This is a genomic window from Sphingomonas sp. IC-56 (assembly GCF_021043375.1).
Classification (GTDB): domain Bacteria; phylum Pseudomonadota; class Alphaproteobacteria; order Sphingomonadales; family Sphingomonadaceae; genus Sphingomonas.
In genome coordinates this window covers 1-55,301 of record NZ_JAJNDV010000001.1, presented here as the reverse complement: position 1 = coordinate 55,301, position 55,301 = coordinate 1, and the positions used below count along the sequence as shown (strand labels likewise).

General features: G+C 65.9%; 60 protein-coding genes, 2 tRNA genes and 1 pseudogene (1 of these 63 running past the window's edge). 41 read left to right on the top strand and 22 right to left on the bottom strand.

What is annotated here, in order from left to right; translation table 11 throughout:
- Positions 1-100: the 5' portion of a hypothetical protein gene (locus tag LQ953_RS00315; protein WP_231028474.1), read on the bottom strand. The gene continues 365 nt to the left of window position 1, outside the view; 100 of the gene's 465 nt are visible here — the first part of the coding sequence; its start codon is at positions 98-100; its stop codon lies beyond the left edge, outside the window.
- A 282-nt stretch (positions 101-382) separates the two neighbouring features.
- On the opposite strand from LQ953_RS00315, the gene LQ953_RS00310 reads away from it, so the two are divergent.
- Together LQ953_RS00310 and LQ953_RS00305 are read left to right on the top strand one after the other, a co-directional pair.
- Positions 383-574: a hypothetical protein gene (locus LQ953_RS00310; RefSeq protein WP_231028473.1), complete on the top strand. Its 192-nt coding sequence runs from the start codon at positions 383-385 to the stop codon at positions 572-574.
- A gap of 10 nt (positions 575-584) precedes the next feature.
- Complete coding sequence (locus LQ953_RS00305) at positions 585-1,442, top strand: SDR family oxidoreductase (RefSeq protein WP_231028472.1); 858 nt, start codon at positions 585-587, stop codon at positions 1,440-1,442.
- 3 nt (positions 1,443-1,445) lie between these two features.
- Here the strand turns inward: LQ953_RS00305 and LQ953_RS00300 are convergent, their stop codons facing one another.
- From LQ953_RS00300 to LQ953_RS00285, 4 genes are all read right to left on the bottom strand, one after another.
- A complete protein-coding gene (locus tag LQ953_RS00300; RefSeq protein WP_231028471.1) occupies positions 1,446-2,105 on the bottom strand; it encodes a S8 family peptidase in 660 nt (219 codons plus the stop codon).
- Between the two features lie 199 nt (positions 2,106-2,304).
- Positions 2,305-2,380: transfer RNA gene (locus LQ953_RS00295), tRNA-Thr, on the bottom strand.
- 17 nt (positions 2,381-2,397) lie between these two features.
- Positions 2,398-3,174 (bottom strand): hypothetical protein, encoded by a 777-nt coding sequence (locus LQ953_RS00290; RefSeq protein ID WP_231028470.1) that lies wholly within the window; start codon positions 3,172-3,174, stop codon positions 2,398-2,400.
- A 110-nt stretch (positions 3,175-3,284) separates the two neighbouring features.
- Positions 3,285-4,619 (bottom strand): replication-associated recombination protein A, encoded by a 1,335-nt coding sequence (locus LQ953_RS00285; protein ID WP_231028469.1) that lies wholly within the window; start codon positions 4,617-4,619, stop codon positions 3,285-3,287.
- A gap of 77 nt (positions 4,620-4,696) precedes the next feature.
- Here LQ953_RS00285 and LQ953_RS00280 point away from each other — a divergent pair, with 77 nt between their 5' ends.
- Entirely contained in the window at positions 4,697-5,020 is a 324-nt protein-coding gene (locus tag LQ953_RS00280) for a DUF2218 domain-containing protein (protein ID WP_231028468.1), read from the top strand.
- Positions 5,021-5,023: 3 nt separating this feature from the next.
- Here the strand turns inward: LQ953_RS00280 and LQ953_RS00275 are convergent, their stop codons facing one another.
- Positions 5,024-6,571: a cation:proton antiporter gene (locus tag LQ953_RS00275; protein WP_231028467.1), complete on the bottom strand. Its 1,548-nt coding sequence runs from the start codon at positions 6,569-6,571 to the stop codon at positions 5,024-5,026.
- 262 nt (positions 6,572-6,833) lie between these two features.
- Here LQ953_RS00275 and LQ953_RS00270 point away from each other — a divergent pair, with 262 nt between their 5' ends.
- From LQ953_RS00270 to LQ953_RS00260, 3 genes are all read left to right on the top strand, one after another.
- Positions 6,834-7,328: a GAF domain-containing protein gene (locus LQ953_RS00270; RefSeq protein WP_231028466.1), complete on the top strand. Its 495-nt coding sequence runs from the start codon at positions 6,834-6,836 to the stop codon at positions 7,326-7,328.
- 939 nt (positions 7,329-8,267) lie between these two features.
- Positions 8,268-8,876 carry a hypothetical protein gene (locus LQ953_RS00265; RefSeq protein ID WP_231028465.1) on the top strand — a complete coding sequence of 203 codons (609 nt, stop codon included), beginning with the start codon at positions 8,268-8,270 and terminating at the stop codon, positions 8,874-8,876.
- Between the two features lie 43 nt (positions 8,877-8,919).
- Positions 8,920-9,174 (top strand): hypothetical protein, encoded by a 255-nt coding sequence (locus LQ953_RS00260; protein ID WP_231028464.1) that lies wholly within the window; start codon positions 8,920-8,922, stop codon positions 9,172-9,174.
- 74 nt (positions 9,175-9,248) lie between these two features.
- Here the strand turns inward: LQ953_RS00260 and rplL are convergent, their stop codons facing one another.
- Positions 9,249-9,626, bottom strand: a complete 378-nt coding sequence (rplL, locus tag LQ953_RS00255) for a 50S ribosomal protein L7/L12 (RefSeq protein ID WP_231028463.1) — start codon at positions 9,624-9,626, stop codon at positions 9,249-9,251.
- A 56-nt stretch (positions 9,627-9,682) separates the two neighbouring features.
- Positions 9,683-10,198 (bottom strand): 50S ribosomal protein L10, encoded by a 516-nt coding sequence (gene rplJ, locus LQ953_RS00250; RefSeq protein WP_231028462.1) that lies wholly within the window; start codon positions 10,196-10,198, stop codon positions 9,683-9,685.
- A 357-nt stretch (positions 10,199-10,555) separates the two neighbouring features.
- Here rplJ and LQ953_RS00245 point away from each other — a divergent pair, with 357 nt between their 5' ends.
- Positions 10,556-11,119, top strand: coding sequence for a L,D-transpeptidase family protein (locus tag LQ953_RS00245; RefSeq protein WP_231028461.1), 564 nt, complete (start codon positions 10,556-10,558; stop codon positions 11,117-11,119).
- A gap of 75 nt (positions 11,120-11,194) precedes the next feature.
- Here LQ953_RS00245 and rplA read toward each other — a convergent pair whose 3' ends face one another.
- From rplA to LQ953_RS00205, 8 genes are all read right to left on the bottom strand, one after another.
- Positions 11,195-11,887, bottom strand: coding sequence for a 50S ribosomal protein L1 (rplA, locus tag LQ953_RS00240; protein ID WP_231028460.1), 693 nt, complete (start codon positions 11,885-11,887; stop codon positions 11,195-11,197).
- A gap of 4 nt (positions 11,888-11,891) precedes the next feature.
- Positions 11,892-12,323, bottom strand: a complete 432-nt coding sequence (gene rplK, locus LQ953_RS00235) for a 50S ribosomal protein L11 (protein ID WP_231028459.1) — start codon at positions 12,321-12,323, stop codon at positions 11,892-11,894.
- Between the two features lie 174 nt (positions 12,324-12,497).
- Positions 12,498-13,037, bottom strand: a complete 540-nt coding sequence (gene nusG, locus LQ953_RS00230) for a transcription termination/antitermination protein NusG (RefSeq protein WP_231028458.1) — start codon at positions 13,035-13,037, stop codon at positions 12,498-12,500.
- A 10-nt stretch (positions 13,038-13,047) separates the two neighbouring features.
- Positions 13,048-13,245, bottom strand: coding sequence for a preprotein translocase subunit SecE (secE, locus tag LQ953_RS00225; protein WP_231028457.1), 198 nt, complete (start codon positions 13,243-13,245; stop codon positions 13,048-13,050).
- Positions 13,246-13,426: 181 nt separating this feature from the next.
- Entirely contained in the window at positions 13,427-14,005 is a 579-nt protein-coding gene (locus LQ953_RS00220) for a YqaA family protein (protein WP_231028456.1), read from the bottom strand.
- Positions 14,006-14,034: 29 nt separating this feature from the next.
- Positions 14,035-14,111: transfer RNA gene (locus tag LQ953_RS00215), tRNA-Trp, on the bottom strand.
- A gap of 47 nt (positions 14,112-14,158) precedes the next feature.
- On the bottom strand, positions 14,159-16,525 hold the full coding sequence (locus LQ953_RS00210) for a putative bifunctional diguanylate cyclase/phosphodiesterase (protein WP_443026533.1): 2,367 nt from the start codon (positions 16,523-16,525) through the stop codon (positions 14,159-14,161).
- Positions 16,526-16,610: 85 nt separating this feature from the next.
- Positions 16,611-18,380, bottom strand: a complete 1,770-nt coding sequence (locus tag LQ953_RS00205; protein WP_231028454.1) for a fatty acyl-AMP ligase — start codon at positions 18,378-18,380, stop codon at positions 16,611-16,613.
- Positions 18,381-18,684: 304 nt separating this feature from the next.
- Here LQ953_RS00205 and LQ953_RS00200 point away from each other — a divergent pair, with 304 nt between their 5' ends.
- The 5 genes and pseudogenes from LQ953_RS00200 to LQ953_RS16295 form a co-directional block, all read left to right on the top strand.
- Complete coding sequence (locus LQ953_RS00200; protein WP_330999364.1) at positions 18,685-19,047, top strand: RecX family transcriptional regulator; 363 nt, start codon at positions 18,685-18,687, stop codon at positions 19,045-19,047.
- A gap of 64 nt (positions 19,048-19,111) precedes the next feature.
- Positions 19,112-19,711 carry a cold shock domain-containing protein gene (locus tag LQ953_RS00195; protein ID WP_443026522.1) on the top strand — a complete coding sequence of 200 codons (600 nt, stop codon included), beginning with the start codon at positions 19,112-19,114 and terminating at the stop codon, positions 19,709-19,711.
- Positions 19,712-19,715: 4 nt separating this feature from the next.
- A complete protein-coding gene (locus LQ953_RS00190) occupies positions 19,716-20,216 on the top strand; it encodes a DUF192 domain-containing protein (protein WP_231028453.1) in 501 nt (166 codons plus the stop codon).
- Positions 20,217-20,298: 82 nt separating this feature from the next.
- Positions 20,299-20,691 carry an NADH:ubiquinone oxidoreductase subunit NDUFA12 gene (locus tag LQ953_RS00185; protein ID WP_231028452.1) on the top strand — a complete coding sequence of 131 codons (393 nt, stop codon included), beginning with the start codon at positions 20,299-20,301 and terminating at the stop codon, positions 20,689-20,691.
- Positions 20,688-21,119, top strand: a pseudogene (locus tag LQ953_RS16295) (DUF2155 domain-containing protein); the annotation flags it as partial. The gene LQ953_RS00185 and the pseudogene LQ953_RS16295, both read left to right, overlap by 4 nt.
- Before the next feature lie 35 nt (positions 21,120-21,154).
- Here the strand turns inward: LQ953_RS16295 and aat are convergent.
- The 4 genes from aat to LQ953_RS00160 all read right to left on the bottom strand — a co-directional run bounded on the left by aat (position 21,155) and on the right by LQ953_RS00160 (position 24,463).
- Entirely contained in the window at positions 21,155-21,904 is a 750-nt protein-coding gene (aat, locus tag LQ953_RS00175; protein ID WP_231028451.1) for a leucyl/phenylalanyl-tRNA--protein transferase, read from the bottom strand.
- 98 nt (positions 21,905-22,002) lie between these two features.
- Positions 22,003-22,383 (bottom strand): hypothetical protein, encoded by a 381-nt coding sequence (locus LQ953_RS00170; RefSeq protein ID WP_231028450.1) that lies wholly within the window; start codon positions 22,381-22,383, stop codon positions 22,003-22,005.
- Positions 22,384-22,537: 154 nt separating this feature from the next.
- Positions 22,538-23,869 (bottom strand): sensor histidine kinase, encoded by a 1,332-nt coding sequence (locus LQ953_RS00165; RefSeq protein ID WP_231028449.1) that lies wholly within the window; start codon positions 23,867-23,869, stop codon positions 22,538-22,540.
- Between the two features lie 96 nt (positions 23,870-23,965).
- Entirely contained in the window at positions 23,966-24,463 is a 498-nt protein-coding gene (locus tag LQ953_RS00160; RefSeq protein ID WP_231028448.1) for a DNA-deoxyinosine glycosylase, read from the bottom strand.
- 21 nt (positions 24,464-24,484) lie between these two features.
- Between LQ953_RS00160 and LQ953_RS00155 the strand changes: the two genes are divergently transcribed.
- The 21 genes from LQ953_RS00155 (at position 24,485) to LQ953_RS00055 (ending at position 48,033) form a co-directional block, all read left to right on the top strand.
- Complete coding sequence (locus LQ953_RS00155) at positions 24,485-24,814, top strand: DUF962 domain-containing protein (RefSeq protein ID WP_231028447.1); 330 nt, start codon at positions 24,485-24,487, stop codon at positions 24,812-24,814.
- A gap of 46 nt (positions 24,815-24,860) precedes the next feature.
- Positions 24,861-25,853, top strand: coding sequence for a cysteine synthase A (locus LQ953_RS00150; RefSeq protein ID WP_231028446.1), 993 nt, complete (start codon positions 24,861-24,863; stop codon positions 25,851-25,853).
- An 86-nt stretch (positions 25,854-25,939) separates the two neighbouring features.
- On the top strand, positions 25,940-26,203 hold the full coding sequence (locus LQ953_RS00145) for a hypothetical protein (protein ID WP_231028445.1): 264 nt from the start codon (positions 25,940-25,942) through the stop codon (positions 26,201-26,203).
- Positions 26,204-26,505: 302 nt separating this feature from the next.
- Complete coding sequence (locus LQ953_RS00140; protein WP_231028444.1) at positions 26,506-26,991, top strand: division/cell wall cluster transcriptional repressor MraZ; 486 nt, start codon at positions 26,506-26,508, stop codon at positions 26,989-26,991.
- Complete coding sequence (gene rsmH / locus LQ953_RS00135; RefSeq protein WP_231028443.1) at positions 26,988-27,941, top strand: 16S rRNA (cytosine(1402)-N(4))-methyltransferase RsmH; 954 nt, start codon at positions 26,988-26,990, stop codon at positions 27,939-27,941. Before LQ953_RS00140 ends, rsmH begins: the two co-directional genes overlap by 4 nt.
- Positions 27,941-28,513 (top strand): hypothetical protein, encoded by a 573-nt coding sequence (locus LQ953_RS00130; RefSeq protein WP_231028442.1) that lies wholly within the window; start codon positions 27,941-27,943, stop codon positions 28,511-28,513. The genes rsmH and LQ953_RS00130 overlap by 1 nt, the downstream gene beginning before the upstream one ends.
- Positions 28,510-30,219 (top strand): peptidoglycan D,D-transpeptidase FtsI family protein, encoded by a 1,710-nt coding sequence (locus LQ953_RS00125; protein ID WP_231028441.1) that lies wholly within the window; start codon positions 28,510-28,512, stop codon positions 30,217-30,219. Before LQ953_RS00130 ends, LQ953_RS00125 begins: the two co-directional genes overlap by 4 nt.
- Positions 30,216-31,631, top strand: coding sequence for a UDP-N-acetylmuramoyl-L-alanyl-D-glutamate--2,6-diaminopimelate ligase (locus LQ953_RS00120; RefSeq protein ID WP_231028440.1), 1,416 nt, complete (start codon positions 30,216-30,218; stop codon positions 31,629-31,631). The genes LQ953_RS00125 and LQ953_RS00120 overlap by 4 nt, the downstream gene beginning before the upstream one ends.
- Positions 31,628-32,998 (top strand): UDP-N-acetylmuramoyl-tripeptide--D-alanyl-D-alanine ligase, encoded by a 1,371-nt coding sequence (locus LQ953_RS00115; protein WP_231028439.1) that lies wholly within the window; start codon positions 31,628-31,630, stop codon positions 32,996-32,998. Before LQ953_RS00120 ends, LQ953_RS00115 begins: the two co-directional genes overlap by 4 nt.
- Positions 32,998-34,068, top strand: coding sequence for a phospho-N-acetylmuramoyl-pentapeptide-transferase (gene mraY, locus LQ953_RS00110; protein WP_231028438.1), 1,071 nt, complete (start codon positions 32,998-33,000; stop codon positions 34,066-34,068). Before LQ953_RS00115 ends, mraY begins: the two co-directional genes overlap by 1 nt.
- A complete protein-coding gene (gene murD / locus LQ953_RS00105; protein WP_231028437.1) occupies positions 34,065-35,393 on the top strand; it encodes a UDP-N-acetylmuramoyl-L-alanine--D-glutamate ligase in 1,329 nt (442 codons plus the stop codon). Before mraY ends, murD begins: the two co-directional genes overlap by 4 nt.
- Positions 35,390-36,619, top strand: coding sequence for an FtsW/RodA/SpoVE family cell cycle protein (locus LQ953_RS00100; protein ID WP_231028436.1), 1,230 nt, complete (start codon positions 35,390-35,392; stop codon positions 36,617-36,619). Before murD ends, LQ953_RS00100 begins: the two co-directional genes overlap by 4 nt.
- Positions 36,616-37,767, top strand: a complete 1,152-nt coding sequence (murG, locus tag LQ953_RS00095; RefSeq protein ID WP_231028435.1) for an undecaprenyldiphospho-muramoylpentapeptide beta-N-acetylglucosaminyltransferase — start codon at positions 36,616-36,618, stop codon at positions 37,765-37,767. The genes LQ953_RS00100 and murG overlap by 4 nt, the downstream gene beginning before the upstream one ends.
- Positions 37,764-39,179, top strand: a complete 1,416-nt coding sequence (gene murC, locus LQ953_RS00090) for a UDP-N-acetylmuramate--L-alanine ligase (RefSeq protein WP_231028434.1) — start codon at positions 37,764-37,766, stop codon at positions 39,177-39,179. Before murG ends, murC begins: the two co-directional genes overlap by 4 nt.
- Positions 39,125-40,072 (top strand): UDP-N-acetylmuramate dehydrogenase, encoded by a 948-nt coding sequence (murB, locus tag LQ953_RS00085; protein WP_231028433.1) that lies wholly within the window; start codon positions 39,125-39,127, stop codon positions 40,070-40,072. The genes murC and murB overlap by 55 nt, the downstream gene beginning before the upstream one ends.
- A 5-nt stretch (positions 40,073-40,077) precedes the next feature.
- Positions 40,078-40,998, top strand: coding sequence for a D-alanine--D-alanine ligase (locus LQ953_RS00080; RefSeq protein ID WP_269141226.1), 921 nt, complete (start codon positions 40,078-40,080; stop codon positions 40,996-40,998).
- Positions 40,995-41,906: a cell division protein FtsQ/DivIB gene (locus LQ953_RS00075; protein ID WP_231028432.1), complete on the top strand. Its 912-nt coding sequence runs from the start codon at positions 40,995-40,997 to the stop codon at positions 41,904-41,906. Before LQ953_RS00080 ends, LQ953_RS00075 begins: the two co-directional genes overlap by 4 nt.
- A gap of 2 nt (positions 41,907-41,908) precedes the next feature.
- Complete coding sequence (gene ftsA, locus LQ953_RS00070; RefSeq protein ID WP_231028431.1) at positions 41,909-43,171, top strand: cell division protein FtsA; 1,263 nt, start codon at positions 41,909-41,911, stop codon at positions 43,169-43,171.
- 105 nt (positions 43,172-43,276) lie between these two features.
- Positions 43,277-44,791 carry a cell division protein FtsZ gene (gene ftsZ / locus LQ953_RS00065; protein WP_231028430.1) on the top strand — a complete coding sequence of 505 codons (1,515 nt, stop codon included), beginning with the start codon at positions 43,277-43,279 and terminating at the stop codon, positions 44,789-44,791.
- Between the two features lie 93 nt (positions 44,792-44,884).
- Positions 44,885-46,870 (top strand): SPOR domain-containing protein, encoded by a 1,986-nt coding sequence (locus LQ953_RS00060; protein ID WP_231028429.1) that lies wholly within the window; start codon positions 44,885-44,887, stop codon positions 46,868-46,870.
- Positions 46,867-48,033 (top strand): deoxyguanosinetriphosphate triphosphohydrolase, encoded by a 1,167-nt coding sequence (locus LQ953_RS00055; protein WP_231028428.1) that lies wholly within the window; start codon positions 46,867-46,869, stop codon positions 48,031-48,033. The genes LQ953_RS00060 and LQ953_RS00055 overlap by 4 nt, the downstream gene beginning before the upstream one ends.
- A gap of 38 nt (positions 48,034-48,071) precedes the next feature.
- On the opposite strand, the gene LQ953_RS00050 is transcribed toward LQ953_RS00055, so the two are convergent.
- On the bottom strand, positions 48,072-48,344 hold the full coding sequence (locus LQ953_RS00050) for a hypothetical protein (protein WP_231028427.1): 273 nt from the start codon (positions 48,342-48,344) through the stop codon (positions 48,072-48,074).
- A 225-nt stretch (positions 48,345-48,569) separates the two neighbouring features.
- Here LQ953_RS00050 and argS point away from each other — a divergent pair, with 225 nt between their 5' ends.
- The 8 genes from argS to tatC all read left to right on the top strand — a co-directional run bounded on the left by argS (position 48,570) and on the right by tatC (position 54,974).
- Positions 48,570-50,294, top strand: a complete 1,725-nt coding sequence (gene argS, locus LQ953_RS00045; protein WP_231028426.1) for an arginine--tRNA ligase — start codon at positions 48,570-48,572, stop codon at positions 50,292-50,294.
- Between the two features lies 1 nt (position 50,295).
- Positions 50,296-51,021, top strand: coding sequence for an SPOR domain-containing protein (locus tag LQ953_RS00040; RefSeq protein ID WP_231028425.1), 726 nt, complete (start codon positions 50,296-50,298; stop codon positions 51,019-51,021).
- Between the two features lie 11 nt (positions 51,022-51,032).
- On the top strand, positions 51,033-52,040 hold the full coding sequence (nagZ, locus tag LQ953_RS00035) for a beta-N-acetylhexosaminidase (protein WP_231028424.1): 1,008 nt from the start codon (positions 51,033-51,035) through the stop codon (positions 52,038-52,040).
- Between the two features lie 22 nt (positions 52,041-52,062).
- On the top strand, positions 52,063-52,797 hold the full coding sequence (locus LQ953_RS00030; protein WP_231028423.1) for a segregation and condensation protein A: 735 nt from the start codon (positions 52,063-52,065) through the stop codon (positions 52,795-52,797).
- The gene (gene scpB, locus LQ953_RS00025) at positions 52,794-53,366 is read left to right on the top strand and encodes an SMC-Scp complex subunit ScpB (protein ID WP_231028422.1); all 573 of its coding nucleotides are present in this window, start codon (positions 52,794-52,796) and stop codon (positions 53,364-53,366) included. The genes LQ953_RS00030 and scpB overlap by 4 nt, the downstream gene beginning before the upstream one ends.
- Positions 53,367-53,473: 107 nt before the next feature.
- The gene (locus tag LQ953_RS00020; protein ID WP_231028421.1) at positions 53,474-53,716 is read left to right on the top strand and encodes a twin-arginine translocase TatA/TatE family subunit; all 243 of its coding nucleotides are present in this window, start codon (positions 53,474-53,476) and stop codon (positions 53,714-53,716) included.
- A 62-nt stretch (positions 53,717-53,778) separates the two neighbouring features.
- Entirely contained in the window at positions 53,779-54,204 is a 426-nt protein-coding gene (gene tatB / locus LQ953_RS00015) for a Sec-independent protein translocase protein TatB (protein ID WP_231028420.1), read from the top strand.
- Entirely contained in the window at positions 54,201-54,974 is a 774-nt protein-coding gene (tatC, locus tag LQ953_RS00010) for a twin-arginine translocase subunit TatC (protein ID WP_231028419.1), read from the top strand. The genes tatB and tatC overlap by 4 nt, the downstream gene beginning before the upstream one ends.
- Positions 54,975-55,015: 41 nt before the next feature.
- Here tatC and LQ953_RS00005 read toward each other — a convergent pair whose 3' ends face one another.
- On the bottom strand, positions 55,016-55,150 hold the full coding sequence (locus LQ953_RS00005) for an entericidin A/B family lipoprotein (protein WP_184086687.1): 135 nt from the start codon (positions 55,148-55,150) through the stop codon (positions 55,016-55,018).
- Positions 55,151-55,301: the final 151 nt, after the last annotated feature.

Here is a 55,301-nt window from a genome sequence, read left to right as displayed (position 1 = left end):
TGAATCCGGCGGGCACCGCGATCCGCAACAGCAAGGCCGCCAGCAGCACCAGCGCGGCCAGCCACCTGTGGCTGCGGAAGATGGATCGGAACGATCGCACAGGTTGATCTCTAGGCCAGCGTCAACCGCTTGTCACCGACGGCAAGGATTGCGCGTGAAGATCGAAGCAGGCGCCCGATGGTTCCGCACCTTCATGCGACGCGCGAGATAATGATGCGCGTGCTCCCGGGCACAAGCCGAACCCTGCTAAGCCTCGGCGCGACTGTTCAGCGCTTTTGCGGCGAGGCGCGCGGTATTCAGGTTGGAAACGAACCGCATCAACATAGTTGAAGGACAGCCCCCCTTTGGTGGTACATCGGGAGCAATCGAACGGGGACCTTCCATGGAATCGGAAAAGGACAGTTACTTCTACGACCGGGCCGAGGCCGAGCTGAAGCTGGCGCAGAGCGCGGCGCATCCTGCCGCCGTGCGCGCGCATTATCTGCTCGCCGGCCATTACCTCGATCGCTTCTACAGTCCCGAAGATGAGAGCCAGGGAACGCCGGGCGCGCCGAAAGCTTCTTCCAACGACTGAAGGAGCCTTCATGACCGACTTTCCCAAGCCACCTTTCCCTGACCAGCGGCAGCCGATCCCCGGCACCACCGCGGCGATGGATCCGAAGCCGGATCATGGCGAGGACAGCTATCGCGGCTCGGGTCGGTTGGCAGGCAAGAAGGCGGTCATCACGGGCGGTGACAGCGGGATCGGCCGCGCGGTGGCGATCGCCTATGCGCGCGAGGGCGCCGATGTGCTGATCTCGTACCTGAACGAGGACGAGGACGCGCAGGACACTGCGCGCTGGATCGAGGAAGCGGGCCGCAAGGCGGTCCTGGTGCCGGGCGACATTCAGGACGCTGCGCATTGCCGCGCCATCATCGCTAAGGCGTTCGAGGAATTCGGGCGTGTGGACATCCTCGTCAACAACGCCGCCCATCAGCAGACGTTCGACGACGTTTCCGAGATTTCGGACGAGGAATGGGAAACCACCTTCCGCACCAACATCCATGCGATGTTCTACCTGACCAAGGCCGCCACCCCGCACATGGGCGAGGGCTCCGCGATCATCAACACGACGTCGGTCAACGCGGATACGCCGAGTCCACAGCTGCTCGCCTGTGCGACGACTAAGGGCGCGATCCAGAACTTCACGGGCGGGCTGGCCCAGCTGCTCGCCGAAAAGGGCATTCGCGTGAACTGCGTGGCGCCCGGCCCGATCTGGACCCCGCTGATCCCGTCCACCATGCCGCCGGAAAAGGTGAAGAACTTTGGCGAGCAGGTGCCGATGAAGCGCCCGGGCCAGCCGCGCGAACTCGCGCCCGTCTACGTGATGCTGGCCAGCGACGAGGCCAGCTATGTCTCGGGTGCTACCGTTGCGGTGACCGGCGGCAAGCCGATCCTCTGACCCTTATTGCAGTGCCGGGCGGGCGCTGAGCAGGCGTGCCGTTTCGATCGGCGCGGCGAAGGAGGTGCCCGTGGCGGTCACCGCGCGTCCGTCCGCGGCGCTGGTCGGAACGTTCACGCCAAAGTGCCAGACATAGTTGTAGCCGACCGGGCTAGGCTCGGGACGGTTGGTGCCGCTCCATGGCGATCCGTCGCCATCGATGGCGCCGACCAGTACCGCGCTGGGATAGGCCGCGCGCGCCATGGCAAGGTTCGCCGGGCGTTCGAGGCCCTGGTTGCCGGCCGCAAGGATTACGGGAATGCCCTTGCCGCCAGCATAGCGCACCGCCGCGGTGATCGAGGGATCGTTGCCGAGCGCCAGCGAGATGTTGATGGCGTCGACCCCAAGGTCCGCCGCATGGCGTATCGCCCGCGCCACCGGTTCACCTGATGGCTGGCAGGGGGGATTGGCACCGGCGGGGCAGCCGGCGGGATCATCGATGCGCAGGGACACGATCTCGACGTGGCGCGCTGCGGCCCGCGCGAGGATCGTCGCGACCATGGTGCCGTGATCGTAGCGCGGTTGGAATGCCTCCCGTGCAGGAACGGACGCCATGTCATACTCGGCAACCACCAGCGGGGCGAGTTCGGTGGTCTTGGCGACGCCGCTATCGATGATCGCCACGCGCGGACGGGGCGCCTGTTCGGATGCCGGAGCGGTGATTCCGGAAAACGCCACAACTGCGGCACACAAAAGCTTCAACAATCCAGCCCCCCGGCCAAACCAATGAAGCCAGAGTATGCCAACGCGCGGAAGCTGCGCAATCAGGATATATGCGGAAGATGGACGTCCGGAGCGCTGGGGAGAGCTGCACGGATGATAGTGGTGCCGGATGCAGGAATCGAACCCGCGACCTTCGGTTTACAAAACCGCTGCTCTACCAGCTGAGCTAATCCGGCAATGGCTGCTCCATGGCTCAGAGAACGCCGAAGGTCCAGCCCTCCGTTCGCGCCAGTTCAGGAGTAAGCCGTGATGGTGTCCACAGGTCAGGGTCATTGACTGCGTGGCGCAGCCAGGCCGCTGACAGGATGGCGTCGGTCGCGTGGTCGTCATAGCGGGGAAGCGGCTGGTGCGGCATGGAGCCGAACCTGTCGAGCAGGCTGTCTAGCGACTGCGCATCGCGGATCTTGGATGTTCCCTTGCGCATGCCGGCGAGCCGGGAGGGAAGGGCAGTGTATATCTCCACCAGAAGCGGCCCCTCGTCCGGCACCGGGTCGAACGGCCATAAGCCCAGCTTGCCACGCAGCCTATGGAGAACCCGCATCCCCGTCAGGCTCGATTTGCCCACTTGGCTCGCCCCAACCAGGTTGAAGCAGCTATAGGGGGAGAGCCGCAGCAGTTCCTGCCCATGCTCGCACATACGGAAACGACCGCGGCCCGGCGGGAACAGGTCGCCGCAATCCCCGCGCTGGCGAAAGTGCCGGCGGGCATCCGGGTGCGAGACGAAGCTGGTGGCTGACAGATGCGGGTCTGAAGTCGCGAGCGAGTCGACCAGATGCCAGAGCGAGGGCCCATCGGACGGTGAGAGCGCCCAGCCTGGGAAGTAAGCGCCTTCATCTTCAAAGGGGAAGGCGGGGGACAAATCGAGGCCGATCAGCGCGCGGACGCGTTGGTCTGCTAGTTCCTCCAGCCACGCAAGGATGTCCTGGCGAGACCAGGCGCGGTCGATCAACTCGGGCGCCGCAGTGCCCATGCGTGCATGGGCGACGGCCAGTCCCTTGGGGCGCTCGACTGCCTGACCCGACCAGTCGATGGCGATGAAATCGGTGAAGCTCGGGGGCTTTGCCCGATGGCGTGCGCTGCTCAGACCGGCTCGCCTTCACTCCGGCGCTGCCCGCGCATCTCGTCCCACCACGCCATGCGTTCGCTGATCCGCTTTTCCAGCCCCCGATCGGTCGGCTTGTAGAACGCCTGCGGCGTCATTTCCTCGGGCCAGTAATTATCGCCCGAGAAGCCGCCCTCGGCATCATGATCGTACTGATAACCCTTCCCGTAGCCGATCTGCTTCATGAGCTTCGTAGGGGCGTTCAGGATGTTCTGCGGCGGCATCAGCGAGCCGGTTTCGCGCGCGCTGCGCCATGCTGCCTTGTGCGCCATATAAGCGGCGTTCGATTTGGGCGCGGTCGCGAGGTACAGGCACGCCTGCACGATGGCGAGTTCCCCTTCGGGACTGCCGAGAAAATCGTAGGTGTCCTTGGCCGCGATGCACTGCACCAGCGCCTGCGGGTCGGCGAGGCCGATGTCCTCGACCGCGGCACGCGTGAGACGGCGCAGCACGTATAGCGGTTCCTCGCCGGCGGTGAGCATGCGCGCGAGGTAATAGAGCGCGGCCTGCGGGTCGGAGCCGCGGATCGACTTATGCAGCGCGGAGATGAGGTTGTAATGGCCTTCCCGGTCCTTGTCATAGACCGCGACGCGGCGCTGGAGAAACGCGCCCAAGGCAGCGGGATCGAGCGGCGCGGGGAAGTTCACCGAAAAGAGCGTCTCCGCCTGGTTCAGCAGGAAGCGCCCATCGCCGTCCGCGCTCGCCACCAAGGCGTCCCTCGCCTCTGATGTTAGGGGGAGGGGGCGCTCTTCGAGCGCTTCGCCGCGGTCGAGCAGCTTGCACAGCGCGCGGTGATCGAGACGATGGAGGATCAGGACCTGGGCGCGGCTCAGCAGTGCGGCGTTGAGTTCAAAGGACGGGTTTTCGGTGGTGGCGCCGACGAGGGTGACGGTGCCGTCCTCGACATAAGGCAGGAAGCCGTCCTGCTGGGCGCGGTTGAAGCGGTGGATCTCGTCCACGAACAGCAGCGTCTTGCGGCCGAGCCGGGCATGGTCGCGGGCTTCGGCGAAAACCTTCTTGAGATCGGCGACGCCGGAGAAGACTGCGGAAATGGCGACGAAGCGCAGGCCAACGGCATCGGCGAGCAGGCGGGCAATGGTTGTCTTGCCGGTGCCCGGTGGTCCCCACAGGATGATCGAACTGAGACGGCCGGCCGCGACCATGCGGCCGATCGCGCCCTCTGGGCCAGTCAGGTGTTCCTGGCCAACGACCTGGTCGAGCTGCTGCGGGCGCAGGCGATCCGCTAGCGGACCGGTTTGTTGAGTGTCCGATAGAGGCTGGAGAGGTTCTTGGTTGGCGAAGAGATCGGCCATTTGGAGCAGATAGGGGTTTTGGCGGAAGTTTACAAAAGTGCCGCGGATACCGACATGTGAGGCCAAGGAGCATGACCATGACCATCACGACCGCAACCGCCTCGGCACTGGTTCCGACTGATAATGCTAGTCGATATCTTCAGCAGCTGTGCAAGCACTGGTCGCACAATCTGCAGGTGGAGTTCACGTCGGAGAACGGCACGGTGATCTTCCCCAAGGACGTGCGCGGGGCGGACTATCCGGGTGACGCGGTGGTCACCTTCAACGCCGTGGAAGACGGGCTGGACCTACGCATCGACGCATCCTCGGTCGAGCAGCTGGAAGGGTTGAAGGGGGTGGTGCAAAGCCACCTGGACCGCTTCGCCTTTCGCCAGGGCGAATTGCAGTACGACTGGAAGTAAGCCCTACGCCTCTCGCACCTCGATCTCACGGTTGGGGCGCGCGGCGAGTTCGAGCCAGTCCAGTTCCTCCTGCAGGCGATCGAATACGTCCTCGGCGATCTCGTCGCGGTGGCGCATGGCGTTGAGGCACTTTCGCTGCGCGGCGACGACGTTGGCGAGGCCACGGTCGAACGCTGTCGCGCCCTGGGGATCGTCCGAATGGCTGACGTCGCGGGCGGCAGCGAGCTTGGTTCGCAGCATCTGGGCCACGTCGCTGGGCTCCCGATCGGCCGCTTCCACGCCTGCCGCCAGCAAGGTGCGACGTGCCTTCCCCAGATCGTCCGCCAGCTCGCTGGCGGGTGCTTCGGCATCCAGCAGCCGCATCAGCGGGCGCAGTGTCAGCCCTTGCAAGACCAGGGTGCCGAGCACGACCGTGAAGGCCGCGAGCACGATGTAATCGCGTCCGGGAAAGTCCTGCGGCAGCGCGAAGGACGTGGCGAGCGTCAGCAGGCCGCGCATGCCGCACCAGGATACCAGCAGCGACAGCTTCCAGGGCGGGGGCTCGGCGAGCCAGGCGGGACGGAAACGCTGCCACAGCCAGCCGCTGAATGCGCGATAGCCCAGCACACAGAACAGGCGGACCAGGATGACCGCGGCAAGCACCACCAGCGCGAAGCCAATCGCCCGGGGCAGCTCGGCGGGCGACAGGGCGGCAAGGATCGCGCGCGCCTGCGTCCCCATGACGAGAAACGCGATGACGTTGAGCACGAACACCGCCGCTGCCCAGACGGCATAGGATTGCACCCGGTCGCGTGCGGTCTGACGCATCGGGGCGTGATGCGCGGTGAGCATGGCGAAGGCGACCACCGCGAGCACCGGGGACATGTGAAGACGCTCGGCGATGATCCACACGCCAAAGGTGGCGGTGAATTCGACGATCGTGGCAGAGTGAGTGCCGGAGAAGAGCGGGGTGAGCCGCTGATAGCCCCAGGAGAGCGCCAGGCCGAGCGCGATGCCGCCGGGCGCGGCGAGCGCCAGCGTCCAGACTTCGCGTTCTTCATGCCAGCCGGTGACCGCGGCGGTGGCGGCGCCGAACAACAGCAGCGCGCTGGCGTCGTTGAGCAGGCTTTCGCCCTGTAGCACCAGCGTGGAGCGCCGCGAGAAGCGTACCTGGTTCAGGATGGCGGTGGAGGCCGCTGCGTCGGGCGGGGCTACGATTGCGCCCAGCGCCAAGGCGGCAGCAAGCGGCAGGCCTATCCAGTACCAGCCGATCAGCGCCACCACCGCCGCGGTGGTGACCACCGCACCGACCGCGAGGGCGAGCAGCGGCATCCACAATCGCTTCAGCTCGCGCGGCGAGGTGTCAAAGGCAGCGTCGAGCAGTGCGGGCGCAATGAACACGGCTAGCGCCAGCTTGGGATCGATGCCGATGGTGGGGGCGATCGGCGTGAGTGCGACGGCCACTCCAAGCAGGCTGAGCAGCGTTGGATAGGGAACACCCATCCTGCTGGATCCGGCGAGCAGCACAGCCGCCGCAAACAGCAGCAGGACGAGGAATTCAAAGATTTCCATTCCGCGTCGGGTCCTGCGGTTGAAGGGGCGTGCGCATAGATAACCGCCCACCTCTGGTGCGGCTGTGGGAGGTGAACACCTTGCGAAGCCGAAGGTTCGCAGGATGCGCAATTATGAAGCTGGTGCTCTAGCCGGTTTCTGGTAGCGCTATCTTCAATCCTCGGCTGATATGCTAACCATCCATAAAGGAAATCAACAGCTTATAGGACGGATAGATTTCTTCGGCTATTGGTTGGAGGATGTGCACCGGATGAGGCGTATCATGAAGACGGAGCATTCAGATCTTGAAGGTGAACGGCTGGCGGCATTGCGCAGCTACCGCATTTTGGACACCGCGCCCGAGCCGTCTTTCGACCTGTTGGTAGAGCGCGCGAGGCATCTTTGCGAGGTGCCGATCGCGTTGCTGAGCCTGATCGATGCCGACCGGCAATGGTTCAAGGCGCGGATCGGCGTGGATACGTGCGAAACGCCGCTGGAAACATCGGTATGCGCGATCGCGATCCGCCAGGGGTATCTGTTCCAGATCGACGACCTGGCAAGGGATCCACGCACCGCGCGTATGTCGCTGGTGGTGGGCGAGCCGCACATCCGTTTCTACGCCGGCTACCCGCTGATCACGAGCGAGCGCGTTCCCCTGGGCAGCCTGTGCGCGATCGACACCAAGCCGCGACCCGGCGGGCTAAACGCCGACCAGCGCGAGGGGCTGATGGAGTTGGCCGACGAAGTGGTGCGCTTGATCGAGACCCGGCGAGAGTAGGCGCTTAGAGAGCGGGGCGCTTCACCCTCCGTCGCGTCAGCGCGGGGCGGTCGGATGCGGCGGCATGACGGAAGGGGGCTTTCCCAAACTGTATCGCCGCCGCCACGCCCCTTCCACCAGCTTCGCTGGGTTCCTCTTCTCCGCTGACCGGAGAGATCGTGGTTTGAGCGTTCCTGATTGCGGCACGAGGCCTGGGACGGCTTACTATCGCCAAGCCACCAAATGGCCCGGACAGTTGCTGCGCCCATGAATGCGGCTGAGGCGAGCGGTTGCGGATATGGGCTGATGTGCAGCGCAAGTTCAGTTTGAAGGCGCTAGAAGTCGGCGGTGCATTTTTCGACGAGAAAGAACGCGGTGCTGCGCGCGTCCGCTGCAATGGCTGCAACCGCACTGATCCTGCCGGCTGCTGGCCGTGCGCAGGAGGTTCCGCCTGCGTCCACGGCCCCGCCGGCAGAGTCGCAGGGCACGTTGCCAGGTGTCGTGCCCGAGCGTTTTACGCTGTCGCCACCAAGGCCTACCCCGGTTCCGACGCCAGAGCCCAGCGCGGCGCCGACGCCGGCGCCGACGTCCAGCCCTGTTCCGCGCGCGAGCGCTACGCCGGCAGCGGCCGAGCGGCGGACGCCTGAGCGGAGTGCGCCGGCCGAGCCGCTCCCGCAGCCAACCGCAGAGCCTCTTGTGCCGGTCGTGCCGCCTGTGCCCGTAGATGCCCTGCCGCAGCCTGTCGCCACGCCCTCTGCTGTGGTGACCCCTTCGCCCGAAACGTCCGCATCTCGCGGTGTGCCGGGCTGGTTGTGGGCGTTGGCGGGGGGCGGCGCTGTGGCGCTTGGGTTCGGGGCTTATAACCTGGTTCGGCGGCGTCGAGCCGGGGACGACGATGAAGCGCAGCATGCCGCTTCCGAGCCGGTACTGGCTCCGCGAACTGCATCCGATCAGACTGGATTGGCTACCGCACCCGCCGCGCCTGCACCCGCGGCGCCTGCACCTGCACTTGCACCTGCCGCAGTACCGTCACGCACGCGTGCGGCCCCGGTGCAGGCACCCCAGCCAAGTGGTGAGCCGTTCGAGATATCGCTGCGCCCGCAGCGGCTGAGCGTTGGCGCGGATGAGGTGGTGATCGAGCTTGAATTGCTGCTTGGCAATCGCCAGCGCGAGGCGGCCGAGAATGTGCGGGTGCACTTGACCATGCTCAGTGCCAATCCCGATCAGGACCGGCACGCAGCGGCCTTCCACGCCGCCACCTTGCTGGGCGATGGCGCGGTGCCGCCCTTTGACCTTCCCTCTGGAGCTGGCGGACGCATCCCGGTGCGTCTGGCGCTTCCGCGCGAGGCGCTGCACATCGTTCAACTTGCCGGCAGGCCGATGTTCGTGCCGATGGTGCTTGTCGACCTGCGGTGGCGCGCGGGTATTTCGATCCGGCGCTTCGGCGCGGACTTCCTGGCCGGCACGCCGGGGCAGGGGGACAAGCTCGGCCCGATCTGGCTGGATCGACCGGTGGCAGGCCCGCTGGCTGCGTCGCGGTACCTTTCGCGGTCAGCAGTCGCAGCCTGACGCCGAGCGGTTCGTCATCTGCACGGATGTCTAGATTTAACGCGTGTTGTTGAAGGGCGCGCGCGGCGTTCGGTACGTCGTCGCCATGCTCGCGAAGAAGATCCAGGACCTGCTCGAATCCCGTAAACCGCAGTCGCTGTGCGACGCCTGTATTGCAGGAGAGGTAGGGGCGCCACACAGCCGCGTGACCGTGCTCACCGAAGCGTTCGGCCTTACCAACGATTTCACGCGTGTACCTGCATCCTGCCCAAGTTGCGGTACACAGAACTGGACGATCAAAGCCGCGGGCACGGAATAGCAAAGGGCGGAATAGAAAAAGGGCGGCCCCTTTCGGAGCCGCCCTTTCCTGTAGCTGCAAAGCGCAGCTGACGCTTACTTGACCTCGACGGTCGCGCCAGCTTCTTCCAGCTGCTTCTTGATCTTCTCGGCTTCGTCCTTCGACACGCCTTCCTTGACCGGCTTCGGAGCGCCTTCGACGAGCGCCTTGGCTTCGGTCAGGCCGAGCGAGGTGATCGCGCGGACTTCCTTGATGACGTTGATCTTCTTGCCACCGTCGCCGGTGAGGATCACGTCGAACTCGGTCTGCTCTTCAGCAGCCGGAGCAGCGGCGCCGCCGCCAGCAGCCGGAGCAGCTGCAACTGCAGCAGCAGCCGAAACGCCCCACTTCTCTTCGAGCAGCTTCGACAGCTCAGCTGCTTCGAGAACGGTCAGCTCGGACAGCTGGTCGACGATTGCGTTAAGGTCAGCCATGATAAACTCCAATCAAATCAGATAGGTTATTAGGGTAATGGTCTCGAAGGAGCCGCTCAGGCGGCTTCCTTCTCCGCATATGCCGAAAGGACGCGCGCAATCTGCGCGGCCGGCGCCTGGGTGATGGTTGCGATCTTGGTCGCGGGCGCAACGATGAGCCCCACGATCTTGGCACGCAGTTCATCCAGCGACGGCATCGTCGCGAGCGCTTTCACGCCCTCCACATCGAGCAGCGTCGCGCCCATTGCTCCGCCGACGATTTCGAGCTTGTCGTTCGTCTTGGCGAATTCCGCGATGACCTTGGCCGCAGCCACGGGATCGGCGGAAGAGGCGAGCGCCGTCGGACCCGTAAGCAGGTCCGAGATCACCGAGTAATCGGTGCCCTCTGCGGCAATCTTGGCAAGCTTGTTCTTCGAGACCCTGTAGCTCGCACCGGCGTCGCGCATCTTGTTGCGGAGGTCCGTCGACTGCTTGACGGTCATCCCGAGGTTGCGGGTGACAACCACCACGCCAACTTCGTTAAAGGTGCGATTCAGCTCGGCAACGGCGTCAGCCTTCTGGGAACGATCCATGCCGGTCTCCTCGTTATGAAGCCCCGAGGGGCTCCGGTTACACAAGTCCGAGGGGCACGATCGTCAGCCGGAGATTGGACCCTGGCATGACCCGGACGCTCCGCTGAACAGAGCGCCATGAAATCTGTCCCCGTCTTGGCGAGAGATTAAGACCGGCATATTCCGGTCACTCGCTGTCTCGGACGGAACGCCAGGTGCATGCACCCGACGAAGTGGCGCACATAGCGGGGGCAGCCGCCAAGTCAACCGATTCTTCCTGCGGCCTCCATGGGTTAACGTGCCGCGGGGCTGTGCCTGGCCGGCACAGCCGGAATCCGGGGGTGGGCAGCGGCGGCGATCGAGGCGATATCAGCGCGCATGACAATGCTGACACCCTTCCTGCCCGCCACCCGCCGCGCAGTTCGGCTGCTCTTCCTGCTCGGCTTGCTCCTTCCGCTGTTCCTGGCGCCCCCCGCTCGCGCTGCGCAGGGGCCTGTCGTCACGGAAATACTCTCTACGGACACCGACCTGGAAGAAGGCGAGTATCTGTGGGAGCCGACACGGTCGGTCAGCGGAAGGCTGGAGATCGTCGCCGATGTCGCGCGCGACCGGCTCTATGTCTATCGCGGCGGCGTTGAGATCGGGCGGACGATCCTGATCTACGGGAATGACGACAAGCCGACGCCGCTCGGGTCGTTCAAGATCCTGCAGAAGAAGCGGGATCACATCTCCAACATCTATGGCGCGCCGATGCCCTTCATGATGCGGCTGACCTGGACGGGCATCGCCTTGCACGGGAGCGGGGACACGGTGGACAATCGCTACGCCACGCATGGCTGCATCGGGTTGCCCGATGAGTTCGCGGCCTTGCTGTTCCGCGCGGCCAAGCTGGGCGATCGGGTGACGGTAACCCGCAACTGGCTGCCGCAATTCTATAGCTGAGGGCCGAAGCCGTCCGACAAAAGAAAAGGGCCGGGATTGCTCCCGGCCCTTTCTTGTTTGGATGCTCTGACGCGATCAGGCAGCGGCGACTTCCGCCGTGTCCACCTTCACGCCCGGGCCCATCGACGAGGAGAGTGCAACCTTCTTGAGGTACTTACCCTTCGCGCCGGTCGGCTTGGCCTTGACCACTGCGTCGACCAGCGCGTCGAAGTTCGCGCGCAGATCCTCGGCCGGGAACGATGCCTTGCCAATGCCGGAGTGGATGATGCCGGCCTTTTCGACGCGGTACTCGACCTGACCGCCCTTGGCGGCTTCAACGGCGGCAGCGACGTTCATGGTCACGGTGCCAAGCTTCGGGTTCGGCATCAGGCCCTTGGGACCCAGCACCTTACCGAGACGGCCGACCAGGCCCATCATGTCCGGGGTGGCGATGCAGCGATCGAAGTCGATCTTGCCGCCCTGGATGGCTTCCATCAGGTCCTCGGCGCCGACGACGTCCGCGCCAGCTGCGGTGGCTTCCTCAGCCTTCGCGCCACGGGCGAACACGCCGACGCGGACGGTCTTGCCGGTGCCCTTGGGCAGGGTCACCACGCCGCGGACCATCTGGTCTGCGTGACGCGGATCAACGCCCAGGTTCAGCGCGACTTCGACGGTCTCGTCGAACTTGGAGGTCGCGTTGGACTTCACCAGCGCGATGGCTTCATCGACGCCGTGCAGCTTCTCGCTGTCGATCGCCCAGGTCTTCTGCTTCTTGGTCAGCTTAGCCATGTTCTCAGCCCTCCACCACTTCGAGGCCCATCGCGCGGGCGGAGCCTTCGATGATCTTGGTCGCTGCCTCGATGTCGTTGGCGTTCAGATCCTTCATCTTCGCGGTCGCGATCTCGGAGAGCTGCGAGCGCTTGATCTTTCCGGCGGAAACCTTGCCCGGCTCCTTGGAGCCCGACTTCAGGTTCGCGGCCTTCTTGATGAGGTAGGTCGCCGGGGGCGTCTTGGTCTCGAACGAGAAGGAACGGTCCGCATAGACGGTGATGACGGTAGGAAGGGGCGTGCCCTTTTCCTGGTCACCGGTCGAGGCGTTGAACGCCTTGCAGAATTCCATGATGTTCACGCCGCGCTGACCCAAAGCAGGGCCGATCGGAGGCGAGGGGTTTGCGGCGCCGGCCGGCACCTGCAGCTTGATATAGCCGGTAATCTTTTTAGCCATTGGTCACTCACTCTGTAGAGGACGAAGCCGAAGCCGCGTCCGTTCAAGTTTAGCGGTGCAAGCGACGGTCCAAAGACCGCCTCCCGCGGGTACGCCTGCTACTGGGGGCTTGCGCCCCGACTTTGCCCTCGCTCTCCCACCGAAGTTTAGGAAAGTTTAGGCCAAAGACCTGTTTTACTTCACGCGCTCGACGTCTTCGAAGCCGAGTTCGAGCGGCGTCGCGCGACCGAAGATCGAGATCGACACCTTCACGCGGTTACGATCGTAGTCGAGCTCCTCGACCACGCCTGAGAAGGTCGCGAAGTTGCCGCTGATGACCTTGACGGTGTCGCCGATGTCGTAATCCACCTTGAGCTTCGCCTTGGGCGCGGCGGCGGCAGCTTCATCCTTGGTGTTGAGGATGCGCGCGGCTTCGGCCTCGCTGATCGGCTGGGGCTTGCCCGAGGAACCCAGGAAACCCGTCACCTTCGGCGTGTTCTTCACCAGGTGATAGACGTCGTCGTTCATCTCGAGCTTGGCGAGCACATAGCCCGGGAAGAACTTCCGCTCGGACTGGATCTTCTTGCCGCGGCGGACTTCCGTCACGGTTTCGGTCGGCACTTCGACGGCATCAACGAGCCGGTCGAGGCCCAGACGCGTGGCGTCGGCCATGATCTGATCGCGGACCTTGCCTTCGAAACCCGAATAAGCGTGGATGATGTACCAGCGCGACATCTGTTGATCCTTACTGCGCGAGGCTAAGGAGGAAGCGGACGATCGCGTCGAACATCGCGTCGACGCCGAAGAAGAACAGGCCAAGCAGCGTGGTCATGATCACGACCATGACGCCGGTCATGACGGTCTCACGCCGCGAAGGCCAGACGATCTTCTTGGTCTCGGCCTGGACCTGCTTCACGAATTCGACGGGACTGGTCTTGGCCACCGCTGGCTATCCTCGCTTCAAACTTTGTTCCTAGAGCGGGGCATAGGTCCGCTGCCGGGCCCTTCGAGAAGGAACCGGCGCTTTCCCATCACGCTGTCGGATTGGGTTGCGTACCTAGCGAGGCGGGGCGCGAAAAGCAAGCCATTGCAGTGCCGGCGCGGCGGGGCCGCTGCCGCGCGTCTCAGAGGTAGGCGACTGCCGCGAAGCCGCCTACCAGCAGGATGAGGAAACCCCAGGCAAAGTAGTTGAGCCGCTTTTCGATGAACGCCTGCACCGGCTCGCCAAAGCGCTTGAGCAGCGCGGCGATGATGAAGAAGCGCGCGCCCCGGGTGACGGTCGCCAGAATGACGAAGAGAGGGAAGTTGAACTGCGCGATCCCGCTCGCGATCGTCACCAGCTTAAAGGGGATGGGGGTCAGCCCCTTGAGCAGGATGATGGCGGCGCCATAATTGGCATACATCGCCTGAAACTGCCCGACCTTGTCCTGCATGTGGTACAGGTTGATTACCCACTGGCCGACACTTTCCAGCAGGAAATAGCCGATCGCATAGCCGAACATGCCGCCGATCACCGATGCGATCGTGCAAACCGCGGCAATCCGATAGGCCTGGTCGCGGCGTGCGAGCACCATCGGGACCATCATCACGTCGGGCGGGATCGGGAAGAAGCTGCTTTCGGCGAAGGAGACCGCGGCCAGACTGCGCATGGCATGGCGATGATGCGCCATGCGCAAGACCCAGTCGTACATGGCGCGGAACATGCGAACTCCGGAATACGGCTGGGCGCAAATGGCAGGGGCGCTCGGATTCGAACCGAGGGCCTTCGGTTTTGGAGACCGACGCTCTAACCAGCTGAGCTACGCCCCTGTGCGGGTCGCGGCTTTAGCGAGCCCTTGCCCGCTCGGCAAGTGCGATCATGCAGCGACGCTGCCGCCGATTTGCCGCGTTGCCAGAACACGGGCTTCCTGAACGGGAAGCGGGCGCCCGAAATAATAGCCCTGAACCTTGGAGCAGCCGAGTTGCTGGACCATCTGGTGCTCTTCCTCGGTCTCGACGCCTTCCGCGGTGGTGGCCATGCCGAGGCTGTCGGCCAACGCCACGACGGCGCGGATGATGGCGATCGCCTCCTTGGTGCCCTTGGACGCGCCCTGGACGAAGCTGCGGTCGATCTTGATCGAACTGAAGCGGGTGTGGGCAAGATAACCGAGCGAGGAATAGCCGGTGCCGAAATCATCCAGGCTGAGCCGGACGCCGAGATCAAGGATCCGCTCGAGCACCTGAAGCGCCTGCGTACCTTCGCGCATGAACACGCTTTCGGTGACTTCCAGTTCGAGTCGCTCGGGCGGAAGGCCGGACTGGGCGAGCGCCTGCGCGACCACGGACACGAAAGCAGGATTGTGGAGCTGCTCGGGACTGACATTTACGGCGACGCGGACCGGCAGGTCCCAGCGTGCAGCCTCGTCGCAGGCGGTGCGCAGTACCCATTCGCCGATCGGCGCGATGAGGCGGGCTTCCTCGGCCAGCGGCACGAACTTCGCCGGCGAGATATTGCCGAGTTCAGGATGCTGCCACCGCAGCAAGGCTTCGAAGCCGGTGAGTTGGCCGCTGGCCGCGTTGACCACCGGTTGGTAATTAAGATGCATCTCGCCCTTTTCGACCGCGCCACGCAGCGCGATTTCAAGGACGCGGCGTTCTTCGGCCACCACGTGGAGCTGCGGCTCATAGGCATGGAAGACGCCGCCGCCGGCATCCTTAGAGCGATACAGCGCAAGATCCGCCGAGCGGATCAGCATCTCCGCGCTGCGTCCGTCGCGCGGGCCGATCGCCAGACCGACCGAAGCGCCGATATACAGCGTGTGCTGGTCGACTTCGTATGGGCGCGAGAGCACGTCGATGATCGTGTGGGCGAGCCGTTCGGTGCGGGCAGTATCGCTCGCGTCGCGCACGACCACCGCGAATTCGTCGCCGCCGAGGCGTCCGATCATCTCGTTTTCGCTGACCAGCGTCTGGAGGCGTTCCGACACGCGACCGAGCAAGCGGTCGCCGACGGGATGGCCGAGCGTGTCGTTCACTGCCTTGAAGCGGTCGAGGTCGATCATCATGAAGGCGCAGCGCGAGCCCCAATGCTCCGCTTCCTGCATGGCGCGCTGAAGACTCTCGTTGATCAGCAGCCGGTTGGGAAGGCCGGTGAGCGTGTCGAAGCGCGCCATCTTGTTGATCTTGTCGGCCGAACGCCGCTGTTCAGTGACGTCGGACCCGACGCCGCGGAAGCCGCAAAACGCACCGCGTTCATCGAAGCGCGGCGACGCCGACATTTCCCACCAATGCTCTTCGCCATCCACGAACACCGGGAGCAGCAAGTCGCGGAAGGACTCGCGGCTCTTCAGCTTTTCGGCGAGCTCACGGAGGCCCGCTGAGAAATTGCCCGCCTCCCAGGTGGGGCCGGCCAGCACCTGGAGGAATGGCGTGCCGTTCATGGTGGCAGGGTCGACCCCGAGCGATACGGCGAAGCGGGGGTTCGCCCGCACGATCCGGCGCTGCGCATCGATCTCCCACAGCCAGTCGGAGCCGTTCTCCTCAAACTCACGCAGCAGCAGGCTGACGGTCTCGTCGCGTTCGGCAAGCGCCATTTCGTTGGCGCGAATCACGACAAGCGCCTTGCTACGGCTGGTGGTGGCCATGACGAGGAGGAGCGTGAACAGGGCGACTGCGCTCGCAAGTACCGGCGAGCCCGCCGTCACCAGGGAGAGAGTGGTCGACAGGCCAATCAGCGAAATGAAGGCGATGGTGGCGAGGGGCAGCGCCGCCATGGCGAAGGCGAAGGCGGTCATGAGCAGCGAGAGGACGACCCATAGGCCGAGCGCTACCCGTGCGTCGGCATGGTGGCCGAACGCGAGCGGAAGGACGGCCCAGGCGGCGCCCAAAGCCAGCCCTTCATAGGCCGTGTCGCGCACGTCCTTTAGGTCCGCGAACACAACCTCGCGGTTGCGCCTGGACAGGCGGCGGAAGGCGACGACGCAGCTTGTGGCTCCGACCAGGATAGCCCAGCCCGCAAGCTCCCAGACCGGCACCAGCGGTGCCAGCAGCAGCGTGATCATGGCGGCGCCGATGAGATTGGCGGCGAGCATGAACAGCGCCAATTGGCTGCCCGCATGCAGCTGCGCGGCACGGATGCGGCCCCAATTGGTCGCATCCGCGGGATCGCGGAGCCCGAGCAAGACGCGCGCATCGATGTGCGGCGTGGCGAACTGGGATCTGGTCTGGCTACTCACCGGGCCGATGTACCCGGTGGGAAGTTAGCGAGTGGTTGCAATCAGCCCGGAATGCGCGGGTTTTTTAAGGCCAAGTTCCGGCCGGCGCGCGACCTCAGGCAGCGATATCGTAGGGCTTGATCTCGCCGTTGAGGTACAGGTTGCGAGCCTTGGCGCGGCTAAGCTTGCCCGAGCTGGTGCGGGGCAGGGTGCGTGGCGGTACCAGTTCGATCACGCAGTTCATGCCGGTAACCGAACGGACCCGCTCGCGGATCTCGTCGCGCAGGCGGACGCGCTCTTTTTCGTCCGAAGTGCGGCACTGGACGAGCACTGCGGGGGTTTCTTCACCGCCCGGCGTGGTGATCGCGAACGCCGCGATGTCACCCTGCTTGAAGCCGGGGAGCTGCTCGACCGCCCATTCAATGTCCTGGGGCCAATGGTTGCGGCCATTGACGATGATCATGTCCTTGGCCCGTCCGACGATGTAGACGTAACCTTCTGAAATATAGCCCATGTCGCCGGTGTCGAGCCAGCCGTCCTTCATGCAGGCGTCGGTTGACTCCGCGTCGCGGAAATAGCCGACCATGACCGAGGGGCCGCGGCACCAGACCTTGCCGATCGCCTTTTCAGGGAGCGGCGTGCCGTCCTCTTCACGGATTTCGACTTCCATGTCCCGCACGGGCTTGCCGCAATTGACGATGGCGCGGAAACGCTGCGGGCGACCTGCGCGGTGCGAGCCGCCGGAGAGCTGGGTTTCTTCGACCAACTCGACGATGATGCCTTCACCCGGCGGCATGATCGAAACGGCGAGCGTGGCTTCCGCCAGGCCGTAGCTCGGCAGGAAGGCCGTTGCCTTGAACCCGGCGTCGGCGAAGGCATCGACGAACGACTGCATTACGTCGGGACGGATCATGTCGGCGCCATTGCCCGCCACGCGCCAGCGCGACAGGTCGAAGCGGTCGGAAGCGCGGGTCTGGCTCGACATGCGGCGCGCGCAGATGTCGTAGCCGAAGGTCGGGGAATAGGAGAGGGTGGTGCCGCCGTTCCGGCTGATGAGGTCGAGCCAGGCGAGCGGACGCCGGGCGAAATCCTCGGTCTTGAGATAGTCGGTCGAAACCTGGTTCGCGACGATCGACAGGAAGCAGCCGACTAGGCCCATGTCGTGGTACCAGGGCAGCCAGGAGATGCAGCGGTCCGTTTCGACCAGCTGCATGCCGTGGCTGTGCGCCGCCAGGTTGTTGAGCAGTGCGTTGTGGGTGATCGCGACTCCGTGCGGGAAACGCGTCGAACCGCTGGAATATTGCAGATAGGCGATATCGGTGGTGTCCGCCTTGGGCAGCACGACCTCGGCCGCAGACCGGCTGCCGAATTCCGACCAGTCCACGCCGGCAACATCGGAGAGCCGCGCCGCTTCGGCGCACATGGCGCCGATTTCGGGCGGATAGATCAGCATGCTGGGATCGCAGCTGTCGAGCTGTACGCGGAGCTGATCGATATAGGATTGCGCCCCGCCAAAGCTGGTCGGGAGCGGAAGCGGCACCGGCCAGGCGCCGGCATAGATCACGCCGAAGAAGAGCGACGCGAACTCGGCCCCCGTTTCAGCGATCAGCGCGATCCGGTCCTGCGGCTTCACGCCCGCTTCGATCAGGCGATAGGCCTGATGCAGCGCGTCCTGGCGAAGCTCGGAGAAAGGATAGGGGCGGACGAGATTGCCGCGCGCATCGTGGAAATTCAGGCCACGGCGGCCGGTGGCGGCGTAATCCAGCGCGTCGCCCAAGGTGGCGAAATCCGCAAAACGGCGCGGCAAGGAATCCTCGGTAGCCGTGGGGACGAGCTTGGCGGCTTCAGCCTGGCTGTCGAGTGGTACCGTAACGTCCAAATTCATTCTTAAACTCTCATGCCCCTGCATGCTGCAGACCGTTTGCGACCCGCCGCGCGCCAAAGGCACGGGCTCTGCTATGCACTACCGTTCAAAATCGGTTGCCAGTGTGGCACAATCATGGCGCATGCCGCGGACGAAAGCCACTCCCCCACCGCTTGACCCCTCCAGCCTTGAGCGGCTCGCGCTCCGTTATGTCGAGCGTTATGCGACGACACGAGGTCGGCTAACCGACTATTTGCGTCGGAAAGTGCGCGAGCGGGGATGGGGTGGAGAAGAACGGCCGGACCCCGAAGGCTTGTCGGAGCGCATGGCCGAATTGGGCTATGTCAACGATCGGCTGTATGCCGAAAGCAAGGCGGGGGCGATGGCCCGGCGGGGGCTGGGCAGCCGGCGCGTGGGCGAAGCGCTGCGCCATTCCGGCGTAGTGGGCGAAGATGCCGACCATATAGCGCCAATCATTCAGGCAGACGCAGTGCCAAGCGCACTCGAATTTGCTCGCCGCAAGCGGATTGGGCCGTTTGCAACGGCGCAGGCGGAGCGGGCCTTACAGCAGAAGCAACTGGGCGCGATGCTTCGCGCCGGCCATGCGCTGGACCTTTCACGTACCATCGTGCGGATGGCACCGGGAGAAGATGTGGCGTGGATGCTTGTCCCCGATTGGGACCGATAATCACAAAGCAGTTCCATTTCTGGAAAATGCTGTGTTAACGTTGGTGCCTTGGGGGATAACAATAATGCGTGCTGATCCACAGCTTGCGCCAAGTGACGAGCGCGTCTTTCGGCCAGCGGCTGGCGAGATGAGCGGTTCTTCCGAATCCGTGGGGACGGATTCAGAGGGCGCTACCTACTCGGCCACCGTTAAATGGTTCGACGTCACACGCGGGTTCGGCTTCCTGGTGGCCGACGACCCGTCCATAGGCGATATTCTGATCCACTTCTCCGTTCTTCAGGAACATGGCCGCCGCAGCTTGCCCGAGGGCGCGCGCGTGGAATGTGTTGTCATAAAGCGACAGCGGGGACTTCAGGCGCGCACGATCCATTCAATCGATCTGACTGAGGCGGTGGAGCCGGTGAAGCGCGGGGGCGACCGCGTCGACCGGCTGAAACTGGTCGATGACGCGGGCCCGTTCGTCGATGTCACGGTGAAGTGGTTCAATCGCCTGAAGGGCTATGGCTTCGTGGTGCGCGACAGCGATTCCGCTGATATATTCGTGCACATGGAGACGCTCCGCCAAGGGCAGGTCGAAGATGTGGAGCCTGGCGAGCCGCTCAGGGCGCGTATCGTCGAAGGCGACAAGGGCCCCTTGGCAGTCGTGGTCGAAAGGGCAGGTTGAAGTGATGGGTATGGCGCGGCGACGCTGGAGTTCGGCTATCGCCGCAGGGGCGTTGCTTGTCTGCGGGTGCGCCACAGCGGCGCAGAGCGTTTCCACCGCACCGGCCCAGCCCAGTGCCGGGCGGATGATCGTCACGGTGCAGACTGCGTCAGGCCCTCACCAATTCAAGGTCGAGGTTGCGCGTACCCAGGCTCAGCAGAGCCGCGGGCTGATGTTCCGCACCGACATTCCCGCCGATGGCGGCATGTTGTTCGTGCCGTATCCCGCCGAGGGACCGCCGCGCGAAGCGAGCTTCTGGATGAAGAATACGCCTAGCCCGCTCGACATCATCTTCATTCGCAAGAACGGGACGATCGCTTCGATCGCCGCGAATGTTGAGCCGTTTTCCGAAACGCCGGTGAAGTCAGGCGAAGTGGTCAGCGCGGTGCTCGAGATCAACGGCGGCCGGGCAGCCGAACTCGGCATCCGGATCGGCGACACGGTGCGCTGGGCTCCCGCGCGCTGATCTGCGCTTTACCCGCCATCAAGCGCGCTTTGCCTGCGCATGGGCGGTTGCCCACCACCGCAAGCCGGAGTATCGGCACGCCATGGGTCTTTTGAAGTCTGTCTTCACTTGGTGGGAAGGTGCCACCATCGGTACCTCGCTTGGTCTGCGCGGCAAGACCAAGATCGGCGAGGATTCGCTGGGCAACATCTATTATAGCGGCGGCAAGGATCCCAACGGGATCACGCGCCGCTGGGTGATCTATAACGGTCCCAATGATGCGAGCCGCATTCCGCCCGAATGGTTCAGCTGGCTGCACCACCAGATCGACGAAGCGCCGGACCAGGCGCTGCCGCCGAAGCGCGAATGGGAGCAGCCCTGGGAGCCGAATCAGACGGGAACCCGTCTCGCCTACCGCCCGCCCGGCGCGCTCGAAGCTGGCGGCAATCGCGTGCGTTCCACCGGTGATTACGAGGCCTGGACCCCGGACGCATGACGCACAAGTCCGCAGCCGCAGCAGCGTTGGCGCTGCTGCTTGGACTTGGTGCATGTGACCGCGGCAACGACCAGGCCGGCAACAACGCCGCCGAAGACCTGGTGATTACCAGTGGCCAGGGCAACACCGCAGGCGGAGCCGAGACGGTCTCAGTCGATGTGGACAGCAGCGTCGCGAACGCCGCCGCGACGCCGATGAACGAGCGTGTCGCTGTTCTCGGCATCCTGAACAAGCGAAACGGCGAAGCACGCGAGTTCAGGCTGAAGCCGGGGCAAGCGGGGCGGATCGGTGACGTCATTGTTCGGCTTCGCGCGTGCGACCGGACGGCTCCCTGGGAAGCGGATCAGCTTACAGGCGCGTTCCTCCAGGTGGACGTGCTGCAACTCGACAAGAGCTGGCGGCGCGTCTTCTCAGGTTGGCTGTACAAGGAACGGCCGGCGCTGAACGTCGTGCAGCACCCGATCTATGATGTTTGGCCTAAAAGCTGCGCGATGACCTTCCGAGAGAGCGGGGCCGACACTGTGGCTGCGCCTTCTGCCGGTTCGGGGCAGGGCGCACGGTCCAGCGCGAGGAAGTCCGCGGCCCAGGGTTCACCCGAGGCGAGTCCCGCCGAACCCTCGCCAAGCGCGGCGCCCAGCAACGCGACATAGTCGTCGCGCGGTATCTCGACGGCGCCGAGCGAGGCGAGGTGATCCGTCTGGAACTGGCAGTCGAGAAGCGTGAAGCCCCCTGCCTGCAAGCGCGCGACCAGGTGCGCAAACGCCACCTTGGACGCGTCGCGGACGCGGGTTACCATCGACTCGCCGAAAAACGCACGGCCCAGCGCGAGGCCGTACAGCCCGCCGGCCAGTCTCTGCCCGTCCCAACACTCTACCGAATGCGCGAAGCCACGGCGGTGCAGACCGATGAACACGCGCTCGATCGGGCCATTGATCCAGGTATCCGGCCGGTCCTGGGCGGACTCCGCGCATAGCTGCACGATGCGCTCGAACTCGGTATCGACGGTGACCCGGAAGCGGTCGCCCGCTATGGTTTTTCGAAGGGATCGGGAAAGGTGGAAGTTCTCAAGGGGGAGCACGCCGCGCCACTTGGGCTCGACCCAATGCACGCTGGACGCGAGCCGGTGATCCGCCATCGGAAAGATGCCCATGGCATAGGCGCGCAAGACCAGATTGGGATCGAGATCGACTTCAGGCGCTAAACGGTGGCTCATCGGCGGCTCACATTGCGTGTATCAATGCTTCGTGCCACGAAAAAGGGCCAGCGGATATGCCCGCCGGCCCTTCGTTCAACTTGCTATGTGACCCGTGATCAGGCGTGGCAGTTCTTCGATCCTGCTCCCGGAAGCGTCACGTCGACGCTCTTCGCGGTGCCGGTGAGCTTGTAGCCGCCTTCCGCGACATAGGGCTGGCCGGCTTCGGGCGCCTTGAGCATCGTGGCCTTGCCGTCCTTTTCGCTCTTCACCTGGACCTGCTTGTCGCCCTGGAAGAAGTCCACGAACAGCAGGCTGTTGTCGCTGCAGCGCAGCGTAACGCTGGACGCGATCGCCGGCGGAAGCTCCACAGGAGCCGCGTTGGCAAGCTGCGACGCCATCGGATCGGGCGCGGTGCTGCTCACTTCCTCAGGCTTGTTCTCACATGCGGCGAGCGAAAGAAGCGCTGCGGCGGCGGCGAAAAAGGGGAGGTTCTTCATGACGTGGCGTGCTTTCCTTGCGCGGCGGCCAAAGGTCAAGGAGATTCGGGATACAGAATCACGTAACTTTGGTGCGACGCGGCGCGTAGCGGAGATATCTTGCTGCAGCATGTCAGGGTGCGGCTTTTTCTCGAACGTGTCAGCTGGGCGCGGTTCACTGCAGGGTGGGGGTGTTCTCGGCGGCCTGCGACGCGAGCACGGTGAAGGCGAAGACCGTGCCGCCTTCCTCCGAATGTTCGACTCGCAAGGTCCCGCCATGTGCCTCGACCAGGGTGCGCGAGAGCGCGAAGCCGAGTTCGGCACCATCGCGTGACACTGTGGATCCCGAAAGGGCCAACGCAGCCAGATAGGCTTCGGGTGCGTCGGCTTGGCCCAAGCCGGCGCGAAATTCGACCTCGGCGGGGCTGACGCGGCGCGTCTCAAGCGTGATCAGCGCGCCTGGTACGGAGCGAGTCACATCCACAAGGTTGCGCAGAAGATTGGCCAGTACCTGGACGATCTGGATGTGGTCGACCAGCGCTTCCGACGCGTCCGCATCGATCTGAACCCGGAACTCGGGGAGCGGGCCGGCGACCGCCGCGGTGACGAGGGCCGTGGCCTCATGGACGATCGGCTCAAGACGGTCGACCTGGAGGTCCAGGCCTTCGCGCGACATCATCTTGCGGATACGCCGGATGATCTCGCCGGCACGAAACAACTGCCCCTCTGCTTCACGCGCGTGGCGCACCAGCTGTTCAGGGTTTCCGCCGCTCGAAAGACGCACCGCCGCCACATAGTTGGCGGCCGCTGCCAAAGGCTGGTTCAACTCGTGCGCGATGGTCGTGGCGACTGCGCCCAAGGCGCTGGTGCGCGTCAGTTCGATGATCTGGCGCTCCATCTCCTGTTGCTGGGCGATGAGGCGATCGCGTTCGGCAAGGCCTTTACGAAGCGCGGTTTCGGTGACAACACGGTGGCGGGCCAAGGCGACGTAGCTCGCAATCGCCTGCAAGAAATAGGTCTCGGCCTCATCGAAGTCGTCGCCGCCGCGGCGGCCGAAGCCAAGCGTACCTAGCAGTTCGTCCCGATGCAGCAGGGGCACGCAGATGAAGGCATCGAAGCGCATGTCGCGCAGGGCTTTCGTCATCGTGCCAGCGGAGTCCTGCACTCGCTCGACGACGATCATGGTCTCCTGGCGTGCTGCGGTTCCGCATACGCCTTGTCCGAAAACAAGGGAGGATACTGAGGCGGCCTCTTGCAACGTGAGCCCGCCATGCGCCTCAAGCCGCAGCGCGCAGCGTTCGTGAAGGTTATAATGGAAGAATGCGTCCAGCCGCAGCTCAACACGCACCGAGGTGAACAAGCGGTCGAGCGCCAAGGACAGGTCGTTCGTCTGCAACAGGTCTGCGGCGAGCCCGGCAAGCAGTTCAAGAAGCCGGTGTCGCGGCGTCTCCTGGCTGTTCGCCGGAAGGGCGCGCAGGGCCGGGATCAGAGTATCGGCCAACAACATCGTCGCGTTCCTTCCTGAACACGCAGATAGTGTCTCGGGTGCTGCAACAACACTCCGTATTCGCCACGAGGGGTGCTTGTGATTCCGGTTAAACGATCATTCAAGATAGGTCTTGAGCGCGGCCCAAGCCGGAAGCTTCGCCGCGAGGCCGATGGTGTGAAGCGGACTGCTGGACGGGAGCGCGACGATGTCGTGGCGTGACGCGGCTGGGCCGAGTTGCTTGGTGCCCAGTTTGAGCGCGGTACCACCATTGAAGGCGATCGCCCGCAAGTGCGGCAAGTTCGATGCGAGCGCGGCGATGTCGTGGGCTTCCACGTCGTGCATCGCCGCGTCCGTGCTACCGCGGCGCCGGGCCGTCGCCACGACGTCCCACAAGCCGATATGGGCGCGCAGGAGAGTGGCGAGGCGATCTTCGTAATCGAGGGACGGCAGGTCAACGCCGGCAGCGGGGGACATCAGCTGCCAGAATTGGTTCTGCGGATGGGCATAATAGCGCCGCTGCGCCAGCGACCGTTCGCCGGGCAACGAGCCGAGGACGAGCAGGCGGACGTCGGCGTCGACAACCGGCGGGAAGGAGTGCTTGCGCGGTTCCATGCGGCCCGATAGCCTGACGCCATGGCCCGCACCATCACCCGATACAGGGATTTCTGGCCCTATTATCTCCAGGAGCATGGCAAGGCGGCGACGCGCCGCCTGCACTATGCCGGGACCGCGCTGACCTTCCTGTTCCTGGTGCTGGCGATCCAGTCGGGTGGATGGTGGTGGCTGGCATTGCCGGTTGCGGGATACGGGTTCGCCTGGGCCGCGCATTTCGGGGTGGAGAAGAACCGGCCGGCGACTTTCACCTATCCGCTGTGGTCGCTGTTTTCCGATTACCGCATGTTCTTCCTGTGGCTGACCGGGCGGCTCGGGCCACATCTCAAGCGGGCTGGCGTGGCGACATAGTTTCGCTTGCTTGCGGGGGCGGGGGCGCGGCCCCTATCTAGCCCCCATGCATGTAACATCGGATACGCTCGGGCTGATCGGCAACACGCCCCTGGTGCGACTCAAGGGGCCGAGCGAGGAAACCGGCTGCGAGATCTACGGCAAGTGCGAGTTCGCCAATCCGGGCGGATCGATCAAGGATCGCGCGGCGCTGTTCATCGTACGCGACGCCGAGGAGCGCGGGCTGATCCACCCCGGCGGCACTATTGTCGAGGGAACGGCGGGAAACACCGGGATCGGCGTCGCGTTGGTCGCCAATGCTCGCGGCTACAAGACGATCATCGTCATGCCCGAGACGCAGAGCCGCGAGAAGATGGACACGCTGCGCGCGCTTGGTGCCGAGCTGGTGCTGGTGCCTGCCGCGCCTTATTCGAATCCGGGGCACTTCGTGCACACCTCGCGCCGCATTGCCGAGGAAACGTCCAATGCGATCTGGGCCAATCAGTTCGACAACACCGCCAACCGTAAGGCCCACATTGTCGGCACTGCCGAGGAAATCTGGAACCAGATGGAAGGGCGGATCGACGGCTTCACCTGCGCGGTGGGGACCGGCGGGACCTTTGCCGGCGTAGGCCTGGGGCTAAAGGCCAAGGACGAACAGGTGTGTATTGCGCTCAGCGATCCCTACGGTGCGGCGCTGTACGAGTATTACGCGAATGGCGAATTGAAGTCGGAAGGCTCTTCGGTAGCCGAAGGGATTGGTCAGGGGCGGATCACCGGCAATCTGGAAGGTGCGCCCGTCGACACGCAGTTCCGCATTTCCGATGAGGAAGGCTATGCCTGGGTCCAGCGCCTGCTGAGCGAGGAAGGGCTTTGCCTTGGCCTATCCTCCGGCATCAACGTGGCGGGTGCGGTGCGGCTGGCGAAGCATTTGGGGCCGGGGAAGCGCGTGGTCACGATCCTGTGCGACACCGGATTTCGCTATCTCTCCACGCTGTACAATCCCGAATGGCTGGAGGCGAAAGGCCTCTCCGCGACGGGCTCATCCGCGACGAGTTGAGTGGCTGCATAGACAGAAGGCGGAGGAGGTGTTACTTTTCCGCCACAAGTATGAAGTCGGGATCGCACCAGGACTCTGCCCAAGCGATGCAGCGCTTCCGTGTCGGTATGACCGGCTTGGCGGTCGTGCTGGTGCTTATCGGATTGGCAAGCATTCTCTTTTCGTCGGCGAATCGCGACGAGCCAGTTTCGGCGGTGGGTGCGCCCAATTCCGCGGTGGTGGCCAACATGACCGATGGCGCTTCCAACAGCGCTACGGCCGCGAAGGGGCGGGATGAACCATTGGCCGAGTTGGGTGTGACGCCCAGCACTTCTTCGACTCCTGATAGTGCGGAGTCGCCGCAGCCCTGAGGGGCTGCTGTCTAACCTCTTGTAGACGTGGCTGAGCGTGGTCCTTTGGGGCTGCGCTTTTTGGCGTTTGTGCGATTTCAGGAACTTAGCTTGAACATATCGTGATTCAATCAAAAACACGTGGGACAAGTGGCGGTTTGTGGGGGTGTTTCCCCTAAAATCCCCGGATTTTCCGTTGTCGCCCGTATGCATCTACGTTAGAACCTGTTGGCAGGAAGACGATCCCTTCCGGCGCAAGCCGGAGCCGGGCCGCATGGGGATGTGCGGGCGGAGCATCAGGGACGGTTCCAAAGGGGTGCGGCGTGGCAGACAGGGAGCTTTTCGAAGGATTTGCGCTCCAGGCGGTCGACCAGAAAGGTCGCGTCGCCATTCCTGCTGACCTGCGCGCCGCCGCCGAACGCAATTCCGACATTCGCCAGATCGTGGTGGGGCTGCATCCCGAGGATGCCTGCCTGTCCGCGCACGACCTGAGCTGGTCCAAGGAAAAGTACGACCGCATCGACCGCCGCGAGCAGCAGGCGTCGGACCGCGGCGAGGCGACCGACAGCAGCGCCAAGCGCCGCGCCTTCGGTCAGGTCGAAAAGGCGCCGTTCGACGACAGCGGTCGTTTCGTGCTGCCGCCCTTCTTCAAGATGAAGGCGAAGATCGGAAAGTGGGCGTTCTTCAACGGATCGGGCGAGACGTTCGACATCTGGGCACCCGAAGTGCTGATGGCCGACGAGAATGCCGATCCCGGCCTGCGCGAGATCTGCGCCTTCCTGTGCGAGAGCAAGGGGGTGAAGCTGTGAGCGCGCCCGGCCAGCCGCACATCCCGGTCCTGCTCGACGAAGTGATCGACGGGCTCGCCATCCAACCCGGCGAGCGACACGTGGACGCGACCTTCGGCGCGGGCGGATACACCAGAGCGATCCTCGCGCAGGGTGCCGAGGTGGCCGCTTTCGATCGTGACCCCTCCGCGATCGAGAGCGGCCAATCCATCGTCGCCGAGCATGACGGCAAGCTGGTGCTGATCGAGGCGCCGTTCAGCCAGTTGGCGCACGAGCTGGAAAGCCGTGGGCTGGTACCGGTCGACGGCGTGACGCTGGATATCGGCGTGTCGTCGATGCAGCTCGACCAGGCCGAGCGCGGCTTTTCGATCCAGCAGGACGGGCCGCTCGACATGCGGATGAGCCAGGCGGGCGAGAGCGCCGAGGACTGGCTGAATTCGGCCGACGAGGCGGACATCGCCGACGTGCTGTTCCAATATGGCGAGGAGCCGCGCTCGCGCCGGGTGGCGCGTGCGATCGTCTCCGCAAGGCCCCTTAAGCGGACTTCCGAACTGGCGAACGTGGTTAGGAAAGCCTTAAACCATAAGCCGCATGACAAGAAGGATCCGGCAACCCGGATCTTCCAGGCGATCCGCATCCACTTGAACCGCGAGCTTGACGAGCTGGTGGAAGGGCTGGCTGCGGCCGAGCGCGTGCTGAAGCCTGGGGGGCGGCTGGCGGTGGTGACGTTTCATAGCCTGGAGGACCGGCTGGTGAAGCGGTTCCTGCGCGAGCGCAGCGGCAGCGAGCCGGCAGGTTCAAGGCATCGCCCGGCGGTGGGTCCGCGGGCGGAGCCGAGTTTCGAAACGCCCGCAAAGGCCGTTCGGCCAAGCGAGGCGGAATTGGCGCGTAATCCGCGTGCCCGGTCGGCGACGTTGCGCGTGGCGCGGCGCACGGCGGCGGCACCGTGGTCGAGTGAGGGAGTGGCGTAGTGGCGGTGAATCGCTTCAGGGGTGTGGGCTGGTTCCTGTGCGGCGTCGTGGTGGCGCCGGCATGCTATATGGTGAATTCGCATGGCGCCGCGGAGCTGGCCAAGCTCAACGCGACCAAGGCTGCGATCGTCGCCGCGCAGAAGGACATCCGCCAGCTCGAGACCGAGTTCAACACGCGCGCCAACCTGGCCCAGCTGGAACGCTGGAACGGGGAAGTGCTGGCGCTGGCCGCGCCTGATGCGCAGCAATTCCTGCCCGGCGAGACCGCGCTGGCCAGCCTGGACCAGATGCCGGGCGGCGCAGAGATGCAGACCGCCGCGCTGGTGGTGCCGACTGGCGTGTCCCCGGTTCAGCCCGCCGCAGCACCGCTGGCGGCGCAGCCCCAACCGGAGCAAACCGCACCCCGCGCTGCTGCGCCCAAGGCTGTGGCGCAGGCGGACGGGGAAATGGACAAGTTGATGAAGAAGGCGAACCGCCAGGCCGTGGCGATGGCGGAGACGGGCGTGTTGAGCACCTCTACCCTCGACGATCTCGCCAAGCTGGCGAAGCGCGAGAAGCTGGCACTGCGTTGATCGTCGTCGTCGCCCCGCCGACCCGGCAGGGCCGCACGGGCGGTGGTGCCCGGCAGGCGCTTGTCGCCGTCGCCCAATTGCGCCTGATGGTGCTGTCGCTGCTGTTCTGCGCGGGCATGTTCGTGGTGATCGCCAAGCTGGCGCTGCTGGCGTTATGGGCCGAGCCCGCGACGGCGCGTGACATCAATGCCGGGCTGATCCCGCCGCGCGGCGACATTGTCGACCGCAACGGTGCGCCGCTGGCGCGCACGATCGACGCCTGGACCATCGCCATCCACCCCAACCAGGTGATCGGCGACAAGGCCGCGCTGGCGCAGAAGCTGGCCGAGCTGATGCCCGAGCAAAGCGTTGCGTATTATCAGGCGATCCTGAATTCCGGCAGCGGCTTTGCCTTTCTGCGGCGGCGCGCGCTCCCTGAGTTGGTGAGCGCAGTGAACGCGCTGGGCGAGCCGGCGATCGAGTTCCAGCGCGAGCCCGACCGGCTGTACCCCCAGTCGACCATGGCCGCGCATGTGCTGGGGTTCATCGATTCCAATGGCCACGGCGTCGCGGGCATGGAGAAGGTGCTGGAAAAGCGCCTGTCCGATCCCGCGCTGCGCAGCCAGCCGGTCGCGTTGTCGATCGACGCGCGCGTGCAGGCCGCGATGGAAAGCGAGCTCGGCGCGGCGATGAACGTCTTCCAGGCGCGTGGCGCGGCTGGAATCGTGCTGGACGTGCGCACCGGCGAAGTGGTGGCGATGGTGTCGCTGCCCACCTTCAATCCCAATGCGATCAAGGGCATTCCGCCGCGCAACAACGTGACGCAGAGCGTGTATGAGCTTGGCTCCACCTTCAAGCCGCTGGCGGTGGCCGGCGCGATCGATGCCGGGCTGCTCAAGACCATGGCGCGGCGTTTCGACGCCACCCGGCCGCTGCAGGTCGGGCGCTTCAAGATCAGCGACGATCCGGGCGACGAGACGTTCCGCTGGCTGACCGTGCCCGAAGTGCTGATCTATTCGTCCAACATCGCCACGGCGCGCATTGCCGATGAGATGGGTGCTGCGCGGATGCAGGGCCTGTTCGAACGACTGGGTTTCCACCAGCGGCCGCATATCGAGCTGGGCGATGGCGCCAAGCCGCTGTGGCCGACCTTTTGGGCGCGGACCACGGTGATGACCACGGCCTATGGTCATGGCATCGCGGTGACGCCGCTGCACCTGGCCAACGCCTATGCCGCGATGGTGAATGGGGGCACGCTGCGCCCGGCCACGCTGCTCAAGGTGGCGCCCGGCAAGGAAGTGGCGGGCACGCGGGTGATGAACGAGGAGACCAGCGCGCGGATGCGACAGATGCTGCGCCTGATCGTGCTGAAGGGCACTGGACGTTCGGGCGAGGCCAAGGGGTATCGCATGGGCGGCAAGACGGGCACTGCCGAGGCGGCGTCGGGCGGCGGATATGACAAGGGACGCAACGTCTCCACCTTCGCTGCGGCTTTTCCGATCGACGCACCGCGCTATGTGGTGGTGACCATGCTCGACTCACCGCAACGTACCGCCACCGTTTCGCGCACCACCGCCGCCTGGACCGCTTCGCCGGTCGCCAGCCGCGTGGTGAGCCGCACCGGATCGATCCTGGGCGTGACGCCCGACAACAGCCGCGACATCGACCTGGCGGACCTGATGCCGCTGCTGTGGACCGGGCCCGCCGGCACGAAGGCGGCACGATGAAGCTGGGGCTACTCACCGGCGGCAGCGAGGACGCATTCGTCACCGGCTTTGCGATCGACCACCGCAAGGTGGCGCCGGGCACGGTGTTCGGCGCGTTCGAAGGCGCGCGAGTGAATGGCGAGGACTTCATCCCCGACGCCGTGCGTTCGGGCGCGGTGGCCGTCGTGGCGCGCCCCGGCGCGACCGTGGAAGGCGCGGTGCACATCGCCAGCGACAATCCGCGCGAGGCGTTCGCGCGGCTGGCGGCGAAGTTCTTTGCGCCGTTCCCCGAGACCGCGGTGGCGGTGACCGGGACCAACGGCAAGACCTCCACTGTCGAAATGACCCGGCAGCTGTGGCGGATGGCGGGGCATCACGCCGCGTCGATCGGAACGCTGGGCGTCACCACGGCGGACGAGCGAGTGACCACCGGGCTGACCACACCGGACATCGTCACCTTCCTGTCCAATGTCGCCGGGCTGGCGCGCGAAGGCGTGAGCCATGTTGCGTTCGAGGCTTCGTCGCATGGACTGACGCAGTACCGCACCGAGGGGCTGGCGGTGCGCGCGGCGGCGTTCACCAATCTGAGCCGCGACCATCTCGATTATCATGGCGACATGGCTGCGTATTTCTGCGCCAAGCTGCGGCTGTTTGCCGATGTGCTGGATGCCGATGGCACGGCGGTGGTGTGGGCCGATGATCCGCACGCGCCGCGTGTGGAGGAACTGGCGCGGATGCGCGGCAACCGGCTGATCACGGTGGGCGAGCATGGCACGACGCTGAAGCTGGTGGCGCGCACGCCGACCTTGCTGGGGCAGGGACTGGTGATCCAGGCAGGGGGCGCGGAGCACAAGGTCACGCTGCCGCTGATCGGCGCGTATCAGGCGGCGAATGCGCTGGTCGCGGCGGGGCTGGTGATTGCGACCGGGGGTGACGTGGCGGCGACGCTGGCGAGCCTGGCGCGGTTGCAGCCGGTCCGCGGGCGGCTGGAGCGGGCGGTGATCACGGCCAAGGGTGCGCCGGTGTATGTCGATTATGCGCACACGCCCGACGCCATCGATGCGGCGATTGCGGCGCTGAAGCCGCATGCCGAGGGGCGGCTGATCCTGGTGCTGGGCGCTGGGGGCGACCGCGATCCGGGCAAGCGCGCGCCGATGGGGCGGGCGGCTGCTGCGGGTGCGGACGTGGTGATCGTGACCGACGACAATCCGCGCGGTGAGGATCCCGCGGCGATCCGGCGCGAGATATTGGAAGGTGCGCCTGAGGCGCGGGAGATTGGTGACCGGCGGGCGGCGATTGCTGCGGCCATTGGCGAAGCTGGGGCGGGCGACATCGTGCTGCTGGCCGGGAAGGGGCATGAGCAGGGGCAGATCGTCGGCGATCTGGTGCTGCCGTTCGATGACGTGGCGGTCGCGCGCGAGTGTGCGGCGTGAGCCTGTGGAGTGCGCGGGAGATCGCGGCGGCTACGGGTGGCTCGGCTTCGGCGGAGTTTGACGTCTCCGGAGTGACGTTCGATTCGCGTGAAGTGGGGTCGGGGGACCTGTTCCTGGCGCTGAAGGGCGAGGCGACCGATGGGCACCGATTCGTGGCGCAGGCTTTCGCGCAGGGCGCTGCCGGTGCTGTTGTTTCCGACGGCGTCGATGGTCCGCATGTGCGGGTTGCCGATACGACCGCTGCGTTGGACGCGCTTGGGCGTGCCGCGCGGGCGCGGATGGGCGGCAAGGTGATCGGGGTTACCGGTTCGGTCGGCAAGACTGGCACCAAGGAAGCGCTGTTCGCCGCGCTGGACCGAGTGGAGCCGGGCTGTGCGCACCGATCGGTCAAGAGCTATAACAACCATACCGGCGTGCCGCTGAGCCTGGCGCGGATGCCGCGGGACACGCGCTTCGGCGTGTTCGAGATGGGCATGAACCATGCCGGCGAGCTTGCCGCGCTTACCCGGCTGGTGCGGCCGCATGTGGCGATCGTAACCACGATCGCGCCGGCGCATATGGGGTTCTTCGCCTCCGAAGACGCGATTGCCGACGCCAAGGGCGAAATCTTCCAGGGGCTGGAGCCGGGTGGCACGGCGGTGGTGCCGTTCGACAGCCCGCATCGCGACCGGCTGATCGAAGCGGCGCGGCCTTTTGCCGGGCGGATCGTGACCTTTGGCCTGGGCAAGGGCGCCGATTATCGCGCGGTGGAGACGATGCGGACCGGCGGCGGCACGTTCGTTTCGGCACGCTTTGGCGAGGGCGAGTTGAGTTTCACGCTGTCGCAGCCGGGGGCGCATTGGGTGTCGAACGCAATGGCGATCCTGGCGGCGGTCGACGCTGTGGGTGGCGATCTGGAACAGGCCGGGCTGGCGCTGGCCGAGATGGGCGGGCTGGCCGGGCGGGGCGCGCGGATGACGGTGCGCGTCGGCGATGGCGAGGCGCTGGTGGTCGACGAGAGCTACAACGCCAATCCGGCGTCTATGCGCGCGACGCTGGCAGTGCTGGCGCAGGAGGCCGGGCGCAAGCTGGTCGTGCTGGGCGAGATGCGCGAGCTGGGCGAGCATTCGGCGCGCTTCCATGCCGAGCTCGCCGAGCCGATCGCGGCGGCTGGCGTGGCATACGCGATCCTGGTCGGCGAGGAGATGCGCCCGCTTGCAAAGGCGCTTGAGGGGCGCGTGGATTTCGTCCATGTGGCCGACGCCGCGGGTGCGCGCGAACGGCTGGAAGCCGTGCTGGCGCCGGGAGACGCGGTTCTCGTCAAGGGTTCGAATGGCGTGCGGCTGTCCACGGTGGTGGCGGCGCTGGCGGAAAGGGCTGTTGCCTAATGCTGTACCTGATCGCGGAGCATCTGGGCTTCCCGGGTATCCTCAACCTGATCCGGTATCTGACCTTTCGCACCGGCGCGGCCGTCGCGACGGCGCTGCTGCTGGGGCTGATCATTGGGCCGCGCTTCATTGGCTGGCTGCGCGTGCGGCAGGGCAAGGGGCAGCCGATCCGCGCCGACGGGCCGCAGAGCCACCTGGCCAAGCGCGGCACGCCGACCATGGGCGGGCTGATGATCCTCACCGCGCTCACCGTCTCGCTGCTGCTGTGGATGGACCTGAGCAACCCCTATGTCTGGGCGTGCATGTTCGTCACCTGCGGGTTCGGGATGATCGGGTTCCTCGACGACTATGACAAGGTTCGCAAAGCCAGCACCGCGGGCGTTTCGGGGCGGACGCGGCTGATCGGCGAGTTCGTCATCGCCGGGATCGCGAGCTGGATCATCATTTCGCAGGGCTCGACGCAGCTGTACGTGCCCTTCTTCAGCGGGCTGCACCCGGATCTGGGCTATTTCTACATCGTCTTTGCCGCGTTCACGATCGTGGCGTTCGGCAATGCCGTGAACCTGACCGACGGGCTGGACGGCCTTGCGTCGATGCCGGTGATCATCGCCAGCCTGGCGTTCATGGTCATCGTCTACCTGACCGGCAACGTGAAGTTCGCGACCTATCTGGGCATCCCCCATGTGCCGGGATCGGGAGAACTGGCGATCTTTTGCGGCGCGATCATCGGCGCTGGCCTTGCCTTCCTGTGGTTCAATGCGCCGCCGGCCGCGGTGTTCATGGGCGATACCGGCAGCCTGGCGCTGGGCGGGGCGCTGGGCACCATTGCCGTCACCTCGCACCATGAGCTGGTGCTGGGCATCATCGGCGGGCTGTTCGTGGTCGAGGCGCTGAGCGTCATCATCCAGGTGTTCTTCTTCAAGCGCACCGGCAAGCGCGTGTTCAAGATGGCGCCGATCCACCACCATTTCGAACAGCTGGGCTGGTCGGAGCCGACCGTGGTGATCCGCTTCTGGATCATCGCCTTCGTGCTGGCGCTGGCGGGGCTCTCCACGCTGAAGCTGCGGTGATTACGAGCAACGCCTGGCGCGGCAAACGCTTTGCGGTGCTCGGGCTTGCGCGCTCGGGACAAGCGACGGTGCGTGCCTTGCTGGCGAGCGGGGCGGAGGTGCTCGCTTGGGACACGAGCGACGAGCGGCGGGAAAAAGCCGTCGATGCCGCCCAGCAGGTTTCGCATGACCTTGAACAGGTTGGCCTGCGGATCGCCGATCCGCTGACGTTGGACCTGACCGGGTTCGCCGGGGTGGTGGTGTCGCCGGGGGTGCCGCTTAACAAGCACCCGATTGCGGGGCATGCCGCTTCGTTCGGGGTGCCGGTGATTGGCGACGTCGAGCTTTTTGCCCAAGCGCGGGCAGAACTGCCGGCGCACAAGGTTGTCGGGATTACCGGGACCAACGGGAAGTCGACCACGACGGCGCTGGTGGATCATATCTGCCGGACTGCGGGCATTTCGTCGCTCGCCGGAGGCAATATCGGGCTGCCGATCCTCGAAGTAGAGCCTGTGCTGGAGGGTGGGGCCTATGTTCTGGAGCTTTCCAGCTATCAGATCGATTTGACCACCAGCCTCGATTGCGACGTCGCGGTGCTGCTCAACATCACGCCGGATCATCTCGACCGCTATGACGGCTTCGAGGGCTATGCCGCGTCCAAGGCGCGGTTGTTCGCGATGCAGTCGGCTGGGCATGCAGCAGTGATCGGGATCGGGGACGCAGTCTCTGCGGCGATTGCGCGCGGGCTTGCTACCTCAGGGCGATCCGCGGACCTGACCAAGATCGCGCCGGGCGTGTGCATGGACCAGTCGCGCTGGCCCGCACTCCAGGGGCCGCACAATGCGCAGAACGCGCTGGCGGCGATTGCCGTTTGCGAGGCGCTGGGCATCGATCAGGCGGCGATCGACCGGGGTTTGGCGACGTTCGGCGGGTTGCCGCACCGGATGGAGCGGGTGGCGACGCGTAAAGGCGTGCTGTTCGTGAACGACAGCAAGGCGACCAATCCGACCTCTACCGCGCCGGCGCTGGCCGCTTTCGACCGCATCCACTGGATCGTCGGCGGGCTGGCCAAGACCGACGATCTCGACGCCTGCCGCCCGGGCTTCGGCCATGTCGTAAAGGCCTATACGATCGGCGAGGCGAGCGCGCTCTTCGCCACGCTGCTGGCCGGTGACATGGCCGTGGAGCGTTCGGGCACGTTAGAGGCCGCCGTGCGCAGTGCTGCGGCGCAGGCGGCACCGGGCGATACGGTGTTGTTGTCGCCGGCATGCGCGTCGTTCGACCAGTTCAAGGATTTCGAGGCGCGCGGCCGCGCTTTCCGTGATGCCGTAGAGGCGTTGGGATGAACAAGCCGGTCCAGACACAGGCAGTGAGCACCGAGGTCAAGCGCCGGGTGTCCAACCAGTTGAGCCGCGCCAACACGTCGCGTGCGGGCATGTGGTTCTGGGAAGTGGACCGCGTGCTGTTGTTGCTCGCGCTGTTGCTGATCGCGATCGGGCTGGTGGCGGTGGCGGCAGCGTCGCCCGCGACAGCGCGGCGCTATTCGGGTGCGGGGCATGTCGTCCCGGCCATGTACTATTTCTGGCGGCAGCTGATGTGGGTTGGCGTGTCGTTACCGGTATTGATCGGCGTGTCGATGCTGCCGGTGACGCTGGCGCGGCGGCTGTCGCTGCTGGGCGCGGCGTTTTTCCTGTTCCTGCTGCTCCTGGTGCCCTTTGTCGGGCATGAGACCAATGGTGCGCGGCGCTGGATCAGCATGGGCTTTTCCGACCTGCAACCCTCCGAATTCCTGAAGCCACTGTTTATCGTGTCGACGGCGTGGATGCTCTCGTTCCGCGCGAAAGACCCCGAATTGCCGGTGCTGCTGATCACCGGGGGCGTCACGGCGCTGGTGGGCCTGCTGCTGATGCTGCAGCCCGATTTCGGGCAGACGATCGTGTTCGGATTGGTGTGGGTGATCCTGCTGGTGATTTCCGGCATCTCGCCAGCGGCGATCGGCGGGCTGGCCGGCACGGCGGCGGCGGGCGTGGTCGCGGCGTACCTGTTCTACGACACCGCCCGCACGCGCATCGACAATTTCCTGTTCCCCACCAAGGAAGCGGCGCTGGCCGACCGGTACCAGGTCGAGATGGCGCATGACACGCTGACTGCCGGAGGGCTGACCGGCACGGGCCCCGGCAGCGGCCAGATGAAGTTCCGCCTGCCCGAGGCGCATACCGACTATATCTTTTCGGTGATCGGCGAGGAGTTCGGGCTGCTGGCCTGCATCGTCATCGTCGTGCTGTACGCCGCGATCGTGATCCGCGTGCTGATGAAGCAGCTGGACGAAGAGGATGCGTTCCGGCTGCTCGCGGCGTCCGGCCTTGCCGCGCAGTTCGGCGTGCAGGCGCTGATCAACATGGCGGTGAACACCGGGATCGCGCCGTCCAAGGGCATGACGCTGCCGTTTATCAGCTATGGCGGGTCGTCGATGATCGCGCTGTCGATCGGGTTCGGCCTGCTGCTCGCTTTCACGCGGCGAAACCCGTATCTGAAGCGCTCATCCTATCGGGGGCGGTGGAGCAACACATGACGAACGCGCGCAGCTATGTTCTGGCAGCGGGGGGAACCGGTGGGCACATGGTGCCGGCAGCGGCGCTGGCGGCCGAGCTTTCGAGCCGCGGGCACCATGTCGCGCTGGTGAGTGACGACCGGGGCGTGCGCTTTCCCGGGCTGTTCGAGGACGTCGAAACTCATGTGCTGCCGGCCGGACGGCTGGGCGGCGGGCCGCTCGGCTATCTGCGCGCGGCGCGTAACGTGATGGCGGGCCGTTCGATGGCGCTCGGTCTGTACAAGCAGCTGAAGCCGGCGGCGGTGATCGGCTTTGGCGGCTATCCGGCTTTGCCGTCGCTGCTAGCCGCGTTCCGCGCGGGCATTCCGACCGTGATCCATGAGCAGAACGCGGTGCTGGGGCGCGTGAACCGCTTTGTCGCCGGGCGCGTGAAGGCGATCGCCACCTCCTATGATCAGGTCGAGCGGATGAAGCCGGGTTGGGCGGCCAAGACGCATCTGGTCGGCAATCCGGTGCGCGAGGCGGTGCTGGCGCTGCGCAGCCGGCCTTACCCCGCGCTGGACGAGGACGGCATTTTTCGCGTGCTGGTGACGGGCGGCAGCCAGGGGGCGACCGTGCTGAGCCAGGTGGTGCCCGACGGGCTGGCGCTGCTGCCCGTGCATTTCCGCCGCCGGTTGCAGGTGACGCACCAGGCGCGGATCGAGGATATCGACGCGGTGCGCGCCAAGTACCAGGCGCATGAGATCCCGGCGGACATCTCGACCTATATCGCCGACATGCCCGAGGCGCTGGCCTGGGCGCATGTGGTGATCGCGCGGGCAGGGGCGTCGACCATCGCCGAGCTGACTGCGGCGGGGCGTCCGGCGATCCTGGTGCCGCTGCCTTCGGCAACGGACGATCACCAGACCGCCAATGCGCGCGAGATCACCAAGGCGGGCGGGGCACGGACGATCCCGCAGCGCTCGTTCACGGCCGCCGAACTCGCCAAGCAGATCCAGAAGTTGGGCCTCGACACGCAGGGGCTGGAAAATGCGGCGGGACGCGCGCGCAGCTGCGGGCGTCCGCATGCCGCCAGCGACCTGGCCGATCTGGTGGAATCCATTCACGCGCCGACCGCACCCATCGCGATCCGGCGCAAGGCAATTCAGGGAAGGCTTGCCCACGCATGAAGGGTGTCGCAACCGACATCGGCACGATCCACTTCGTTGGGATCGGCGGCATCGGCATGTCGGGCATCGCCGAGGTGATGCACAATCTGGGATACCAGGTGCAGGGTTCGGACGTGGCCGAGAGCTATGTCGTCCAGGGGCTGCGCGACCGCGGCATTCCGGTGACGATCGGGCACAAGGCCGACAATCTGGGCGATGCGGCGGTGGTGGTGACATCCACTGCGATCGTGCGGACCAATCCCGAAGTCGAAGCGGCCTATGAGCGCCGCGTGCCGGTGGTGCGGCGCGCCGAGATGCTGGCCGAGCTGATGCGGCTGAAGTCCACCGTCGCGGTGGCGGGCACGCATGGCAAGACCACGACCACGTCGATGATCGCGGCACTGCTCGACGCCGGCAATGTCGATCCGACCGTGATCAATGGCGGCATCATCAACCAGTATGGCTCCAACGCACGGCTGGGCGACAGCGACTGGATGGTGGTCGAGGCCGATGAGAGCGACGGCAGCTTCCTGCGGCTGGACGGCACGATCGCGGTGGTGACCAACATCGATCCCGAGCATCTGGATCACTATGGTTCGTTCGACCGGGCCAAGGACGCCTATGTCGAGTTCGTCGAGAATGTGCCTTTCTATGGCGCGGCCTTGCTGTGCCTCGACCATCCCGAGGTGCAGGCGATCATTCCGCGGGTGCGCGACCGGCGGATCGTGACCTATGGCTTCGCGGCCAGTGCCGATGTGCGCGGGGTCAATGTGACGCCGTATCTGGGCGGCAACCGCTTCGACGTGATCATCCGTCATCGCGATGGCAGCACGCGCTCGATCGAGAATATCGATATGCCGATGCCCGGGCGCCACAATGTCCAGAACGCGCTGGCGGCGGTCGGCGTGGCGCTGGAGCTGGGCATCCCGGACGTGACGATCCAGCAGGGCTTTGCGCAGTTCGGCGGCGTGAAGCGTCGCTTCACCAAGGTGGGTGAAGTCGACGGGATCACCGTGATCGACGACTATGGGCATCATCCGGTGGAGATCCGGGCGGTGTTGTCGGCGGCGCGCGAGAGTGCGCGCGGACGCGTGATCGCAGTGATGCAGCCGCATCGCTATTCCCGGCTCGAGAACTTGATGGATGACTTCGCTCAGGCGTTCAACGACGCTGACATGGTGCTGGTGACGCCGGTCTATGCCGCGGGCGAGCATCCGCGCGAGGGCGTGTCCGCCGAGGCGCTGGTCGAGGGTGTGAAGCGGCGCGGGCATCGCTCGGCAGCGGTGGTGGACGATGCCGATGCGCTGGCGCGGGTGCTGGCCGAGGCGGCGGTGCCGGGCGATCTGGTGGTGTGCCTGGGCGCGGGTGACATCACGAAATGGGCGGCAGGACTGGCCGAGGGTATCGCCCAGGCGCGCGGCGCAACGCAGTGACGACTGCGGCGCTGCCTCAGGTTCGTGGAAAGCTGACGGCGAGGGCGCCGCTGGCGCCGCTTGTCTGGTTCAAGGCGGGCGGGGCGGCGGAGTGGCTGTTCGAGCCAGCGGATGTCGAGGATTTGCAGGCGTTTCTGGCTGCACTGGACCCGAGCGTGCCGGTGATGGGGCTGGGGCTGGGCTCGAACATGATCGTGCGCGATGGCGGGGTGCCGGGTGTAGTGGTGCGGCTGGGCAAGGCGTTCGCCAAGGTCGAGCGGGTGGATGACGTGACACTGCGCTGTGGCGGCGGGGCGAGCGGCATCCTGGTGTCTTCGAGTGCGCGCGATGCGGGGATTGGGGGCATCGAGTTTTTGCGGTCGATCCCCGGGACCGCCGGCGGCTTCGTGCGGATGAACGGCGGCGCCTATGGCCGCGAGACCAAGGACGTGCTGGTCGAATGCGACGTGGTGCTGCGATCGGGCGAGCTTCGGACGCTGGCGCTGAGCGATCTGGGCTATACTTATCGCCACAGCGAACTGCCCGAGGGTGCGATCGTCGTGTCGGCGACGTTTCGAGGGCACCCCGAAGCGCCAGGCGTGGTGCAGGCGGAGATGGACCGGATCGCCGCCGCGCGCGAGGAATCGCAGCCGCTGCGTTCGAAGACCGGGGGGTCGACCTTCAAGAACCCCGAGGGGCACAAGGCCTGGGCGCTGGTCGACGCGGCGGGCTGTCGCGGCTTGCGGCGGGGCGATGCGCAGGTGAGCGAAAAGCACTGCAATTTCCTGCTGAACCTGGGCAATGCGTCGTCGGCGGACATCGAAGCGCTGGGCGAGGAGGTTCGCGCCAAGGTGAAGGCGCATTCGGGCGTGACGCTCGAATGGGAAATTCAGCGAATTGGGGTAGGGAAGTGACGCAGTTGCACATCGCCGTGCTGATGGGCGGGTGGTCCGCCGAGCGCGAGGTTTCGCTGATGTCGGGCAATGGTGTCGCCGATGCGCTGGAAGCGCGCGGGCACAAGGTTTCGCGGGTCGAGCTGACGCGCGACGTGGCGGTGAAGCTGGCTGAGCTGAAGCCGGACGTGGTGTTCAACGCGCTGCACGGGACGCCGGGCGAGGACGGCACGGTGCAGGGGATGCTCGACCTGATGGGCGTGCCCTACACCCATTCGGGGCTGGTCACGTCGGTGATCGCCATCGACAAGCAGCTGACCAAGCAGGCGCTGGTGCCACACGGCGTGCCGATGCCGGGCGGGCGAATGGTGAAGAGCACCGAACTGTTCGAGCGCGATCCGCTGCCGCGGCCTTATGTGCTCAAGCCTGTCAACGAGGGGTCTTCAGTGGGCGTGGCGATCGTCACGGCCGAGGGCAATTACGGCAACCCGATCGCGCCGGGCGCGAAGGGGCCGTGGCAGGAGTTCGACGAACTGCTCGCCGAGCCGTTCATCCGCGGGCGCGAGCTGACTACCGCGGTGCTGGGCGACCAGGCGCTGGGGGTGACCGAGCTGAAGCCCAAGAGCGGCTTTTACGATTATGATTCGAAGTACACTGACGGGCTGACCGAGCACGTGTTTCCGGCGCAGATCCCGGACGAGATCACGCAGGCATGCAAGCGGATCGCGCTGGAGGCGCATCGGTTGCTGGGGTGCAAGGGTGCCTCGCGGTCGGACTTTCGCTGGGATGACCAGCAGGGCGTCGAGGGGCTCTTCCTGCTGGAGGTCAACACCCAGCCGGGGATGACTCCGCTCAGTCTTGTTCCGGAGCAGGCGAAGCACCTGGGAATCAGCTATGGCGAGCTGGTGCAGCGCATTGTCGATGAAGCTTTGGGATCGGCGCAGTGAGCCGCAGGCCCGTTCAGCGCACCGCCACGCGGCGGGGGGCGACGCCCAAGGCGCGCAAGGCGCCGGCGCGCCGGCCCCAGCGCGCCGGGCTGCTCGATCAGGCGGTCGCGGCGCTGCCGTTCAGTGAGAAGACGCTGCAGGGGATCGCGACCTGGAGCATCGTCGGCGCGGTGGGCGCCGCAGTGCTGGCCGCCGGCATCTGGGCGGGCGTGCCGGGCATGGTCGGGGTCGCGGCCGCCAACACGCTGGGCGACCTGGGGCTGCGCGTCGAGGAGATCCAGATCGACGGCATCAAGCGGATGGACAAGATGACGGTCTATTCGCAGGCGCTGGATCAGGATTCGCGGGCGATGCCGCTGGTCGACCTGGACCTGGTGCGCGAGCGGCTGCTCAAATATTCATGGGTGCAGGACGCGCGGGTGTCGCGGCGGCTGCCGGGCACGCTGCGCATCTTTATCGTCGAGCGCGAGCCGGCTGCGGTGTGGCAGAACCATGGGCAGCTGATGCTGGTCGACACCGCTGGCGTGCCGCTGGAGCCGGTGTCGCCCGATGCGATGCCAGACCTGCCGCTGCTGATCGGCGACGGCGCCAATTCGCAAGAACCGGCGCGCGAAATGCTGTTGGAAGCGGCGCCCGCGCTCAAGCCGCTGGTGCGCGCGGCGACCTGGGTCGGCAATCGGCGCTGGGATCTGACATTCAACACCGGTGAGAAGTTGCAATTACCGGAAGGTGAGGCAGAATCGCGCAAGGCGCTGCACAAGTTCGCGGAGATGGACGGCGAGCAGCGGCTTCTCGGCAAGGGCAGCCTGCGCTTCGACATGCGGGTTCCGGGTAACATGGTGGTGCAGCGGCGCATTGTGCCGCAGGCGGCAGCGGCGACGGCCGACGCCGCGAAAACAGGGGAATAGGCATGGCTAAGGTTCCGACCGAAGGGCTGATCACTGCATTGGACGTGGGCTCGTCCAAGGTGTCGGCGCTGATCGCGCAGCGTACCGATAGCGGATCGCTGGTGGTGCTGGGCACTGGCCAGCGCGAGAGCCGGGGCGTGAAGCGCGGCTATGTCGCCGACATGCGCGCCACCGAGATCGCGATCCGCGAGGCCGTGGAGCAGGCCGAGCGCATTGCCGGCATCAACATCGAGAATGTCTGGGTCAGCTTTTCGGCCGGCGGGCTGGTGTCCGACGTGGTCAAGCTGGAAGCGGACCTGGGCGGGCACCGCGTCGAACAGGGCGACATTGACGAGCTGCTGAAGGCTGGGCGCGACGCGATCGACCCGCAGGGCAAGATGGTGCTGCACGCACAGCCCACCCGCTACACGGTTGACGGGCTGGCCGGTGTGAAGCGGCCGCTGGGGCTGCATGCCGACCGGCTGGGCGTCGACATTCATGTCGTGTCGACCGAGGGTTCGCCGGTCCGCAACCTGGACCTGTGCGTGCGTTCGGCGCATCTGGAAGTACGCTCGATCATCGCCGCACCGGTGGCGACCGGGCTTGCCTGCCTGACCGAGGAGGAGCGCGAACTGGGCGTCGCGCTGGTCGAGATCGGTGCGGGCGTGACCAATGTATCGGTGTTTGCCGGCGGCGTGCTGGCGGGTCTTGCCTCGATCCCGATGGGGTCGGCGGACATCACCGACGACATCGCCTCTGCATTCGGCACTGCCCGGCAATGGGCCGAGCGGACCAAGTGCTTCCATGGATCGGCCAACCTGTCCCCGCGCGACAATCGCGAGACGATCGACGTGATGCCGGCGACCCAGGAAGAGAATGCCGCCGATGCGATCCGCATCACCAAGGCGCAGCTGAACGGGATTATCCGCCAGCGGCTCGAGCGGTTGATGGGCGAGATCCAGAAGGAGCTGAAGAAGCTCGGCTTCCAGGATCCCGTTGGCCGGCAGATCGTGCTGACCGGCGGCGGCGCCGAATTGAAGGGCATTGCCGATTACGCGCAGCAGGCACTGGGCAGTGCGGTGCGGGTCGGGCGTCCGCGCGGGCTGGCAGCCTTGCCGGACGCGCATGCAGGGCCTGCATTCACCACGCTGGCCGGACTGGCGCGCTTCGCCGCGACCGATCCGATCGACCTGCGCAGCCTGGAACCCGCGCACCAGATGGTCACCCGGGCGAGCCCCGGGGCGGTTTTGCAGCGGCTAATGGCGGCTTTTCGAGCGAATTATTAAAGAATTGGTACCGGCAGGGCGGGTTTTGACTAGAGTCGCCTTCGCGGTTGGTGCAGGAAAGGTTTACACGCGCCGTTCCGTGCAGGCGGCGCAGGGAGATCATAGATGAGCATTGAGTTTCTTCCCGCAGAAGTCGACGAACTGACGCCCAAGATCACGGTGATCGGCGTCGGCGGCGCGGGTGGCAATGCGATCGCGAACATGATCCGTGCGGATGTGCAGGGTGTCGAGTTCCTGGTCGCCAACACCGACGCGCAGGCGCTGAAGCAGTCCTCTGCTTCGCAGCGCATCCAGCTGGGCGCCAAGATCACGCAGGGCCTGGGCGCGGGTTCGCGGCCCGAGATCGGCCGTGCGGCTGCCGAAGAAACGATCGAAGACGTGCAGAAGTCGCTGGAAGGCGCACACATGTGCTTCATCGCGGCCGGCATGGGCGGCGGCACCGGCACGGGTGCGGCACCGGTGATCGCCAAGGCTGCGCGCGACATGGGCATCCTGACCGTGGGTGTCGTGACCAAGCCGTTCGCGTTCGAGGGCAAGCGCCGCGCGGCGAGCGCGGATGCGGGCATCGAAGAGCTGCAGAAGTATGTCGACACGCTGATCGTCATTCCGAACCAGAACCTGTTCCTGATCGCCAACGCCAACACGACCTTCAAGCAGGCCTTTGAAATGGCCGACGAAGTGCTGCAGCAGGGCGTGCGCGGCATCACCGACCTGATGGTCATGCCGGGCCTCATCAACCTCGACTTCGCCGACGTCCGTTCGGTGATGCAGGAGATGGGCAAGGCGATGATGGGCACCGGTGAGGCGGACGGCGACGACCGTGCGCTGATCGCGGCGCAGAAGGCGATCGCCAACCCGCTGCTGGACGGCGTGAGCATGAATGGCGCCAAGGGCGTGATCGTGTCGATCACCGGTGGCGAGGACATGCGCCTGCTCGAAGTGGACGAAGCCGCGAACCATATCCGCGAGCTGGTCGATCCCGACGCGAACATCATCTGGGGTTCGGCATTCAACCCCGAGCTGGAAGGCCGCATTCGCGTGTCGGTGGTCGCCACCGGCATAGACGCGGACGCACAGGCCAAGCCCGCGCCGGCCGCTGTCGAGCAGCCGCGCGTGTTCTCCTTCTCCAGCCCGCGCCGCAACGCGCCCGCCGCCGCGCCCGCAGCAGCAGAGCCGGAAGCGGCGCCTGCCGCCCCGGAGCCCGGCTTCTCCGACCAGGTGTTTGCCAGCGCGCCCGAGCCCGCTCCGCAGCCGCCGGTGGAAGCGCCGCGTGCGCCTGAAGCCTATACGCCTGCTCCGGTCCCGGCGCCGCAGCCTGCCCCTCGGAATGAAGATCTGGGCGGTGGCGACGAGTTGATCCTCGGCTCCGACAATGCCGTGCCGCAGCAACCCGCCGCGGAGCAGCCCGCCGCGCCTGCACCCGATTTCGGCAGTCGCCGGCGTTGGTTGACCGGTGCCGAAGAGGAAGAAGCACCCCAGGCGAAGCCGGGACGTCGGTCGGGCGGAACCCTGTTCGAGCGGATGGCGTCGGCATCACGCGGCAACAAGGCGACGAGCGAGGACGAGGACAAGGACCCGCTGGACATCCCGCGTTTCCTGCGCAGCCAGAACAATCAGTAAGCCGACTTTGGTCGCCGGCGTGGCTCGGTTGAGCGCACGCCCGGCGACCGGTCAGTGGCCGTTCAGTTGCGGCCATGCTTATCCTGCCGCGACATGATCCGGAAAACCCTGATGCACTCGGCGGCGCTGGCATTGGCGATCGTTGCCCATGCCACCCCAGCCGCCGCGCAGACCATGGTCTCGACACCCAATCCGGATGCGGATCGGCTGGCGCAGACCATGCGCACGCTTGCGGCCAGTCCGCGTGACCTGTCGGCGCTGATCGAGGCGGGGCGGCTCAGCACGCGGCTGAACGACATGTCGGCGGCGCTGGCGTTCTTTCAGCGGGCCGAGTCGGTGTCGCCTGGCGACCCGCGCATTGCCGCCGGACGTGCCGCGGTGCTGGTGCGGATGAAGCGGCCGGGCGAGGCGTTGCGGCTCTTCCAATCGGCCGAGTCGCGCGGAGCGGCGATCCGGGATTACGCCGCCGACCGCGGCTTTGCCTACGATCTGATGGGGCAGCCGGGGCTCGCCCAGGCGGACTACAAGATCGCCATGCAGCGTGAGCGCGACGACGAACTGGTTCGTCGCTATGCCCTGTCGCTGGGGATCAGCGGGCAGGCCGAGGAAGCGAACGCGCTGCTCGATCCGCTGCTGCGCCGGAGCGACCGGGCGGCATGGCGGGCGCGGGCGTTTATTCTCGCGATGAACGGCGACATTGCCGGCGCCGAGAAGATCGCCGCGAGCATGATGGGAGCGATGGGGCCGGCGCTGGTGCCGTTCTTCCGACGGCTGACCGGGCTGGCGCCGGCGGACCGAGCCTTCGCAGTGCATTTCGGAGAGCTGTCGCCGACCCAGGCGCGGCTGGCCGATGCGCGGCTGGCGCCGGTGTTGCCGGCCTATGTGCCCGATCGGCGGCCCGTGCAGGTCGCCGCTGTGCGCCAGCCGGCGGCAGCGGCGGCTCCGGTGCGGGCGCGCGATCGGCGTTCGGCGCGGGATCGCCGGCGCGAGCAGCCGGTGCAGGTTGCGGCGGCGTCTTCGTTGCCGCGGACGGCGGCGCCCGTGTTCGCGCAGCAGCGCACGCCGGTGGTGCAACCCTTGCCGACTCCGGCTCCGGCCCCTGCCGCACCCGTTGCTGCGACTCAGCCTGTCGTGCCGGCCCCAGGACCGGTGTTTGCGCAGCAGCGCACGCCGATCGTGCAGCCTTTGCCCGCGCCTGCAGCTTCGGCGCCGGTTGCAGTAACGCAGCCGTTGACGGCGTCGCCCGCTCCGGTGGTTGCGCAGGCTGCCACTCCGGCACCCGCTCCGGTCGCAGTGGCGAGTGCGGGGACGGCTGCTTCTGGCACGCCACAGCCTTCGGTGCGTGCGGTAGTGTCACCGGAGCCGCAGTCGGCGCCGCTGCAACTCGCCGAAGTCGCACCCCGCGACGTAGCAGTCGCCGCCGCGTCGCCTGCGCCTGCGCCACCAGGGCCAGCCGCGGTGGGGCAGGAGGATTCGGTGCTCGCTTCGATCGTCGCGAACCTGACGATTCCTGCAGCCGAACTGGAAGCGGCAAACTCGATGACCCTTCCGGCGCCCGAGCCTGCGCCTGCACCGGTTGTGGCGCCTGCGCCTGTGGCCGAAGCGCCCAAGCCGGAGCCCGCCAAGCCGACGCCGGTCCGCAAGGCTGAGCCTGCCACGCCTGAGCCCAGCAAGGCGGCGAAGGACAAGGCGGAGAAGGACAAGGTGGCGGAGAAGGCTGCCGCCTCGAAGCCGGTCAAGGCTAAGGTCGACCCCAAGGGGAAGGCCGACGCCAAGGCCAAGGCTGAACCCAAGGCCAAGCCGGATCCCGAGCGGGTGTGGGTGCAGGTGGCCGGCGGCGCGAATGCGGCTGACCTTGCCAAGGCGTGGAAGAACGTCACCGGCAAGGCGCCCGCGCAGTTCAAGGGCAAGGAGGGCTGGTGGACGCCGGTGCGTGCATCCAACCGGCTGCTGACCGGGCCGTTCAAGACGCAGGCGGAGGGCCAGTCCTTCGTGAACGCGCTGGCCAAGGCTGGTGTGTCGGGGTTCGTTTTCACCTCGGAAGCGGGGCAGAAGATCAGCAAGATCGGGGCGAAGTGATTCAGCACGCAGCATGGGCGTGCCGGCCCGACCAGAGCCGTGGCCGCGTGCATCCAGAGCCGGGCGGCGAAGTGCGGGGGCCGCGCGACGCGTTTCAGCGCGACCGCGACCGGATCATCCATTCGATCAGCTTTCGCCGGCTGCGCCACAAGACACAGGTCTTCATGGCGCCCGATGGCGACCATTTCCGCGTGCGGCTGACGCACAGCCTGGAAGTGGCGCAGATCGGGCGGACGATCGCGCGGGCGCTGGGGCTGAACGAAGACCTGACCGAGGCTTTGTGCCTGGCGCATGACATCGGCCACCCGCCTTTCGGCCATGCCGGGGAAGAGGCACTAGAGCGTGCGCTAGAGGGTAAAGGCGGGTTCGATCACAACGGGCATACGCTGCGCACGCTGACCTTGCTGGAGCGGCCTTATCCGGCCTGGAATGGGCTCAACCTGAGCTGGGACACGCTGGAGGGTCTGGCCAAGCATAATGGTCCTATCGCGCACCCGGAATGGGCGCTGGCGGCAGTGGACCAACAGGTGGGACTCGAACTGGACCGCTGGCCGTCGCTCGAGGCGCAAGTGGCTGCCATTGCGGATGATATTGCCTATGACAATCACGACATCGACGATGGGCTGCGCGCCGGGCTGCTGACGCTGGAGCAGCTCACCGCGCTGCCGATGGTTGCCGATGGCTGGGCACGCGTGCAGGCCAAGTTCCCGCGCGTGCCGGCCAAGCGGCTGGTGGGCGAACTGATCCGCTCGCAAATTGGCGAGATGGTCAACGACTTGATCGCAGCCACGCGGCAGCGGCTGACGGCGCTGGAGATTGGCTCGATCGAGGATGTCCGCGGGGCCGGGCAGGTGCTGGCGATGTTCTCGGAGGGGATGCGCGACGCCGAGCGCGACCTGAAGCGCTTCATGTACGCCAATCTGTATCACCACCCCAGCCAGTTGGCCGCGGCCGAGGCGGCGGAGATGGTGGTGGCGGGGCTGTTCGAAGCCTATGCCGGTGATCCCGAGCGGATGCCGGAGGAATGGCGCATCGGGCTGCCCGAGGGCGAACCCTGGCGGAGCCGGCACGTCGCCGACTTCATTGCCGGCATGACTGACCGCTATGCCATTGGCCGCTATCGCGAGGTGGTGGGGCCAGTGGATTTGCCCGAAGGCTTCTGACCAGGGCCTTCCCGCGCGGGAAAGGCCCTGAATCGAATTCAGCGTTGCGCCACCTGGAGCGGGCCCGTGCTCTTCGGCGCGCGGAAGGCCACTGGCTTGCCCGCGACGTCCCCCTTTACCCAGCCGTTGCGCACGACGAGGCGGAACTTGCTTCCCTCCGAGGCGCGGCCTTCGAGCACGCGGGCGCCGCCCTGGTCGAGCGTGGTGTAGGTGTAGGTCACGCCATCGCGCTTGAAGCTGCGCTCGGAAGCGAGCGCGGGCGTGGCGAGCGTCAGTGCAACGGCAGCAGCTGCGAAGATGGTCTTGGTCACGATCTTTCTCCTTCTCATCTGAAAGAGCCAGACCGGCATCCCTTTTTATGTTCTGAGCGCAAGAATGTTGCAGTGCGGCAAAGTGGGCAATCGCAAAGCGCGGGCGCAACGATTGCACGTGACGCAACTGCGTTCGTAGGCTGTCTGCGACTGCCGCGCGAACAGGTGACGGGGCGCGGCCACTGCGCTAATACCCGCGCGCTTCCGCCATAGTTGGACATGTGAATGACGCTCTACGCCCGTTTCGCCGCGCATTTGAACCTTGCCCTGGATGCGCTCGTCCTTGCCGGTGACTTGCCTGCGGGTCTGGAGCGACGCAGCGTCACGGTGGAGCCGCCGCGCGATGCGACGCATGGCGATCTGGCCACCAACGCAGCGATGGTGCTTGCCAAGCCCGCCGGCACCAACCCGCGCGCGCTGGCCGAGAAGATCGCGGCCGAGTTGCAGAAGCTGGACGAGGTTTCCGCTGTAAGCGTTGCCGGACCGGGCTTCATCAACCTGACGCTGAGCGACGACACCTGGCGCGGCGAGCTGAACGAGATCCTCGGCACCGCCGACGCCTATGGCCGCTCAAGCGTGGGTGAGGGTACCACGGTCAACATCGAATATGTCTCGGCCAACCCTACGGGTCCGATGCACATGGGGCATTGCCGCGGCGCGGTGGTGGGCGACGCGCTTGCCAGCCTGCTCGAGTTTGTCGGGCACAAGGTGATCCGCGAATATTATGTGAATGACGCTGGCGGCCAGGTCGACGTGCTCGCCCGTTCGGCGCAGCTGCGCTATCGCGAGGCGCTGGGCGAGACGATCGAGATCCCTGAGGGCCTGTATCCGGGCGAGTATCTGAAGCCGATCGGCGCCAAGCTGGCTGCGGAATATGGCGACAAGTTCGTCGGTGCGCCGGAGAACGAGTGGCTGGCGCTGTTCCGCAAGGAAGCCGTTGCCGCCATGCTGGTGATGATCAAGGACGATCTGGCGCTGCTGGGCATCCATCACGACCTGTTCTCGTCCGAGGCCGAGTTGCAGGCCGCCGGCAAGCCCGAGCAGGCCGAAGCATGGCTGCGCGAGCGCGGCTTCGTTTATGACGGCGTGCTGGAAGCGCCCAAGGGCGAGACGCCCGAGGATTGGGAGCCGGTGGAGCTGCCGCTGTTCCGCTCGACCCAGTTCGGCGACGACCAGGATCGGCCGATCAAGAAGTCGAACGGCAGCTGGACCTATTTCGGCGCGGACCTCGCCTATCACTTCCAGAAGGCGCAGTCGGCCGATCAGCTGATCGACATCTGGGGCGCGGACCATGCCGGCACGGTGAAGCGCATTGTGGCGGCGGTGCAGGCGCTGACCGGCGGCGAGACCAAGTTCGACGTCAAGCTGGTGCAGATGGTGCGCCTGTTGCGTGCCGGCGAGCCGGTTAAGATGTCCAAGCGCGCGGGCAATTTCGTGACGCTGGCCGATGTGGTCAACGAAGTGGGCAAGGACGTGGTCCGCTTCACCATGCTGACGCGCAAGGCCGATGCGCAGATGGATTTCGACTTCGCCAAGGTGGTGGAAGCGTCGAAGGACAATCCCGTCTTCTACGTCCAGTACGCGCATGCCCGGGTGCACTCGCTGCATCGCAAGGCGGCGGAGGCGGGAATTGCGTGCGAGACTGCCGACCTGTCCCTGCTTGATACAGAGGACCTGGCGCTGGTGAAGCTCGCGGCGCAGTTCCCGCGGGTGGTGGAAGGCGCCGCGGCAGCGCGCGAGCCGCACCGTATTGCTTTCTATCTCTATGATCTGGCAGGCCTTTTCCACGCGCAGTGGAATGCCGGCAACGACCGGCCGGAGCGCCGCTATCTGCTTGCTGACCAGCCCGAGCTTACCTGCGCCCGGCTTTTCTTGGCGCGCGGGATCGGGCAGATCATCCGCAACGGTCTGGCGCTGATGGGCGTAGAGGCCGTGCAGGAGATGCACTGAGATGAGCGCGCGATCAGGGGATAGCGTAGCCGACGAGGATCGGCTGCCATGGCTGGAGACGGTGGAAGAGGAATATGTCGAACGACGTTCCTTTGGCCGTGTCCTGTTGTTTCTCCTGATCCTGGTCGTGCTGCTGGTGATCGGTGCGCTTGCCTATCGCTGGTATGACCAGCAGCGCGGCGGCACCGGCAACGGTCAGCTAATCGAGGCGCCGCAGGGCGATTACAAGGTGAAACCGCAGGAGCCCGGCGGCATGAAGGTGGAAGGGCAGGGCGACACCGTCTTCACCACCAGCCAGGGCGCGGAAAGCAACGCCAGCATCAATGTGGGCGGGCTTCCTGAAGACCCGGTCGAAGGCAAGGCCGCGCCGCAGCCACGCGCGTCGGCGCCAGGCAGCCGCACGGCCAAGATCGAAGTGCCGGCAGCGGCCAAGATCGCGCCGACGCGGCCGGCCACGCAGCCGGCGGTGCGCGGCAATGCCGGTGGCGGTTCGGGATCGCTGATCCAGCTGGGCGCCTTCCCGAATGAGGGCGGAGCGAACACCGCCTGGGCGCGGCTGACCAAGCGGTTCAGCTATCTGGCGCCGCTCGGCAAGTCGGTGGAGCGCGCGGAAAAGGACGGCAAGGCGATCTTCCGGCTGCGGGTGAATGCGGGCAGCAACGGGCAGGCGCGCGAGATTTGCGGCCGGCTAAAGGTTGCGGGTGAAAGCTGCTTCGTGACGAGCTAAAGGCTCGAACCATGAAACCGGTTATCTTTGGCTTGTCGGGCGCCACGCTGACTTCCGACGAGCGTGCGTTTTTCCGCGAGGCCGATCCGCTCGGCTATATCCTGTTCAAGCGCAATTGCGTGGACCGCGCGCAGATGCAGGCGCTGACGAGCGAGCTGCGCGCGCTGTCGGGGCGCGACGACCTGCCGATCCTGATCGACCAGGAGGGCGGGCGTGTGAGCCGGATGGTGCCTCCGGAGTGGCCGGCGTTTCCGGCGGGGCAGGCGTTCGACCGTTTGTACGATGTCGCGCCGATCTCGGCGATCGAGGCGGCGCGGGCCAATGCCGAGGCGCTGGGGATGATGCTGGCCGAGGTGGGCGTCAATGTGAACTGCGCGCCATTGCTGGACGTCCGTCAGCCCGATGTCACGGCTGCGATCGGCGACCGGGCGTTTGGCGGCGAGCCGATGCGGGTGTCGGCACTGGGCCGGGCGATGCTCGACGGAATGCGGCGGGCCGGGGTGGTTGGGATCGTCAAGCACATGCCCGGGCATGGCCGCGCGCTGGTCGACAGCCATTATGAGCTGCCGCGGGTAAGTGCTGGTGCCGAGGAACTGGAATCGGACCTGGAGCCGTTCGTGCGGCTGAACGATGCGCTGATGGCGATGACGGCGCATGTGGTGTTCGAGGCATGGGATGCAGAGCGACCGGCCACTATCTCGTCGACGCTGATTTCGCAGGTCATACGCGGCCGGATCGGCTTCGACGGGCTGCTAATGAGTGACGATATCGACATGAAGGCGCTGTCCGGCACGGCCGACGAGAAGGCGGCGGCGGCGCTGGCGGCCGGGTGCGACGTGGTGCTCGATTGCTGGGCCCGGATGGACGAGATGGTGGAGATTGCCGGGCGGATCGGCGAGGCTACGCCCGCGTGTCTGGCGCGGTTGGAGCGGGCCATGGCTACCGTGGCCGATGCCAGCCCCGGCGGTGACTTCGACGCGCTGATCGCCAAGCGGGACGAACTGCTGGCGCTCGCCTGAGGGCTCTGCTTAACCTGTGGCAATGAGCGAGGACGCCGCCGAGACCCTCAAGATCGAGATCGAAGGTTGGGAAGGGCCGCTCGACCTGTTGCTGGCGCTTGCGCGCAACCAGAAGGTGGATCTGCGGCAGATCTCGATCCTGGAACTGGTGGAGCAGTATCTGGGGTTCGTGAACCAGGCGCGGACGTTGCAGCTGGAGCTTGCCGCCGATTACCTGGTGATGGCGGCGTGGCTGGCGTTCCTGAAGTCCGCGCTGCTGTTGCCGCGCAATCCGGAGGAGACGCCCAGTCCAGAGGAGCTGGCGCTGCGGCTGCAGCTGCGGCTGGAGCGGCTGAACGCGATGCGTGAGGCAGGCGCCCGGCTGGTCGCGCGCGACCGGATGGGGCGCGACGTCTTCCCGCGGGGGAACCCCGAAGGGCTGCGGGTGGTGCGGCAGGCGCGCTGGGAAGCGGAGATCTTCGACCTGATCGCCGCCTATGGCCGGATCAGCGCGCGGACGCGGCCGGTGATGCATGTGGTGGCGCATCGCGACGTGATGACGCTGGAAGAGGCGATCGAGCGGGTGTCGGCGCTGGTGGGCAGCCAGGTGGATTGGAGCGTGGTCGAGAGCTTCCTCCCCGCTGACGCCGCCGGGTTGTATCGCAAGTCGGCGCTGGCATCCTCGTTCGTGGCGGTGCTGGAGCTGGCGCGGCAGGGCAAGGTGGAGTTGCGGCAGAAATCGCCCTTTGCGCCGCTGTACGTGCGGTCGCTGCAATGAGCGACGCGCTGGCGCGGGCCGTGGAGGCGGTGCTGTTCGCCGCCGAGGCACCGCTGAGCATCGAGGAACTGCGCGCGCATGTCGGGGCGCAGGCCGATGTGCGCGGGGCGCTGGCGGCGCTGGAGCGCTTTTACGCCGGGCGGGGGATCGAGCTGGTCCGGCGCGGGGAGCGCTGGCACTTCCAGACCGCCGCCGATCTGGCGCATCTTTTGCGGCGCGACCGCGAGGACAGCCGCAAGCTGAGCCGGGCGGGGATCGAGACGCTGGCGATCATCGCCTATCACGAGCCGGTGACGCGCGCGGAGATCGAGGCGATCCGCGGCGTGCAGATCTCCAAGGGCACGATCGACGTGCTGATGGAGGCCGGGTGGGTGCGCCCCGCCGGACGGCGCGAAGTGCCCGGACGGCCGCTGATGTATGCGACGACGCAGGGGTTCCTGAGCCATTTCGGGCTGGCGAGCCGCCGCGACTTGCCAGGAATCGACGATCTGAAGGCCGCGGGGCTGCTCGATCCGGTCGATCTGGCGCTAGAGGCCGAAACGAGCGAAACTGTCACGGACGGCGAATAGGGCTTGCGCTCCGATTCGCCGGCCCGACATTCGCTTGGGGCCGGATCAACAGCGTTGCCGGACACGCGTACGAGGCCTAGATAGGCGCTCGATAGAGGAGATTTCCCATGGGTAGCATGAGCCTGATGCACTGGCTGATTGTCGGCATCCTGGTCATTTTGTTGTTCGGCGGCAGCCGGTTTTCCAACATGATGGGCGACGTTGCCAAGGGCCTCAAGCAGTTCAAGAAGGGCATGGCCGAGGACGATGACGCGCCCAAGCCCGTCGAGCCCACCCGGATCGAAGGCCGCTCGGCGACCGACGCACCGCTCAAGACCGAAGCCGAGCGCGTCCGCGAAGAGCAGCGCTGAGCCGTCCATCCATGTTCGTTGATACGCGCGCCGAGCGTGGCGCGCGCGTGAGGCAGTGCTGAATGTTCGACGTTGCGCCGACCGAGTTGCTGCTGGTGGCCGTGGTGGCATTGCTGGTGATCGGTCCCAAGGACCTGCCCCGGGCAATGCACTTTGTCGGCAAATGGGTGGGCAAGGCGCGCGGCGTCGCCCGGCAATTCCGTTCGGGCATGGATTCGATGATCCGCGACGCCGAACTGGCCGAGATGGAACAGAAATGGGCGGCGGAGAACGAGCGCATCATGCGCGAGCATCCGCCGGCACCTTCGCTGCCCGCGCCGGAGCCAGCGGGCGACACTGCGCTGCAAGACGCCGAGCTGCACAACAGCGACTTGCACGAGGCGGAGCCGGTGATGGTCGAGCAGCCCGACTTCAAGCCTGAGCCTGCCCCTGCTTCCGTGGACGCCGAGCCGCGGCCCGAAGGCGCGCCGCGAGAGGCACGGCCATGAGGGATATCGACGACACCCAGGCGCCGTTGCTCGAACATCTGGTCGAGCTTCGCCGCCGGCTGCTGTGGTCGCTGGCCGCGCTGATAATCGCCTTTGGCGGGTCGCTGTATTTTGCGCGCGCGATATTCTCGTTGCTCGTCGCGCCCCTCAAGGCCGCGGGCCAGGCGACGATCATCAACACCCAGGTGTTTGGCGGTTTCCTGGTCGAGATCAAGATCGGCTTCTTCGCCGCGCTGATGATCGCGTTTCCCGTAATCGCGAACCAGCTGTGGCAGTTCGTCGCGCCCGGGCTGTACAAGAAGGAGAAGCAGGCGCTGTTGCCGTTCCTGCTCGCGACGCCGGTGCTGTTCATCGCCGGGGCGTGCATGGCCTATTTCGTGGCGATCCCGGTCGCGCTGAAGTTCCTGCTGAGCTTTCAGGGGCAGGTGGGCGATAGCGGCATCCAGCAACAGGCGTTGCCGGACGTGAACGATTACCTGAAGTTCGTGATGCAGTTCATCTTCGGCTTCGGGCTGTCGTTCCTGCTGCCGATCCTGCTGATGCTGCTCGAGCATGCCGGCATCGTCACCTACGAACAGCTGAAAGGCGCGTGGCGCTATGCCGTGGTGGGGGCGTTCGCCCTGTCGGCGGTGCTGACTCCGCCGGATGTCGGATCGCAGCTGCTGTTGGCGATCCCGCTGGTGATGCTGTATTTCCTCGCGCTGGTGGCGATCCGCTTCACGCGATCGCGGCGCGAACGGGCAGCCGATAACGAGACTGCCGCTTCCTGATAATGGAAACCCCTCTCCCGAAGGAGAGGGGTTCAAAAGCCTTACTTGTTGTTGTCGGCAGCGCCGGCAACCGCATCGCCGGCCGACGATACGTCACGGCCCGCACCCTCGATGGTGTTGCAAGCCGACACCAGCATCGCGCCAGCGAGCGCTGCACATGCAATGATCTTACGCATTCGAATTCTCCAAACTCGCCTAGAGTGGCGGGGAGGAAATGCACAAATGCAGCGGATCGTTCCGCTTGGGAGACGAGCTGCGGAGAACGCAAAAAAAGCCGCTGCGAGCGGCTGTGGCGTATCCGGCGATGTAGGGGGGAAGTATTAGGCC

Bases quoted from the DNA above. Each gene is read 5' to 3' on its own strand.
- murC (WP_231028434.1), top strand. From the start codon at position 37,764: ATGAAGGGTGTCGCAACCGACATCGGCACGATCCACTTCGTTGGGATC.
- LQ953_RS00100 (WP_231028436.1), top strand. From the start codon at position 35,390: ATGAACAAGCCGGTCCAGACACAGGCAGTGAGCACCGAGGTCAAGCGC.
- ftsA (WP_231028431.1), top strand. From the start codon at position 41,909: ATGGCTAAGGTTCCGACCGAAGGGCTGATCACTGCATTGGACGTGGGC.
- LQ953_RS00205 (WP_231028454.1), bottom strand. From the start codon at position 18,380: ATGAATTTGGACGTTACGGTACCACTCGACAGCCAGGCTGAAGCCGCC.
- nusG (WP_231028458.1), bottom strand. From the start codon at position 13,037: ATGTCGCGCTGGTACATCATCCACGCTTATTCGGGTTTCGAAGGCAAG.
- LQ953_RS00195 (WP_443026522.1), top strand. From the start codon at position 19,112: ATGCGTGCTGATCCACAGCTTGCGCCAAGTGACGAGCGCGTCTTTCGG.
- mraY (WP_231028438.1), top strand. From the start codon at position 32,998: ATGCTGTACCTGATCGCGGAGCATCTGGGCTTCCCGGGTATCCTCAAC.
- rplA (WP_231028460.1), bottom strand. From the start codon at position 11,887: ATGGCTAAGCTGACCAAGAAGCAGAAGACCTGGGCGATCGACAGCGAG.
- LQ953_RS00155 (WP_231028447.1), top strand. From the start codon at position 24,485: ATGGCCCGCACCATCACCCGATACAGGGATTTCTGGCCCTATTATCTC.
- LQ953_RS00145 (WP_231028445.1), top strand. From the start codon at position 25,940: ATGCAGCGCTTCCGTGTCGGTATGACCGGCTTGGCGGTCGTGCTGGTG.
- scpB (WP_231028422.1), top strand. From the start codon at position 52,794: ATGAGCGACGCGCTGGCGCGGGCCGTGGAGGCGGTGCTGTTCGCCGCC.
- LQ953_RS00160 (WP_231028448.1), bottom strand. From the start codon at position 24,463: ATGGAACCGCGCAAGCACTCCTTCCCGCCGGTTGTCGACGCCGACGTC.
- LQ953_RS00310 (WP_231028473.1), top strand. From the start codon at position 383: ATGGAATCGGAAAAGGACAGTTACTTCTACGACCGGGCCGAGGCCGAG.
- LQ953_RS00120 (WP_231028440.1), top strand. From the start codon at position 30,216: ATGAAGCTGGGGCTACTCACCGGCGGCAGCGAGGACGCATTCGTCACC.
- LQ953_RS00040 (WP_231028425.1), top strand. From the start codon at position 50,296: ATGAGCGCGCGATCAGGGGATAGCGTAGCCGACGAGGATCGGCTGCCA.
- LQ953_RS00060 (WP_231028429.1), top strand. From the start codon at position 44,885: ATGATCCGGAAAACCCTGATGCACTCGGCGGCGCTGGCATTGGCGATC.
- LQ953_RS00270 (WP_231028466.1), top strand. From the start codon at position 6,834: ATGAAGACGGAGCATTCAGATCTTGAAGGTGAACGGCTGGCGGCATTG.
- LQ953_RS00190 (WP_231028453.1), top strand. From the start codon at position 19,716: ATGGGTATGGCGCGGCGACGCTGGAGTTCGGCTATCGCCGCAGGGGCG.
- rplJ (WP_231028462.1), bottom strand. From the start codon at position 10,198: ATGGATCGTTCCCAGAAGGCTGACGCCGTTGCCGAGCTGAATCGCACC.
- aat (WP_231028451.1), bottom strand. From the start codon at position 21,904: ATGAGCCACCGTTTAGCGCCTGAAGTCGATCTCGATCCCAATCTGGTC.
- LQ953_RS00185 (WP_231028452.1), top strand. From the start codon at position 20,299: ATGGGTCTTTTGAAGTCTGTCTTCACTTGGTGGGAAGGTGCCACCATC.
- nagZ (WP_231028424.1), top strand. From the start codon at position 51,033: ATGAAACCGGTTATCTTTGGCTTGTCGGGCGCCACGCTGACTTCCGAC.
- rplL (WP_231028463.1), bottom strand. From the start codon at position 9,626: ATGGCTGACCTTAACGCAATCGTCGACCAGCTGTCCGAGCTGACCGTT.
- LQ953_RS00030 (WP_231028423.1), top strand. From the start codon at position 52,063: ATGAGCGAGGACGCCGCCGAGACCCTCAAGATCGAGATCGAAGGTTGG.
- tatB (WP_231028420.1), top strand. From the start codon at position 53,779: ATGTTCGACGTTGCGCCGACCGAGTTGCTGCTGGTGGCCGTGGTGGCA.
- LQ953_RS00165 (WP_231028449.1), bottom strand. From the start codon at position 23,869: ATGTTGTTGGCCGATACTCTGATCCCGGCCCTGCGCGCCCTTCCGGCG.
- LQ953_RS00150 (WP_231028446.1), top strand. From the start codon at position 24,861: ATGCATGTAACATCGGATACGCTCGGGCTGATCGGCAACACGCCCCTG.
- LQ953_RS00290 (WP_231028470.1), bottom strand. From the start codon at position 3,174: ATGGGCACTGCGGCGCCCGAGTTGATCGACCGCGCCTGGTCTCGCCAG.
- LQ953_RS00220 (WP_231028456.1), bottom strand. From the start codon at position 14,005: ATGTTCCGCGCCATGTACGACTGGGTCTTGCGCATGGCGCATCATCGC.
- LQ953_RS00020 (WP_231028421.1), top strand. From the start codon at position 53,474: ATGGGTAGCATGAGCCTGATGCACTGGCTGATTGTCGGCATCCTGGTC.
- LQ953_RS00200 (WP_330999364.1), top strand. From the start codon at position 18,685: ATGGCCGAATTGGGCTATGTCAACGATCGGCTGTATGCCGAAAGCAAG.
- ftsZ (WP_231028430.1), top strand. From the start codon at position 43,277: ATGAGCATTGAGTTTCTTCCCGCAGAAGTCGACGAACTGACGCCCAAG.
- LQ953_RS00280 (WP_231028468.1), top strand. From the start codon at position 4,697: ATGACCATCACGACCGCAACCGCCTCGGCACTGGTTCCGACTGATAAT.
- argS (WP_231028426.1), top strand. From the start codon at position 48,570: ATGACGCTCTACGCCCGTTTCGCCGCGCATTTGAACCTTGCCCTGGAT.
- murB (WP_231028433.1), top strand. From the start codon at position 39,125: ATGGGCGGCAGGACTGGCCGAGGGTATCGCCCAGGCGCGCGGCGCAAC.
- tatC (WP_231028419.1), top strand. From the start codon at position 54,201: ATGAGGGATATCGACGACACCCAGGCGCCGTTGCTCGAACATCTGGTC.
- LQ953_RS00005 (WP_184086687.1), bottom strand. From the start codon at position 55,150: ATGCGTAAGATCATTGCATGTGCAGCGCTCGCTGGCGCGATGCTGGTG.
- LQ953_RS00275 (WP_231028467.1), bottom strand. From the start codon at position 6,571: ATGGAAATCTTTGAATTCCTCGTCCTGCTGCTGTTTGCGGCGGCTGTG.
- LQ953_RS00170 (WP_231028450.1), bottom strand. From the start codon at position 22,383: ATGAAGAACCTCCCCTTTTTCGCCGCCGCCGCAGCGCTTCTTTCGCTC.
- LQ953_RS00305 (WP_231028472.1), top strand. From the start codon at position 585: ATGACCGACTTTCCCAAGCCACCTTTCCCTGACCAGCGGCAGCCGATC.
- LQ953_RS00245 (WP_231028461.1), top strand. From the start codon at position 10,556: ATGACAATGCTGACACCCTTCCTGCCCGCCACCCGCCGCGCAGTTCGG.
- murG (WP_231028435.1), top strand. From the start codon at position 36,616: ATGACGAACGCGCGCAGCTATGTTCTGGCAGCGGGGGGAACCGGTGGG.
- LQ953_RS00285 (WP_231028469.1), bottom strand. From the start codon at position 4,619: ATGGCCGATCTCTTCGCCAACCAAGAACCTCTCCAGCCTCTATCGGAC.
- rplK (WP_231028459.1), bottom strand. From the start codon at position 12,323: ATGGCTAAAAAGATTACCGGCTATATCAAGCTGCAGGTGCCGGCCGGC.